The sequence below is a fragment of the Winogradskyella sp. genome (assembly GCF_028289625.1).
GTDB lineage: Bacteria > Bacteroidota > Bacteroidia > Flavobacteriales > Flavobacteriaceae > Winogradskyella.
Genome location: NZ_JANQOM010000013.1, coordinates 57,672 through 115,342 on the forward strand (window position 1 = coordinate 57,672; position 57,671 = coordinate 115,342).

The following is a 57,671-nucleotide window of genomic DNA, read 5'->3' on the forward strand; positions in this document are numbered from 1 at the left end:
CTTCACTTGTAGATGCCTGCAATATTTTAGCTTTAACACGCTTAGCTAAACCTAACATATTAATTGCTCCCATAACTGAGGTCTTAACAGTTTTTATTGGGTTATATTGATAATGGACAGGTGAAGCCGGACAGGCCAAGTTATAAATTTCGTCTACCTCAACCATATAAGGATTAGTTATATCGTGACGTACCAATTCAAAATAATGATGATCCATTAAATGCTCTATGTTGCGCTTAGACCCAGTGAAGTAATTGTCCAAGCAAATCACTTCGTTTCCTTCATTGAGTAACCGCTCGCAAAGATGTGAACCAACAAAACCCGCACCACCAGTAATCAATATTCTTTTCATGTATTAATCTATTTTATTGACTCCCAAAAATAATGCTTATTTCTCACACTTATTAGTATCCGGCAAATTTAAAATTGAGCATTTGTTGCATATAATAATAAAGCTCCGGAAAACTAGCCTTAAACTGATACGGTGTTTCTATAAAATTCTCTAAAAGTACTGCAAAAAATTCATACTGATTGGTGTAGGCATAAGCTCTAAAGTATTTTGAAGCTATTAAATCCTCTCTCACGCCTTGATGATTTTGCAAGTAGTCAACAAGATTTTGAAATCCTTTTTTGAAGATTAAACTACTTATATCACTGCTACTAAAAGCATTTAGATGTATGGCGTGTCCAAATTCATGTATACCCAGATTTAAATTATCATCACCAATATGATAACCTTCTTCAAAATTGTCCCATGAAAAAACAATTGCCTTTAGTTGTGGGTTTGTTTCCCCTTTGTGATAGGTGTTATTTAATTTTGAATAATAAGCCTTTGGATAAATAATGACCTTATCAATTAAATCAATCTTATAGTTCCTAAAACCAAAGGTCAACATAACAGCTGTAGCAGAAATCAAGGTTTTCATCTCATCAGCAACAACCAAACCTTCTCTACCTATAAACTCTTTTCTCTTTATAAATACTGCTAGTCTATGCCTAAAAATTTGTTTTTCTTTTTTATTTAACTTGTTATAAAAACTAAATTCTTTTTCTAGAATTATTAATTGCTTTTTGGGTAATTCCTTTTTGAATATTAAAAGATTAAGAAAAAACGGTTTTTTATATTTAGATGCATATAATTGCTCAAAAAAGACATAAAACCTGCTCATAACAATTGTAGCCATTCCTACAAAAAAGATAATTAAGAACACCTTCTTTAAAGCAGTGTCGATTTCAGGTGATTGGGTCTCCTGTACGTAGATCATGGTTAAATATAGTGCAAAATAAAAAACCATACCGTCAACGTATGATTTTTATAGTTAGTGACCGCGGAGGGATTGTAGTTCCCTCAGAGCATTCCGCTTTGAAAATAGTTCAAACAATAAAACGCTTAAGCAAGCTTGGCGTTTTTCTTATTGAACTATTTATTTGTGACCGCGGAGGGATTCGAACCCCCAACCCTCAGAGCCGAAATCTGATATTCTATCCAGTTGAACTACGCAGCCTTATGATACTTTATTGCGTCAATTTTGCTTTAACGATAGTAGAAATAGTCTTGCCATCTGCCCGTCCTGCTAATTCTTTATTAACAATACCCATCACTCTGCCCATGTCCTTCATACCCTCTGCTCCAATATCGTCAATGGTCATAACCACTACTTTTTCAATTTCTTCCTCACTAAGAGCCTCTGGTAAAAACTGACTAATAACTTCAGCTTGATCCAATTCTGGTTGGGCCAAATCTTTTCTATCTTGTTCTAAATATATTGCAGCACTATCCTTGCGTTGTTTAACTAACTTTTGAAGTAGTTTAAGCTCTTCTTCTTCTGTTAATTCATCTTTACCTCCTGATGCTGTTTTGGCCAATAATATAGCTGATTTAATTGCCCTTAAAGCTTCTAAAGCAACCTGATCCTTTTCTTTCATAGCTGTTTTCATAGCAGCCATAATGTCCTTTTGTAAGCTCATTTTTGTGTTAATTAATTTGAAATGCGAAGATACTAAAAAAGTTAGGCTTAAATTATAATACCAACAAAAAGCCCAAAAAGTTTGAGGGTTCTTTTTGGGCTTGACAAGGGTGTGTAAACACTTAACTTAAACTTGCTATTAATCTACGTTATCGTGTAAAAAAGAATTATTACTTCGCAACTGAATATCATCATTATCATCTGTACCGACAGATAACCTTGAAGCGTTGGTTTCTGATGAATGCTGTGCATCCTCTAAATTAACGCCTTGTCTCTTGTAAGCAGGCTCTTTTTCTATTTCGTCAATCTTAGCATTATTGAACTTATAATTAAAATCCTTCATATGTTTTCTGCGCTCATTGGCTCTGGCCTTTATAAGTTCAGAAATTGGACTATTCATTGGGTCTATCTCATCTTCCGTAACTTCTTCTGTTTCTTCAACAGGAAGTGTTTTCTTTTCGAAAACGACTTCTTCTTTTACTTCTACATCCTTAGTACTTGTATTCATTGACGATTCGTAAGTTTCAAAATCGTCTAGAGCATAGCGCTTCTCACCTTCCTCATTAACTTCTGTTACGGATATAATCTCAACAGGTTCGTTTACCTTCATATCCTTTACTTCGTCATCTAAGCTGAAAAACATCTTCTCCTCACCAGATTCTGGTTCTTCAATTTCCACTGGTTCTTTAGTAGACAATGGTAAATCAAAGGTTAACGTGATTTGTTCTTCGGGCTCTATTACTAGGTCTTCAGCCTTATTCCTAATTGGAGTTATAACAAAGTCCTCTGTATCAAATTCATTCTTAGCAGTATCTATAACTTCGTCATAAACTACATTCATATTTCTAAGTAAATCCGTTGTTGGAATCAAATCCATTTCCTTTTTTACTTCAGGCTCAATATCATCTTCATCGATTAAGGTGTGTCTAACAATAGGATTTACCTTATTTTCTTCTAATACGATATCTGGAGTAATGATCGCTGGCTCTTTCTCCTGAGTATTCACCTCTTCAACGACATCTTCTTCTAAAGCATGAATTACCTTTTTAGTTTCGGTATTTGAAATTTCATTTTGCTGATCAATATTAAAACCTGTCGCTATAATAGTTACGGCAATGGCCTCTTGCAACGACTCATCTTCTCCAACACCCATAATGATATTAGCACCATGGCCAGCTTCATTTTGAATATGGTCGTTGATCTCGCCAATCTCATCAATTGTAATTTCTTGAGAACCAGAAACAATAAGTAACAATACGTTTTTGGCCCCTGTAATTTTATTATCATTTAATAATGGAGAATCTAAAGCTTTCATAATAGCTTCTTGGGCTCTGGTTTGTCCTGAAGCTGTAGCTGATCCCATTATGGCTGTACCGCTATTACTTAAAACAGTTTTAGCATCGCGTAAGTCAATATTTTGTGTATAGTGATGTGTGATGACTTCTGCTATACCTCTCGAGGCTGTTGATAATACTTCGTCTGCTTTAGAGAAACCAGCTTTAAATCCTAGATTTCCATAAACCTCACGCAACTTATTGTTATTAATGACAATTAGTGAATCTACATGTTGTCTTAAATTCTCTATACCGCGTTGTGCTTGCTCATTACGCATTTTACCTTCAAACTGAAAAGGCATCGTTACTATACCTACCGTAAGAATATCTAGTTCTTTTGCCATCTTAGCGATAATAGGTGCAGCACCCGTTCCGGTACCACCACCCATTCCTGCTGTAATGAATATCATTTTTGTATTAGTATCCAGCATTCTTCGGATGTCTTCTAAACTTTCAACAGCCGCTTGTTCACCAACATCTGGGTTAGCACCAGCACCTAGACCTTCAGTTAAGTTAACACCTAATTGAATTTTGTTTGGGACACCACTATTTTGAAGGGCTTGGGCATCAGTATTGCAAATCACAAAATCGACACCTTTAATACCTTGTTGAAACATGTGATTAATGGCATTGCTTCCACCACCGCCAACACCAATAACTTTAATGACGTTAGATTGGTGCTTTGGTAAATCAAAAGCGATGTTTCCAAATTCGTTGCTACTACTCATATTTTTTGAGATTATGGGATTTTATATAGTTCTTGATTAATTAATTATCTATTCTGCGTTATCTAAAAATTCTTTAACTCGTTCTGTTAACTTATCTAAGAACGAACGACGTTCCTTTTTTGGCTCTTCAATAATCGCATCTTGTTCGTTCTCTTCGGATTGTTCCTCCTGTGCACTATTCTGAAGTGCTTCTTCCACTTCTTCAGCCTTTTTGCGCTCTTGACGCTTAAGACCATCCATCACCAATCCAACAGCCGTAGCATACAAAGGACTGGCAATATCTTCATCACTATCGCCTGCCAAATGCTCATTGGGATAACCTATTCTGGTATCCATTCCTGTAATATATTCTACTAATTGCTTTAAATGTTTTAGCTGGCTTCCGCCACCAGTTAACACAATACCCGCAATTAGTTTTTTCTTTTGCTCTTCGTGACCGTAATTCTTTATCTCTACATAAACCTGCTCAATAATTTCTACCACTCTGGCATGAATGATTTTAGACAAGTTCTTTAATGTAATCTCCTTTGGTTCTCTGCCTCGCAATCCAGGAATAGACACAATTTCATTATCCTTATTTTCGCCTGGCCATGCCGAACCAAACTTTATTTTCAGGAGCTCCGCTTGCTTTTCAATAATCGAGCAACCCTCTTTAATGTCTTCTGTAATAACATTTCCACCAAATGGTATAACTGCTGTATGACGGATTATACCATCCTTAAATACCGCTAAGTCTGTTGTCCCACCACCAATATCAATTAGTGCTACACCTGCCTCTTTCTCTTCTTGGCTTAAAACTGCATTTGCAGATGCTAGCGGTTCTAAAGTGATGCCCTCTAATTCTAAACCAGCACTCTTTACGCATCTTCCAATATTTCTTATGGATGATACCTGACCGACAACCACATGAAAATTAGCTTCCAATCGTCCGCCATACATTCCTATGGGCTCCTTAATTTCTGCCTGACCGTCCACTTTAAATTCCTGCGGTAGTACATGGATGATTTCTTCACCAGGTAACATCACCAATTTATGTACCTGATTGATCAATCGATCAATATCAGCTTCATCTATGACCAATTCGGAATTAGGCCTTGTGATATAATCACTATGTTGTAAACTACGTATATGCTGACCTGCAATACCCACGGTAACCTCTTCTATCGTTTCCGAAGCTGCGGCCTCTGCTTCTTGTACAGCCTGTTGAATAGACTGTATAGTCTGCGTTATATTATTAACAACACCACGGTGAACGCCAAGACTTTTAGACTTCCCAACACCTAGAATTTCTAATTTACCATACTCATTTTTGCGACCAATCATGGCCACAATCTTTGTGGTTCCTATATCTAAACCTACCGAAATGTTATGCTTGTCCATAGTTTATATTTTGGTGCAAATGACTTGTTTATCAAACTTCAGATTTACAAGCTTGTATTTATTTAGTGTGTTGTCCTTTAAGGCCTTTTGATAAAAAGCTTTAAAATTATTTATCTTTTTTTCTAGCATTTTTAAAGTTCCTAAATGAACTGTAAAATCACTTTTCCGAATTTTAAAATCAATGGTGTTATCGTCATTTTGACGAATTTCAATGACATGCTTTTTTAAGAACTCATCTTCTTCGACAGCTTTAGCAAATTGAAAAACTGTTTTGAGCTTATTTTTCTTAATATTACCAGTAACTAATGGAACCCTTGCTGCATAATTAGATGATAAAGGCATGTATGAACCCTCATCATCTATATAATATGACGCATTTGTATGAACTCTTGCTATAGGTCGTTTTTGTTCAATTTCTGCTGAAAGCTCACCATTTACAGACATAAACACTTCTGCTTTCTTTATCATTGGATTAGAATTTAGGGCGTTTTCTAACTCGTTCAAATCTATAATATCTTTGGGTTGTCCCGTAACAGCTTGTTGATTTTGTATTAACAATTTACTAACAGTCGCTTCAGTGATGAACAATTTGTTTTCACCAAGAAATTCAACATGAGGCTTGGAGACTTTTCTGTGGTCATTTCTATAGTTCGAAAATGCAAATAACCCACCGACCAAAATCAGTAACCCTATGACTTTTATGTAGTTATAATTAATTCGCAATGCTAAAAGCCTCTTTAATATGCCTTACTTCTTCACCTATATCTCCCGCGCCAAGTGTTAAAACAACCTGAGTATTTGATACTTTAATGGCATCAATCAATTCAGATTTTGAAACCAATCTTTTATTTGAATTTTTAATCTTTTCTAACAACCATTGAGACGTTACCCCTTCGATAGGTAATTCTCTTGCCGGATAAATATCCAACAGCAATACTTCATCAAATTTTGATAGACTCACCGCAAATTCATCAATAAAATCTCTTGTTCGGCTATATAAATGTGGCTGAAAAACAGCTAGTACTTTCTTCTTTGGGTACATTTCCCTCACTGCCTGGTGAACTGCATTGATTTCTTCCGGATGGTGCGCATAATCATCAACAAATACAAAATCACTGGTCTTAATATGGTAAGTAAATCGTCGCTTTACACCTTTGTAAGTTGCTAAAGCCTTGGCGAGCTGGTCGTGAGGGCAACCAAATTCAACAGCCATCGCCAAGGCGATTATTGCATTCGACAAATTGTGTCTACCAGGTAGGTTAAATTGAAAATCTTTATGTAATGTAATAGGTGTCTGCAAGTCAAACACATAACTGCCATTTACTACTCTAATACTTTTTGCATTATAATCGGAATCGTCTTCGATGCCGTAGGTAATACCGCTAAGCGGTAATCCATTCTTTAAAAAAAGTCTTCCTCCAGGCTTTATACATTCTGAAAACTCTTTAAATGTTTTTACTAACTCTGAACCATCGCCATAAATATCCAAATGATCGGCATCCATTGACGTTACACAAGCCATATCTGGTGATAAGGTTAAAAATGAACGATCAAACTCATCAGCTTCAACCACGGTGACATCTGTTCCGTTTAAAATTAAATTTGAGTTGTAATTCTCGCTGATACCACCCAAAAAAGCTGTTACCGGAATATTGCACTCATGAAGCAAATGCCCTAAAATACTAGTTGTTGTTGTCTTTCCGTGAGTCCCTGCAATAGCCAAGCATGTCGTTTGTTTTGTAATTTCTCCAAGAACTTCTGATCGTTTATAAACTTTAAAATTGTTAACCTTAAAATAGTTTAACTCAGAATGGGCCTTAGGAATTGCAGGTGTATAAACAATCAATGTATTGTCTTTGTCTAAATATTTTGGGTCAACTTCTATAATATCATCATTAAAATGAATATAAACTCCTAATTCTTGCAGGTCTTTTGTTATATCTGAAGGTGTTCTGTCATAACCTGCAACTTGCTTTCCTTTAGCTAAAAAATAACGTGCAAGAGCGCTCATACCGATACCTCCAATACCAATAAAATAAACGTTATTTATAGCTTTTATATCCACTTAGTTCCTCAATAATTTTTCAACTTCATCGACAATATCATTGGTTGCATTAACCAGTGCTAGAGCTTCGATATTATGACTCAGTATTTTTCTTTTTTCATCGTTAGCTAACAATCCAGAAAACTGATTTTGAAATTCAAACTCTAAATCTTTCTCCTTTATCATCATAGCAGCATTTTTATCGGCTATCGCTTTGGCATTTTTGGTTTGGTGATCTTCTGCAACATTTGGTGATGGAATAAAAATTGTCGGTTTACCAACTATACATAATTCAGAAACTGAAATTGCTCCCGCTCTTGAAATAATGATATCTGCTGCTGCATAAGCCATATCCATATTATTCAAAAAAGCATGTACTTGAACATGCTTTAGTTCATTATAGCGTTTGTATTGATCATAATACAACTTGCCACACTGCCAAACCAATTGCACATAGTGTGCTTCAAAAAAATCGAGATTAGACTCAATGAGTTGATTGATTCTTCTTGCACCTAGACTTCCTCCCAGCACCAATAAGGTATGCTTGCTATGGATCAATGTAAAGGCATCTTTTCCTTCAATATGCTTGTCTTTTACTTTGAGCAAATCCTTACGAATAGGGTTTCCGGTAAGTCTTAGCTTTTCCTTTGGAAAGAATTTCTCTAAGCCTTCATAAGCCACACAAATGGTGTCTACTTTCTTACCAAGAAGTTTATTGGTGATTCCTGGATAGGAATTTTGCTCTTGAATTAAACTCGGTATCTTTTTGGAAGCAGCAACCTGTAATAATGAGCCACTTGCAAAGCCACCTGTTCCAATAACGACGTCTGGCTTAAATGAATTGACAATCTTACGAGATCGTAAAATACTTGACAAAAGTTTAAAAGGAAAAGCAAGATTCTTTAGGCTAAGTTTTCTTTGAATTCCAGAGATCCATAGACCTTCAATTTTATAACCAGCCTGAGGCACTTTATCCATTTCCATTCGATCTGAAGCACCTACAAATAAAAACTCAGCATCTGGATAGCGCGATTTTAATTCATCTGCTATAGCTATGGCAGGATAAATATGCCCTCCTGTTCCGCCACCTGACAATATGAACCTATACCTACTCATTAAATGGTTTCACTTAATATATCTAAAGGATTGACTTCTTCGGAAGCTTCCTGATCCTTAATCTCTTGCCGTTTGGCACTTACACTTAATATGATGCCAATCGCCAAACAAGTCATCCAAATGGATGTTCCACCACTACTTATTAATGGTAACGTTTGCCCAGTAACCGGAAATAATTCTACAGCTACTGCCATATTAATTAAGGCTTGAAAAACAATTGGCAATCCAACACCAAGCACTAATAATCTTCCGAAAATTGTATCTGATTTTTGAGAGACTATTACTATTCTAAACAATAACCAAGAATACAGCACCAAGAGGAACAATCCTCCAACCAATCCATATTCTTCAATTATGATCGCGAATATGAAATCTGACGACGACTGTGGTAATAAATACTTTGTTGGACTTTTCCCAGGGCCAAGACCAAAAATACCACCAGATGCAATAGCGGTTTTAGAACGTTCAATCTGATAATCGGCTTCAGTATCTTCAGCATTAGCAAAATTTTCGATTCTACTCATCCAGGTATCAACACGATTAGGCATAGCTTCAGGAAAAGCCTTTGCTACTAAAACAAACATCACCAGTGATATAATGCCTGCACCTATAATTATCATGAGGTATTTAATGGGATAACCACCAATAAATGTTAGCATCATTACCATTGTGAAAATGATGGCTGTTGTCGAAAAGTTGGCTGGTAAAATCAGAATTAAAACCAAAAACACTGGAACCCAAAGCGGCAGAATAGATTCATTAAAAGAAATTGATTTATCTCTTATTTTGGATAAGTATCGTGCAACATAAACCATTAAAACTACTGCAGCCAAGGTTGATGTCTGAAATGACATATTGACCACAGGTATATTAATCCATCGGCTTGTATTTGTACCTTCAGCATTGGTAGTCCCTTGCAAAATGGTAATTAAAAGCAATACCAAAACTACAGGGATCAGTATCATTGAAAGCCCTTTAAAATACCTATACGGTATTTTGTGAACAGCAAACATAATAGCAAAGCCTAGCGACAAGTGCATAAAATGCTTTACAAAAAATGAAAAAGTATTACCACTCTCACCATAATCTGCCAAATTACTTGCTGCACTATACACAGGTAAAAAAGAAAAAATAGCCAATAATGTGGCTATAGCCCAAATAGCCCGATCTCCTTTTATCTGTGAAAATATGTTTTGCATCCTTTTTTCGATGGCTGAGGCTCTCGAAGCCATCTAACTATTGTGGTAACTTCGAGAGCCTGAGTCACCATGGTTATTATTTATAAATTACGTACCGCCATTTTAAATTGACGCCCTCTGTCTTCATAATTTTCAAATAAATCGAAACTTGCGCATGCGGGTGACAACAACACATTATCACCTGCTTCCGCTACTTTATAAGCAATCTTAACAGCCTCACTCATATACTGTGTTTCAACAATGATATCTACCATATTACCAAAGGCTTCAAATAGCTTTTTATTATCAACCCCTAAACAGATAATGGCTTTTACTTTTTCGTTTACAAACTGAAATAATTCGTTATAATCATTGCCTTTATCTACACCACCAACAATCCAAACGGTGGGTGCATCCATACTTTCTAAAGCAAAATACGTCGCGTTAACATTCGTAGCTTTAGAATCGTTGATGTATTGTACTTTATTAATTCTTAGCACATGCTCTAATCTGTGTTCTACTCCTTGGAAATTTTCTAAACTCTCTCTTATGGTTTGTTTTCTAATTTTAAGTAAGTGTGCCACAGTTGAGGCCGCCATTGCATTCTTAATGTTGTGTTTACCTTCTAATGTAATGTTCTCTGTTGGCATAATTATTTTGTTATTATCTATTGTTATTATTATTTCTTTATTATCTAAATAGGCGCCTTCTTCAACAACTTTCGTTAATGAAAATGGCAATTTTTTGGATTGAATTTGATTTTTACTTAACCATTCTGAAATGACTTTATCATCCGCGTCATAGATGAAATAGTCATCTCTGGTTTGATTTTCTACAATTCTGAACTTGGATGCGATATAGTTTTCAAATTCATAATCGTAGCGATCTAAATGATCTGGTGTGATATTGGTCAAAATCGCAATCTTTGGATGAAATGAATAAATATCATCGAGCTGAAAACTACTAACCTCGAGCACATAGTTTTGATGACCTTTTTCTAGAATCTGCTTGGCAAAACTATCGCCAATATTTCCTGCTAAACCTGTGTCCAGTTCTTGCTTGAGTAAATGGTGGGTTAAGGTTGCTGTGGTTGTTTTACCATTGCTTCCTGTAATCGCTACAAGGGTTGCACTGGTAAAATTTGAAGCAAATTCAATCTCAGAAATCACTTTGATACCAGCTTCGCGAATTTTTTTAACTATAACCACCTCATCTGGAATGCCAGGGCTTTTCATGACGATGTCAGCATTCAGAATCATTGATTCAGTATGTAGTTCATCTTCAAACTCAATCTCATTATTTAAAAGAACGTCCTTATAAGTCTTCTTAATTTTTCCATTATCAGACACAAAAACCTCAAACCCTTTTGCCTTTCCTAAAAGTGCAGTTCCTACCCCACTTTCCCCTCCTCCAAGAATCACTAACCGTTTCATTACCTAATCTTCAAGGTCACTATAGAAATGATGGCCAACAGAATTCCTATAATCCAAAATCGTGTTACAATTTTACTCTCGTGATATCCTGACTTTTGATAATGATGATGCAACGGCGACATCTTGAAAATTCGTCGACCTTCACCATATTTCTTCCTTGTATATTTGAAATAACTTACCTGCATCATCACTGATAGATTTTCGGCTAAGAATATGCCACAGAGCAATGGAATTAACCATTCCTTTCTAACTGCAATAGCGATTACAGCAATGATTCCACCTATGGTTAAACTTCCTGTATCACCCATAAAAACTTGGGCTGGATAAGCATTATACCATAGAAAACCGACTAAAGCACCAACGAATGCCGCAATGTATATTGTGATTTCTTCAACTTGCGGGATATACATAATATCCAAGTACTTAGAGAAGATGATATTACCAGATACCCAAGCAAAAATTCCTAAAGTCAATACCACAATGGCTGATGTTCCTGCGGCCAAGCCATCGATACCATCGGTGAGATTCGCTCCATTTGAAACCGCTGTAACAATAATGATACTTACTAAAACAAATATGACCCAAGCATAGCTTTCTAAATCTGGACTAATCCATGTGATTAAATCCGAATAATCAAACTCGTTATTCTTAACAAATGGTATGGTCGTTTTTGTAGATTTAATAGCCTCATCGAAAAGCTGAGTTTCAGGTAGGTTTGGATTTTCGACTAATAAAGCACGTTGTTCTTGGATTGGTAATTCTTCCTTTATGGTAACATCATCATGGAAATACAATGTTAATCCTATAATTAGCCCCAGCCCTACTTGACCAAGCACTTTGAATTTACCTTTAAGACCTTGTTTGTCATTTTTAAACTTTTTGATATAATCATCAATAAACCCGATGGTTCCCATCCATAAGGTGGTAATGATTAACAGGATGACGTATATGTTTTCGAGTTTAGCCAGGAGTAGGACGGGAACTAGAGTCGCCAAAATGATAATAACTCCTCCCATGGTAGGCGTTCCAGTTTTTTCTACCTGACCCTCTAACCCAAGATCCCTAATAGTTTCACCAACTTGCTTCTTGCGCAAAAAGTTAATGATGCGTTTACCAAAAATTGTTGAAATCAACAATGACAAAATAACAGCCATCGCAGCTCGAAAGGTCAAAAACCCAAATAGTGATGCCCCAGGTAATTGGAATTGTTGCTCCAGATATTCAAATAAGTAATACAACATCTACTTTTGCAATTGTTTCACTTCGACAAGCTCAGTGATCGATTTATTTTTATTATTTTTTATCACTTTATTTCTCTTCATTAGCCTATTCATTCTTCATAATTTTCAAGAATTCTTGTACCGTTTTATAATCATCAAAATCAAAGCGTTTGCCTTTAATCTCTTGATAAGTCTCATGTCCCTTACCAGCTACAAGGATAATATCTTTAGAATCAGCCATTTGACAAGCTGTTTTAATTGCTTGCCTTCTATCGGTAATGGATAAGGTTTTTTTGAAGTTTTGGGGCTCAACACCTTTTTCCATATCTTCTATAATCGTTTCAGGCTTTTCGCTACGTGGATTATCACTTGTGAAAATCACCTTAGTGCTAAGGGTTGAGGCAATATGCGCCATCTTTGGTCGCTTGGCCTTATCTCTATCACCACCGCAACCTACCACTGTAATTAATTCTTCATTTTTAGTACGAATACTATTTATGGTCTCCAAAACATTCTTTAAGGCATCTGGCGTATGTGCATAATCTACAATGGCAGTAATCTTATCGTCCGACACGAAATATTGAAAGCGCCCTGAGACATTATCGAGCTCGCTTATAAGTCTTAGGATTTCGTCTTTTTCCAAGCCTAATAAATCAGCAGCACCATAAATAGCGAGAATATTATAAGCGTTAAAACTCCCTATTAAACGCGTCCATAATTCATTATCATTGACTTTTAAAAGCAAGCCACCAAATTCATTTTCTAAAATTTGAGCTCTGTAGTCTGCATAGTTTTTTAGTGCATAGGTAAATTTCTTGGCCTGTGTGTTTTGTAGCATTACCAAGCCATTCTTATCATCCATATTGGATAAGGCAAAGGCATCTTTTGGCAAATGATCAAAGAATGATTTTTTAACATCTCGATATTCTGCAAAGGTGTTGTGGTAATCTAAATGATCGTGAGAGAGGTTAGTAAAAATTCCACCTGTGAATTTCAGTCCTTTAGTTCTACTCTGATGAATACCATGAGAACTGGCTTCCATAAAACAGAATTCTACACCCTCATCATTCATAAGTTTTAAATACTTATTGATTGTTAAGGAATCTGGTGTAGTATGAGTAGCTTTATATACCGTATCATTTACCATTATTTTTACGGTTGAAAGTAGTCCAACCTTATAACCCGCCTTTTTAAACAATTGATATAATAGGCTCGTTACCGTGGTTTTTCCATTTGTCCCTGTAACACCAACCAATTTCAAATTCTCTGATGGATACTCATAATAATTGGACGCCATATAGGCCAAAGCCTGATTAGAGTTGGCAACTTCTATATAGGTGATGCCATCTTCAAGATTTTCTGGAAGTGATTCGCAAATGATTGCCTTCGCACCACTTTCAATAGCCTTTTCAATAAATCCATGACCATCGGTAATTGTGCCAGAGATAGCCACAAACACGTCATTAGATTCTATTTTGCGTGAATCGAACTCAATTTTGTTTATAACAACACTTGTGCTTCCTACCACAGCATTAATGGTCACTTTGTACAATATGTCCTTTAATACATTCATGATGCGACTAAAACTATGGTTTGATTAGGCTTCAACTTCTGATGCCGTTCTACAGATTGCGATGTTACTGTTCCACTACCCTTCAATTTCACCTTGACATTGACTTCGAGATTTTCGAGTAATGCAATAGCATCCATAGCTGGCATACCAACCACTCTTGGCATTAACTGCTTGTACTTTCTTGAGCTTTCGTAAAATTTCTCAAAGTCTTGATTAACCAGATTATTATCAAAGTCTAAGGTCTCAACTTCATCAATAATTGGTGTGTCAGTATATATTTTTTGAGCAATTCGTTTAAAAACAGGGCCAGAAACATCAGCTCCGTAATACCCAACTTTTGTACTCGGTTTATGTATCACTACTATACATGAATATTTAGGATTGTCGACTGGAAAATAGCCGGCAAATGAAGAGATATACTTCTTATCTTTTTTCCATTCCTCGTAATTGGCATAGTCGGTTCTTGCTGTACCTGTTTTCCCCGCCATGGAAAAGGTTTCAGAATACATACGCCTTCCCGTACCTCTAATCACAACATTTTTGAGGATATCTTTAATTTGGGCTAATGTTTTATCTGAACATAATTTATCGACCAAAATCTCTTTTTCAAAAACTTCAATATCCTTATCAAACGACTTTACAGACCTAATAAATCGTGGTTTTATCAGTTCACCATTATTTGCAATAGCATTGTAGAACGCTAAAGTTTGCAAAGGTGTCATGGTTAGATTGTAACCATAAGCCATTGATGGCAAAGCGTTCTTACTCCAATTAGATGCACCAGGTCTTGGAATATCTGGCTCCCCTTCTCCTATGATTGAAACACCCAAAGGTTGATCTAGTTTCCACTTACTAAGTCTATCTAAAAACTTTTCTGGTGTTTTTGAATAATAATCGTCAACGATTGTTGCTAAACCAATATTAGATGACAGCTCTAATGCCTTAGCAGCTGAAATTTTACCAAATCCCCCAGTACGAGAATCACTTATTGTTCTACCATAGAAATATTTAGTACCACTCTTTGTGTCAATGACTGTTGATGTATCAATGACTTTATCCTCTAAAGCTGCCATCAAGGCCATAGTTTTAAAGGTTGAACCTGGTTCATGACTCTCCCCTACAGCATAATTGAGACGCTCATAGTACGTTCCTTTAGTGGTTTTGGCTAAATTAGATATGGCTCTAATTTCTCCAGTTTTAACATCCATTACCACGACGCAGCCATGCTCGGCCTCATACTTTTCAAGTTGTCCCAAGAGCGAATGATGTGCAATATCCTGAATATTGACATCTATGGTTGTGTATACATCTAACCCATCTTGAGGTTCCACTTGGTCAAAATCAGCAATGGGTTTCCATTGTCCATTTCCAATCTTTTGTTTTAAGCGTTTGCCTTTTTTACCACGTAGATATTTTTCACCAAAAGCTCCATCAATTCCCACTCGTGTTGCATAATTATTTTCATCGATGCGCTCGTAACCAATAGATCGTGCAGCAATTTCACCCATTGGATGTTCGCGTTTTGTGGTTTGCTCTACAATTAACCCACCTTTGATAGCACCTAGACTCAATAAGGGAAAGTTGCGAATGCGGATATAATCCGAATAGCTTATATTTCTGGCCAGTAGAAAGTACCTGTTTTTGTTTCTACGTGCTTTTCTAATAATATCTTTGTAATACGAGGCTGATTTACCTTTGTAAACCGATAGAGAATCTGCTAAACCATTAATATGTGCTTCGAATACCGCATCTTTGGCTTGGATTGCATCGATTCTGATATCGTATTTTGGAATTGAAGTCGCCAAAAGACTTCCGTCTGCAGAATACACATTACCGCGATTGGGTTCGATATCGAAATCTTTTACCGTTCTTTTCTCAGCAAGTTCTCGGTATTCATCTCCTTGAACAAACTGTATGGTGCATAACTTAAAAACCACGGCAAGCGCAAAGACAAACATGCAGCCTGCTACAAAGTACAATCTGTTTAATATGTTGGTTTCTGTTACTGCCAAAATAATTTATCGTTGTTGTGATTTTACTCGATAATCGAGATTAATTCTTCTTTTGTTTCTCTCTAACCCAATATTATTGTGCAAAGCTTTATTCATTCCTCTGAGCTAACTACCTTAATCTTTGTTGGTGGGATCTCAGAAATTTGAATGTTCTTTTCTGCTACCTTATTGATAATGGATGATTCCATTTTTAATCGCATTAATTTTGAGCGCCCATCGACAAAAGCCGACCTCAATTCTTTAACTTCATTGGTTAATTTTGCGATCTCATGTACTTTATTGTCTGCACTATGAGAACTTGCAATCATAATAATCGCCAAGGATGAAATAAAAATGATGATGCGCCAATTTTTAAACGAATCATCACTGATTAGAAATTTTCCACGTAATATGCTGTAAACACTTTTCTTCATATTTTTTCAGCAATCCGAAGTTTTGCGCTTCGTGCTCTACTATTCACTTTTATTTCTGATTCTGATGGCACTATTAATCCACCTACTTTTTTTAACGGTACTTCAAAATTTCCAAAGACATCACGTTCTGGTTCTCCTTCAAACAATCCATTTCTTATAAAGCGTTTCACTAGCCTATCTTCTAATGAGTGATAAGAAATGAAACTCAACCTTCCCCCTAATTTCAATAGGTCTGGCATTTGCAACAATAACTCCTTCAACACTTCTATCTCTTGATTTACCTCAATTCTAATAGCCTGATAGATTTGGGCCAGTACTTTATTTTCTTTTCTATGGTTGAGAAATGGTTTTAAAACCAATTTTAGTTGCTGTGTGGTTTCAATAGGTGCTATCTTTCGCTCCGAAACGATAACTCTTGCCATTACAGGCGCTTGCCTCAACTCACCGTATTGCAACAAAACCGCTCTTAGTTGCTCCTCTTCATAACCATTAATAACTTCGTACGCAGACAACTTGCTATCTTGATCCATTCGCATATCTAATTTTGCATCAAAGCGTGTTGAAAATCCACGATCCGCAATGTCAAACTGATGTGACGAGACCCCAAAATCGGCTAAGACTCCATCTACCTCTTTTATTCCATAAAATCTCAAGAACCTTTTTATATATCTAAAATTCTCATTAATGAGAACGAATCGATCATCTTCTATAATGTTAGCCAATGCGTCTTTATCTTGATCAAAAGCAAACAGCTTACCTTCTGGCCCTAATCGTGATAAAATTTCTCTGCTGTGGCCGCCGCCGCCAAAAGTGACATCGACATAAATTCCATCTGGCTTTATATTCAATCCGTCAACTGTTTCCTCGAGTAAAACCGCATTATGATACTCCATGGTCATCATCCTCTTGTCCCATTACTTCTTCTGCTAAATCCGCAAAGTCTGAAGCTGCATCATCTATGGCTTGTTCGTACTTATCTTTATCCCAGATTTCGATAATATTTACAGCAGAAGCCAATACCACTTCTTTGGTTATACCAGAAAATCCAATTAAATCCTTAGGAATCAATAATCGTCCTGCATTATCTACTTCCACCACTTTAACACCTGCCGTGAAACGTCTTATAAAATCATTGTTCTTCTTCTTGAAACGATTCAGCTTATTCACTTTAGCCATCAACGTATTCCACTCTGTCATTGGATATAATTCCAAGCATGGCTGAAAAACTGAACGCTTTAGCACAAAACCTTCTTGCAAAGCAGCGGATAATTGCTTTTTTAAGACGGCTGGAATCATCAACCTTCCCTTGGCATCAGCTTTGCACTCATATGTTCCAATAAAAGAGTTCAATGTCTTTGGTTTCCCACTTTAATGATTGAGATTCAAATATATTGAAAAATTTACCACATTTTACCACTATCCCCCACTTTTGTTGATAAGTTTTAATTTTTAAAACAGTGACTTTTTCTTGAATCAAGAAAAATCAAGGCTTTTAAGAAGATTATACTCGTGGAACCTTTCAACAGAAAGAACTCTATCATTACTCAACTATGAGTATCGAAAGCCAATAATTCTATTGTTTTAAAAGGATTTAGTTATACACTTTTTGCAAAAAATAAGTTTTGTTTCTAAATGCCACAAAGTTTAATTTTACATCAGTAACCGCTACGTTAGTACACGATTTTTTCATATATTGATTTGAAGTTATAAATGAAAAAAATCATGTACTTTTGTTTTTAACACAAAGCACTAACTTTATAGATGGCACACCTTTTAAAAAAAGAAAAGGATTATAGATATATTGAAGTAGGAGAAGGTACACCAATCGTGGTGCTCCATGGTTTAATGGGAGGATTGAGTAATTTTAATTCGGTTACCAATTACTTTGGCAATAATGGTTATAAAGTTATTATTCCTGAATTGCCTATCTACACCATGTCACTTATAAAAACCAATGTTAAAAGTTTTGCCACCTATTTGAAGGATTTCATTGATTTTAAGGGTTTTGATGACGTTATACTGTTGGGCAACTCCCTTGGTGGGCATATAGGTTTATACCATACCAAACTATTCCCTGAAAAAGTAAAAGCTCTTATTATAACTGGAAGCTCTGGGCTTTACGAAAGTGCTATGGGAGGTGGTTATACTAAACGTAGTGACTATGAAGTCATTAAAAAGAAAGCTCAAGATGTATTTTACGATCCTGCTGTTGCCACCAAAGAAATTGTAGATGAAGTTTACGAAACTGTAAACGATAGAAACAAACTTGTAAAAACATTAGCCATTGCGAAAAGTGCAATACGACACAATATGGCCAATGATTTACCAAAAATGCACACCCCAACCTGTATTATATGGGGAAAAAACGATACGGTCACACCTCCAGAAGTTGCAGAAGAATTTCATGAGCTTTTGCCTAATTCTGATTTGTTTTGGATTGATAAATGTGGGCATGCTGCTATGATGGAACATCCAGATGAGTTTAATATCATCCTAAATAAATGGCTAGAATCTAAAGGATTCTAGATTAGATCTTTCTATAATAAGAATTCCAATTCTGAAGGAAATACCATGAAGATAACGTCTGCTGAATTTGTAATGAGTAATTCTGATGTGGCAAAATGCCCTAAGAACTTTATCCCAGAATATGCTTTTATTGGGAGAAGTAACGTTGGAAAATCGTCGTTGATTAATATGTTAACCAACAGAAAAAGTTTGGCAAAAACGTCTGGTCGTCCAGGCAAAACGCAGCTTATTAATCACTTTATTATTAATAATAGCTGGTATCTAGTCGATTTACCAGGTTATGGCTATGCCAGAGTATCTAAATCCTCAAAGAAGACGTTCCAAAAGTTTATTACCAATTATTTTGAACAACGCAAACAATTGGTTTCTGGCTTTGTTTTGGTGGATATTAGACACCAACCTCAACACATCGATTTAGAATTTATGCAATATTTGGGCGAAAATGGCATTCCGTTTGGCATTATTTTTACAAAAGCGGATAAACTAAAACCTAACGCCATTACTCGACATGTAGATGAATACTGCAAAGTTCTTCTAGAAACCTGGGAAAAATTACCACCTTATTTCATTACGTCTTCAACCAAAAAAATTGGTCAAGAAGAGGTGTTGAATTTTATTGAAGCGACTAATGAAGAGATTGAGGAATTGAGAAATCAGTGATCAGTATTGTGGTAATTCAATTTTGATTTCTTTCCAAAATTCACTGTAAAAATTATCCGTCTTTAACAATTGCTCATGAGACCCATTAACCAACGTTTTACCGTCCTCTAATACGTAAATCCTGTCCGCGAAATGTCGCAGCGAATGTAATCTGTGGGATATAAATATGATCGTCAATTCTGGCTTGAGCCTATTCAAGAGCCGCAATACAAATCGCTCTGTTTTTCTGTCCATGGCAGAAGTAAACTCGTCTAACAACAAAACCTTTGGCTTTTTGTACAAAGCACGCATTAATGCAATCACTTGTTTTTGACCACCAGATAAGTTAATGCCCTCTTCGCCCAAAATAGTGGCATAACTTTGGGGCAATGAGTTAATAAAGGCTTCAAAACCATAATCTCGACAAAACTTTACGATTTTTTCGGGTTTATCCTCTTGGCCTAAAAGAATGTTGGTAATAACGTTTCCGCTAAAAACGGTAACCTCTTGTGGCACAACACCTAAAATGGTTCGCCAATGTTCTGTGTTTAATTCGGTAAGATTATATTGATCGTTGATAATTGCCATTCCATTTTCGATCGGATAGAATTTTTGTAGGATTTGCCCTAAAGTGCTTTTACCACTACCGCTTTCACCAACAATGGCAATACACTCGTTTTTATTGACGCTAATAGTGATGCCTTTTAACAACTGGCTTCTACCGACAAAACGAAAGGAAAGGTTTTTAATTTCGAGCGAAGTGAATTCCGAAATCTTGAAATTTCCTTTCTGTTCTTTATCCATTGAGGCAAACTCGTACATTCGGTTAAAAGCGACTTTGGCTTCGTTGATTGGAATGGTAATTAATGCTAAACTTGCCACTGAAGGCAATAAACTTCCTGAAATTCCTAGAATTGCCATTAATTCGCCCAATTGCATTGATGTGTTGCAAACCTGAATCGAGGCATAAACCAATATGCCCATTAAAAACAACACACTAAAAACACCCGAAAATACTGACATACGAACATTGATCTTCCCAAGGTTAAAGGCCCTCTCTTGATAGTTACCGTATATAAGTTGATTGATTTTTTGAAATATGGTTTGCCTGTTATCGTTTTTAACAGTGGCAATACCTTGCATAGAGGTAATGTAATTACTCTCACTAAAGGCATAACCTTGCATTACTTCCTTTTGGGCATTGATAATACTTTTGTTAAAGCTATAAATAAGCACAAAATAAAAAGGCAAACTTATAAAAGCTATTAAGCCCGTTTGCCAAGAATAGTAAAACAAAAAGCCCAACGACACCACTGTCACTAATGCATTGATAACTACATTGCCGACAATTTGTTTTATGACGCGTTGTACGCGTTGCGTATCGTTTAACCTAGCAACGAGTTCGCCAATTTTACGAGTATCGAAAAAGGGTTTTGGCAAATTAAGTAATGATGAATAAAAACTATCTACTATACGATTATTAAAATCTTTGGTTTGCCGAATAAGAAAATAATCACGCAATGCTGTAAATAATACTCTAACCAAAAGTAAAAAAGCAACTAAGGCAATACCCGTAATGAGTTTATTAAAGTCTTTTGAAGGTAAAATATCATCGATTAATTTTTGAGAAAAAATAGCCATTGCCATACCCAAAATAGCAATACCTAAGCCTAAGAGAACACTAAATGAAATTAAACGGTAATCTTCTTTAAGCAATTTTAAAAACCATTGCTTTTTGTTTTTCTTTTGGGCTTTGGTTTTTACAAAATTATCATTTGGCGTAAGGGTTAAGCAAGTTTTAGATTTCCAGATAGCTTCTAATTGGTCTTTGGTATAGCTGGTTATACCTTTGGCTGGGTCGCCAATAATAAATTTATTGTTTTTATAACCATAACAGACTACATAATGCTGTAAACGTTCTTCAACAACAACATGTAAAATTAAAGGTGCTGCGTGGTCTATTATCGCCTGTATGTCTGCTTCGTTACCTTGGGCTGTAAAACCAAGTTTATTTGCTGCTTGATACAAGCCCAAAAGCGTAGTACCTTGTTTCGTTGTACCGCTTAGCTCTCGCAACTTTTCTAAATTGTTTGAGCCACCGTAATACTGTATTAATGACAATAAGCAAGCTACACCACAATCGGACTGGTCGTGCTGTTGCGTAAAGGTCTGTTGTAAGTGTTTTTGAGATAAGTTAATTGTTTTAGTCATTTTGGTGTAATACTCTTAAAATACCTTTGGCGTTGAGTTGCCCATTATGTTTTTTGATGAGTTTTTGGTTTTTATTATAGATTAAGAGGTAAGGAATAGTGTTAGCATCAAATTGACTAGAAAAAGTACGATTGCTATCATATAAAAAGGTAATATTTGGTTTATTGCCTAAATTATATTTTCCTGAAAATTGCTTGATAGTTTCAATTGGCTCTATGGATACAAAAATGAATTGTTCATCTTTAAACGTATCTAAATTATCACTAATACTTTGTGCTTCGTGTTGGCAAAAATCGCACTCACTATTAAAGTAGATGAAGATGGTATTTAGGTTTGGTTTGAGATTAGCTTTTGAAAATGGTTGTTGCTCTAAAGTTAAAAATTCAAATTCTGGAATGGTCTCTAATTGTTTGGCGATTTTGCTTTTTTCTTTGGTCTTAGAAATCACGTTGTAGCCCAAGTAAGATAGTAAGGCCAAAACAGCAATTACAACTACAATTAAGATTGCCTTTTTATGCATAACTAACTCATATTTAAAGTAAAGAACATGACACCTACCACCCAAATTAAAAGGCTAACACCATAACTGCTCGCCACTATCTGTAAACCTTTAGTTGATTTTGTATCATTGATTTCTTTACCGATTAAATAAGCCAGAATAACCCAATAAGCCAACTCAAAAAGATTAAGCACTTGAAATGGGTAAATAAACCAAGGTTGTAAGCCCTCATAACCTATAATGTTTAATGCTGATAATGGATAGAAATATTGTAAGTCTTCTAAATTATAATCGGTTTGGAAGAAGTAAAACCAAATTGTTTTAAAGACAACAACTAATAAGAATATAAACTCTGCTTTTACAACGATATTAAATAGTTTCTTGTATTTGATTTCTTTATTGAAGAAGAAACAACCTATATCTAATGTGGCTGATAAGATAGATATTTTGATTAAAAGTAGCAATGGTAAAACTATATATCCTAGCCATTGCCACTTTTCTCTAAAATCTATAAATTCCTTTATTTGCTCAACAGATAATTTCTCCGATAAAGAGTTAACTACGATATAATCAGTATCTAAAAGTTCTTTTGATAAAAATGTCAAACAAATTTGAAATATTACCAAAGTCAAAAAAACGATTAATTTATTCACTTAATCTACTATTTTTTTTGACTTAAAATTATTAGCGTTTCTTAATGCCAATATTGCAAGTAATACTATATTTAAAGAAATTACATATGTAACTTTGAGACTATCTTCTTTAAGTATAATAGCTATCAAAAATGAACCAATCAAGGCACAGGATAAAAGGACAATTAAATCTGTTCTAAATTTTTTAATATTAATTATTTTCTTTCGCTCCCGTATAAGAGAACCAATTACAAAACCAATTGCAGGCCCTAAAGCATATGATGCATAAGATTGGTAATCTTCATTTCCGTTTATTGTGGATATTACTATTACTAGTAAAAGAAAAAGTAAAAATATTAAAGAAGATATTGTTTGTTTTTTTATCATAATTCTAGTGTAATTTAAAAAAATTTAATAACAATATTAGGCTATAACCAATAGATTACAGCCTAATTAAAACCTCATAAATTAACAAATTTCACTTGTTAAATAACCCCAACCTAATCCGAAAGCAGGAGCTGCAAGTACACCAACACCTGTCATTGCAATCGCGACTGACCAAAAAGCACCAACACCAGCCATACCCCATTCACATGAGTTCCAAGCACCACCATCAATTTGTTCCATTTGTTCTAATTCTAAATTTTTCATAATTAAATAATATTATGTTATGCCATTCAAAGTTAAAAACTAGGTATAGAAATTGTGAATGGCGTTAGCAACTTCTAAATTTTCTTGTCTTTAATACAGAATTTTTCGGTATTTCTTTATTGTTGTTATTTCGTTAAGCTGTAAACCATTAACTTGTTATTATGCTTACAGTTTAATCACAAAATCAAAATGATGAAAAACGCTAGTAGCTAGCATAAATATTTTTACTTAATAACAATTAGATTGAACTTTAACCACAAAGCTTTGTTTAACCCTAATTCCTTTTCACAAATTAGATTACATTTATGAATAAGCCTAGTATGGACTTACTAAGGGATGTCGTTTTTTACTATAGAATAAGTAAAAAGCCACTAAGCATTTAATGATTTTTATAAAAAGTAGGAATTTTCAGTTGTCTTTATTGGGTGTAAATCAGTAAAATTTTACTAAAAACTTAAAAATCAGTGGTTTTATGATGATTTTTATTACTCAAAACTGTTGCTATACTTGTAAATTACGGTTTTTCCACAAACTTTTTACGGAAAAACCGTAATTAGGGTTGTAGAAAATAGTCTAAATTGCTTTTTCTTAAGCTATTAACATTTCAATTATCAAAAATCAATGATTGCAGCCCAGCACATTAAGGACTTACGCATAAAACACAATTACACACAACAGTATTTGGCTCATGAATTAGAAGTTTCCCAAAAGACCTATTCCAATATGGAAAATGGTAAGAGTCGTATTACGCTTACGGTTCTGCAAAGATTATCTAAAGTCTACGACATAGACGTTATTGCACTTGTAAAACAGATTTCTGAAGCAGACGTTTTAACCATTACTAATATTAAGCATCAACATCAAAATTTAACAGAAGGTGAGATATACAACGGCGTCAACAATGGCCTTCCTTTAGAGCTTATATCACACCTTAAAGCAAGAATTGAAGATTTAAAAATGCTTGTAGAATCAAAAAATGATATCATATCAACATTAAAAGCCAGAATTAACCTTTTAGAAAATAAAGCATCTTAAGTCTTTACGTCCAAAGCATCTCTTAGTGCATTTCCAACCAGCATAAACGCCATAACCAAAATCATAATGCATATCCCTGGGATTAAAGCCAGATAAGGTTTCCCCAAAATAATATAGTTGTAATGGTCTTTTATCATAGCACCCCAACTTGCCATTGGTGGTTGTGCACCTATGCCTAAAAAGCTCAACCCACTTTCAATTAATATTGCTGCTGCAAAGTTAGCTGCAGAAATCACTATAAGAGGACCAAAAATATTCGGTAAAATATGTTTGGTTACAATTCTATAATCACCATAGCCTAAAGCTCTTGCTGCAGTAATATATTGCATTTCTTTAGCACTTATAATCTGCCCTCTAACCACCCTAGCTACTTCAACCCACATAGTTAAACCCACTGCTATAAACACTTGCCAAAATCCTTTGCCTAAAGCCAATGTAATAGCAATTACTAAAAGTAACGTAGGAATAGACCAAGTGATATTAATAATCCACATTATAAAGGCATCAATCTTTCCACCATAGTACCCTGCTATGCTTCCCATGAGCAACCCGACTAAAAGTGAAATAAAAACAGCCACAAAACCAATAAAAAATGAAATCCGAGAACCTATTAAAATTCGGCTGAGATAATCCCTTCCGTATTTGTCTGTTCCAAAAGGAAAGCCACGATGCTCGATATAACTTTCATAATCTGAGTTCGGAAACTTTTTTAAATCTATTTTTTTCTCTAAACCTTTTAAGTCATCAGAAGCATATTCTATATATTGAAGTTTATCTCCCATAACTTGATAAGACTGAATCGGAACTTCGGTGTCTGTATTCTCTTTTCCAAAAAAAAGTTCTGGAAGAATATTTTGGTCAGAATCAATACCAGATGGAATAGTCAGTATTTGCACTTCAAATCCTGGAGATTTAGAGTGTATAGACAAATGCATCTGATTAGCATTTTTTGACGCATCTGGTGCAAAAAGGTAGGCAAAAATCGAAATCAGACCGATACAAATAATAATTCCTAAACTAAAAACGCCCCAAAAGTTTTTTTTAAACTTTTGAAGCGCTAAGCTTGTTAATGAGTTGTTGTTATTCAATTCTATTTATATGGAAATACTTCGACAAGTTCAGCATCACATTAGAACACTCAATCTAATTTTTCACATTTGCTACTTTATTCTTAATAGCATAAGTCATTTTTAAATCATTGAGAACATTTAATGCCTCTTCTATGTATACATCTTTGGCCAAACTTTGGTGCCAGCGATTACGCTTTTCCTTTAATACAGAATCTTGCTCCATTAACTTAATTTCATAAGGTAAAGAGTTGAATGTTAAATTAGTATTATATTCAGAAAGTTTTTCGAAACGCTTTGCTTCTTCTTCATTTAGCTCCATTTGCTTCTTGTACTCGTCATAATTTAAAGAGTACATTTCACGGTCTCTTATTTTCTTTACCCATTTGGCATTGGCATCAATCAACTTTAATTGTTCATTGGTCGCCATACGTGCTTTACTACGTTCGATAGTAGTATCGTAATCAAAGTAATTACCCCAGAGTTCATAGTCAACAGCATCGATTTTATCCCATGGCAAAGGGTTTTCTTGATCTTTTTCACCAATATCTATATAACTATAGCGATCTGGCACTATAACATCGCTCTTAACTCCTTCTAACTGTGTTGAACCACCATTAACCCTGTAGAATTTTTGAGTCGTAAACTTGAGCGCCCCTAAATCACCATTGGAGTTATTACGTACTAATCGATTTAAATCTAAAACATTTTGAACTGTTCCTTTTCCATACGTTTGCTTACTTCCAATAACAATAGCGCGCTTATAATCTTGCATCGCTGCTGCTAAAATCTCTGAAGCAGAAGCAGACAATTCATTAACTAAAATCACTAAAGGACCATCCCAAATAATAGACTTGTCCTTATCCTTTAAGACTTCTTTTGGCTGATCGGTTTCCTTTACCTGTACAATAGGCCCTTCCTCTATAAATAACCCAGCAATATCAACAACAGTCTGCAAAGAACCACCTCCATTGTTCCTAAGGTCCAAAACTAACCCTTCGACCCCTTCTTCCTTTAAACGGATGATTTCCTGTTTAATATCTGAAGCAGCGTTGCGTTTGTTGTAGTTTTCAAAATTCACATAAAACTTGGGCAGATTAATAACCCCAAAGGTCTTATCGTCTTTAATAACGGTAGAAGATTTTGCATAGGTTTCCTCTAATTCAACAATATCCCTAGTAATAGAAATATCTTCAATAGTACCATCTACTTTTTTAAGAGTTAAAACAACAGTCGTTCCTTTAGGCCCTTTAATGAGCTTAATTGCATCATCCAATCGCATGCCAACAACGTTTACTGACTCTTCTTCTTCCTCTTGTCTTACTTTTAGGATTTGATCGCCCACCTCGAGCTCATTAGCTCGCCAAGCTGGACCACCACTAATAATTTCGTTAACCATAATCGCATCCATTCGCTTTTGCAATCTTGCTCCTATGCCCTCAAAATTACCAGATATTGCCACATCAAAACGATCTTTATCTTCTGGAGCAAAATAGAAGGTGTGTGGATCGAACTCTTCTACTATAGCATTAACATAAACAGCAAACCAATCCTTACGTTGTCTATCATCGATAAAATCGTAAAGTTCATCAAGTGAACGTTTAGTAGTCCCCCTTGCTTGTTTTTCTAATTCAACAAGTGATTTGTCTCCTTCATTTTTCGATTTTTCATTTTGGGCAGAAAACACACTTTCCGGAAGACTTCCGGTCTCCATATTGGAATCACGTTGAGAAATGGCATCATCATAATTAGCAATAGTTGAAAATTTAAGCTGCTGTCTCCAGCGTTCTTTCATTTCACGCTTATTCTTAACATAGGTGAGTTTCTCATAATCTGCTGAATAGCTCTCTTGTTTAGAGAAATCAAATGGCTTATCCAAAATTTCAGCATAAATCTTTTTCGATTCTTCAATACGTTGCAATAACCGCTCATGTGTTATATTGAAAAATGACACATCATAGTCTTTTATTTGGTCATCCAATAGAGTTTTATAAGCTTCAAATTCTTCGATATCAGAAGCATAAAAGTAGCGCTTAAATGGATCTAACTGATTTAAATAACCCTCAAACACATGCTCAGAAAAACTATCATTTAGATCTTGTGGGTCGAAATGTCCGTTATCTAGTACATATGTGATTAATTGAATTAACAACTTATCTTTATCTGGATCGTCAAATGTTTTGCTCGTAAAACTGCAAGAGGCAAAAGCAATCAGCAGTGCCAGAAGTAAAAACTTATAATTCCCTTTCATTTTATCAATTTTTTAGAATTTTAAATAAGTAGGTTTCTATAATTTACTAAAATAGAAGAAAAAACCATGCCATAAAAAATCACGGCACTAATTTTTTGTTAAAGGTACAAATACCTATAGTTGTTGCACTTTTTAGTATTTTTATGCCATCCAAAATTTAATACTAATATGGCACAACGTCCTCTCATTTTAGTTACCAATGATGATGGTATAACTGCACCTGGATTGCGAACTTTAATTAGCGTTATGCACACTATAGGAGATGTTGTAGTGGTTGCACCGGATAGCCCTCAAAGTGGAATGGGACATGCAATTACAGTTAATTCTACGCTATACCTAGAAAATGTAGATATCGATGGCAAACAACCTGAATATAGTTGCTCCGGCACACCTGCAGACTGCGTAAAACTTGCTGTACGCGAAATACTGCATAAAAAGCCCGACATCTGCGTTTCTGGCATCAATCACGGCTCTAACTCATCAATCAACGTCATCTATTCTGGCACTATGAGTGCTGCTTTAGAAGCTGGTATTGAAGGTATTCCAGCTATCGGTTTTTCGCTTTTAGACTACAATTGGAATGCTAATTTTGAGCATTGCAAATCCTATGTTGAAACCATTACCAGGCAAGTTCTAGAGCATGGATTACCAGAAGGGGTCGTCTTGAATGTTAATTTACCGAATCTAGATAAAAAGGATATTAAAGGTATAAAAGTGTGTCGTCAGGCTCGTGCCAATTGGGTAGAAAAATTCGACAAGCGCACCAATCCTATGGGTCGTGATTATTATTGGTTAGCAGGAAAGTTTGTAAATATGGATAATGGTGAAGATACTGACGAATGGGCTTTAGAAAATGGATATGTTTCTGTCGTTCCTGTTCAGTTCGATTTAACAGCGCATCATACTATTCAGCAGTTAAATACATGGAAATTAAATTAAAATCTGCCTGAGCGGAATATATACATGAGAAAAGAGGTTTTAATTGGTTTTATTGTTGGCTTAATTGCAACTGTTTTTGGTTTGGTTTTTGCGATTCAGATTTTTGGCAAATCTGATGATTGGCGCGAAGTGGTACAGCAAGCTATTAATGAAGGTTTTTTAACTAAACTTATGAGTATAGGCGCACTATTAAATCTTGGTGCATTTTTTCTATTTCTGAAAAAGAATCAAGATGATAGAGCAAAAGGTGTTCTGATAGCAACTTTATTGGTTTTTATTGCGACGATGGTCATTAAATTTTTCAACTAAATGAAGTATTATATCATTGCTGGAGAAGCTTCGGGCGATTTGCATGGTTCAAACCTTATGAAGGCTTTAATAAAGTTGGATGCTAAAGCTCATATTAGATTTTGGGGAGGAGACTTAATGCAGGCTGCTGGAGGAGAATTGGTAATGCATTATAAAGAACGTCAGTTCATGGGGTTTACTGAAGTCATTTTTAATCTCAGAAAGATTTCTGGCCACATTAAATTCTGCAAAAAAGATATTGAGGACTTTCAGCCAGATATTATTATTTTCATTGATAATTCTGGCTTTAATTTAAGAATAGCCAAATGGGCAAAGGCTCATCATTTTAAAACGCATTATTACATCTCACCGCAAGTCTGGGCGTCCAGGGCTAGTCGTATTGAAAAAATAAAACGCGACATCGATGCCATGTACTGCATCCTTCCATTTGAAAAGGCATTCTATAAAAAATATGGCTATGATGTTCATTTTGTAGGTCACCCTTTAATCGATGCTATCGCTGATCGTCCACAAATTGACGAGAATGAATTTAGGCAAGCGCATCAACTTGGAGCAAAACCTATTATAGCTTTATTACCGGGTAGCCGCAAGCAGGAAATCTCCAAAATGCTGAGTATTATGCTAAGTTTGGTTGACGATTTTGAAGATTATCAATTTGTTATTGCTGGTGCCCCAAGTCAGGATTTTGATTTTTACAAGCCTTTTATAAAGCAGGATAATGTGAGTTTTATTTCTAACAAAACCTATGATTTGCTCAGTATCTCTAATGCTGCTCTAGTTACTTCTGGTACTGCAACTTTAGAGACTGCTTTGTATAAAGTACCACAAGTGGTTTGTTATAAAGCCAATGCAATTTCTTACCATATTGCCAAACGGATTATTACTTTAAAATTTATTTCTTTAGTTAACCTCATAATGGATCGCGAAGTTGTTACCGAACTTATACAAGGTGACCTTAACAAAAAACAACTAAAAAGAGAACTTATGGCAATTTTAGACACGGATAAACGCGAGCAACTCTTTTTGGATTATTATGAATTGGAAGAAAAACTAGGAGGTAAAGGTGCTAGCGAAAATGCCGCAAAGTTGATTTATGAGTCAACAAATAATTCTGAGAACTAAACCTACTATGAAAAAAATATTTTTCGCCCTACTCTTAATCTTAATTGTCTATAGTTGCAAATCAAAAAAAAACTATCCTACTAAAAAAAGTGAGACCCATACTGTAAAAGTCAATACAAGCACTAAACCTTCAGAAGAAGCGACATCTATTGTTAAGACTGCAAAAAAATTCAATGGTACGCGTTATAAGTATGGTGGCACCACGAAACGTGGTATGGATTGCTCTGGGTTGGTTTATACGTCTTTTACAGACAATGATATTGCTGTACCTAGAACCACAAAAGATTTATCTAGTTATGGGAATTGGATAGATCTTAAGGAGGTTAATGTTGGTGATTTGGTCTTCTTTGCCACAAAAAAAAATAGCCGAAAAGTCAATCATGTAGGTATTGTGACTAATGTACGCGCAGGGAATGTGGAATTTATCCATGCTTCTACCAGTAAAGGTGTTATGATTTCTTCTTTAGCCGAAAGGTACTGGTATTTTGCTTTTGTACAGGCGAGACGTATTTTGTAATCTTTTTCCTATATTAAATTTCTTTTTTTTATATTTAGTAACTCATTTTCATCTGTTTAAAATCTTTGAGTTCTGTTTTTCAGTTTTAAATGATGAAAGTTCATACTTGTTCCATGAAGTTACTGAATTTCATTGTTATAAAACTCACAATCTGTCTAGTCATCGGCATTGTAATTGCTCATTATTTTAAGCCAAATCACTATATTTCGCTCAATTGCACAATTGGATTAATCACTATAGTCAGTATATTATGGCTAGCTCATAGACGAAAGATAGATCGTACACCTTACTTTTCATTACTAGCCTACCTATCGATGATTGCTGTTGGAATCAATACATACAATATTCATAATGAAAAATTACAACCACAACATTATACCAATACCAAGCTTAACACATCTCTTAAATCCGTAACTTTCAAAATAAAAGAACGTTTAAAGTCAGACATTTATAATGACAAGTACATTGTTTCTTTGCTGTCTATAAACAAAAAAAATGTTTCTGGAAAGCTTCTAATTAATGTTAAACACGATTCTTTGGGTCATAAACTTCCCGTAGATGCAATACTATTTACATCTGTAGAATTGCAAAGTATTCAAAAACCCTTAAACCCTTATCAATTTGATTATAGTGCCTATTTAGAACTGAAGCAGGTTTATCATCAGCTCTATTTAGATTCAAAAGACCTACTGCAACTATCTGATGAGCCTACAACTATTTATGGTTATGCGGATAAATTAAGAACTGAAATAAATCAAAAGCTAATTAAAGCAGGTTTTAAGGATGATGTTTTAGGTATAATCAATGCTTTGCTTTTAGGGCAACGACAGACTATAGACAAAACCATTTACAATAACTATGTTAATTCAGGAACTATTCACATATTGGCTGTATCTGGTTTGCATGTTGGTATTATATTACTGATTCTCAATTTTCTTTTAAAGCCCTTACTCTATTTTAAATATGGAAACATATTAAGGCCATTAATTATAGTTATACTACTTTGGTTGTTTGCAATTATTGCTGGTCTATCACCATCAGTAACGAGAGCGGTCACCATGTTTAGTATCATAAGTGTTGCTATGCATTTAAAGCGACCAGCCAATATTTACAACACTTTAGCAATATCAGCTTTCTTTATACTGCTTATTAAGCCTACTTTTTTATTTGAAGTTGGTTTTCAAATGAGTTATTTAGCAGTGTTGGGCATTGTGAGTTTCCAACCTATATTTTATAAGCTCTGGCAACCAAAATATTGGATATTAGATAAACCATGGCAAATCCTTACTGTAACATTGGCAGCCCAAATAGGAGTTGCTCCAATTAGTCTTTTCTACTTTCACCAATTTCCCGGATTGTTTTTCATCTCAAATTTAGTAGTGATTCCTTTCCTAGGTTTAATTCTTGGTTTCGGGTTAATTGTAATTGTTTTAGCACTTTCGAATACACTTCATCCTACGGTTGTAAATATTTACAGCTTTATAATTGATAGCTTAAATGGGTTTATTGCATGGGTAGCCCAGTTTGAGGATTTTTTGTTTCGAGATATCCCATTCAGCTTAATTCAGGTTATATGTTCTTATGCTATTGTTATCACCTTTCTTCAAGCATATAAAACAAAAGCCTTTAAGTGGGTATCGATTTGTCTAATTGGAATCATTGGTTTTCAATGCACTTTTATTTATAACAATTTCAAAAAACAGAATGATGCTTTTATTATTTTTAATAAAAGTCGCTACACTATGATTGGTTTTAAGCACAAACATAAACTGACTGTACATCATAATTTAGATAGTTTAAAACAAGTTACAGACCATATCATTAGAAATTATAAAGTGGGTGAAAGGATTAATGAGGTTATAGTAGACCGTTTAGAATATGTTTATCAATTTAATGGTGAGACTATTCTAGCTATCGACAGCTCTGGGGCTTACAAAGGGCTAAGTTTTAAACCTGATTATATTTTACTCCATAATTCTCCTAGAATTAACCTTAACCGTTTAATCGACAGTCTAAACCCAAAAATAATCATAGCAGACGCAAGTAATTTCAAGACCTATGTAAAACGTTGGAAACTCACTTGTAGGCATAAAAAAATCCCTTTCCATTACACCAATGAAAAGGGAGCCTTTATGTTAGATTAATGTTTTTATTCCTTGAATGTAGGTTTAAAGGATTTATAGTATTCGTTAAACTTTTCTTGGGTATCCATCTCCTTGTATTTATCGGTCTTAAATAGCTTTAAATATAACTCGATTTGTTGTGGCTTTAAATAACCGGAGATAGGTGCAATAAAATTAGCATCTTCGTCAAAAAACACCATTGTAGGATAGGCACTTACCCTAAGGTATCTCGTGAACTCATGGGCACTGTTACGTCGTTTTGCCTTTGCAGGATCATAGCCCGGATTGCCGAAAGTTTGATCTTTATAGTTGACGACATCATTCCCTTCAGCGTTAAATTTAACGGCATAAAAGTGCTCGTTAATATAATCGACCACGTCTGGATTATGAAAGGTATGCTTATCGAGCATTTTACATGGTCCGCACCAACTGGTATAAGCATCCATAATAATCTTCTTAGGTGTGTTTTTCTGAAGCTCAATAGCCTCTTCAATCGTAACCCAATTAATTTCTTTTTCGAATGCTTCATCAGGATTTTGGAACGATATCAATGTCCCAAAAGTGATAAAAGCGATAACTATTTTTATTTTTTTCATGTCAGATTTGTTGCAAATATAATGTCGAACTTACAAAAAATGCTCCTATTACAGAGCATTTTCAATTATTTTTAACTAATCATAGTAATTACTTAATGCCATGCATCAGCTTATTTAAAAGCGGAGATAACAATACGATAACCCCTCCACATACCAAAGCAATGTATCCAAATTGAGTGAAAACGTCTACGTATAAATCTAAACTTTCCGAAATCGTCAAAGTAACTTCTGCCTCACCAGACTCGCCACCGGTTCCTGTTAAGGGTGCTAAAACGCTACCCGCAACATAATTTGACCCTGCAAAGGATAAAAACCAAGCTCCCATCAATGTACCTGTCATTTTTGGCGGTGCTAATTTTGTTACCATAGACAATCCGATTGGTGAAAGAAATAACTCACCAACTGTATGAAAAAAGTATAACCCAACGATTGTCCACATTGGGACTAAATAATTTTGCGCTGCTTCTTTACCCAGAATGGTTACCAAAAACCCGACACCAACGAGCATAATCCCTATTCCAAATTTAGCAGGAATGTTTGGATTCATTTTCAAGGCATCTAACTTCATCCACATCCATGTAAAAATAGTACCCATAACTAATATGAAAAATGGATTAAAAAATTGGGTCTGCCCAGCAGTCATATCCCAAAATCCTAAAAACCCTTCCCTATTTACATTCCTATCCGCAAATAAGGTTAAAGATGAACCAGCCTGTTCAAATAAGGACCAAAAAATAATATTCAATAAGCATAGAATTATAAAAATTATCATTCTATGGGTTAGTACCTTGCCGCTCTCAAAACCAGCCTTTAATAAGATGAAAATAACATATGCTGCCACAGCTATCAAAAGGTAACCCACCCAGCTATTGTTTTGAAGTAATAAGTATAATAACGGAAAAAGTAATAACGACAATAAAATCGTGACATGAAGCTTAGTTAATGGCCCAAAAACCTTCTTATGTAAATCCTCTGGATTTGGGGGCATAGCTGCATAATCAAAATACTTTTGACCACCAATAAAAATCACGAGACCAAGTAACATACCTACTCCTGCTAAAGCAAATCCGTATTTAAATCCATAAGTTTCGCCAACCCATACAGCTACCAATGTCGCAAGAAGAGCACCTAAGTTAATACCGATATAAAATATTGTAAATCCAGAATCTTTACGCACATCTTGGTCGTCATATAGCTTACCGACTATGCTGGAAATATTTGCTTTAAAATATCCATTTCCTACTATTATTACCGCCATACCTATATACAGCCATTGCAGATTACCTCCCAGAATCAAGAATTCTCCAATTGCCATCAAGATACCACCGAAAATAACAGCATATTTGTAGCCTAATATCTTATCGGCAACCCATCCTCCTAGAACTGGTGCCATATAAACCAGACCTGTATAAGCACCATAAATTGCAAATGCTTTAGCATCTCCTTCGAAAAGAGCTTTTGTAATGAATAGAACGAGGAGTCCACGCATTCCATAATAACAGAAACGCTCCCACATCTCTGCAAAAAATAAAACAAACAATCCTATCGGATGCCCTAAAAAAGTTCTGTCTTTAACTGATAATTCACTCATAATTATAATTTAGTTAGTTATTTTTAACCTTTAATCTTAGAAGCTTCTTTTTCTTCTTTTTTATCTTCCTTAATCTTATCGCCAAGGGTTCTATTTATGAAATTGGTCATTTTCTTATACAAGTGCAATCTTGTATTTCCACCATAGATGCCATGGTTTTTATCAGGATAAATCATCCATTCAAATTGCTTATCCGCTTGCACCAAGGCTTCAACCATACGCATGGTATTTTGCAAATGCACATTATCGTCACCTGACCCATGAACCAATAAGAAATCCCCTTTTAATTTATCGACATGGTTTATTGGTGAATTTTCGTCATATCCACTTGGATTTTCTTGGGGAGTTGTCATGTAACGCTCCGTGTAAATCGTATCATAAAATCTCCAACTGGTAACAGGAGCCACTGCAATAGCCATTTTAAATACGTCGTTGCCTTTAAATAAGGCATTACTACTCATAAAACCACCATAACTCCAACCCCAAATTCCAATGCGTGTTTCATCTATATAAGGTAAATCCCCTAATTTTTTAGCTGCTGCTATTTGGTCTTCTACTTCGTATTTTCCTAGTTCATTTTGAGTCACTTTTTTGAATTCTGCACCTTTGTAGCCTGTTCCCCTTCCATCGATACATACAACAATGTAACCTTGTTGTGCTAACATTTGATACCAATAATCATTGGTTCCGTTCCAACGATTAGCTACAGATTGAGATCCTGGTCCAGAATACTGGTACATGAATAGTGGATACTGTTTACCTTCGTCAAAATCCGCTGGCTTAATCATCCACATATTCAAATCAATGCCATTGACATTAATCGTACTAAACTCTTTTTTAGAGGTCATATAGTTCCCCACCTTTTGAGCCAGCCTGTTATTATCCTTAATACCTTTTATGAGATTTCCATTTTTGGCACTATTTAAGGTATATTCAGGAGGTGTTGTGGCACTAGAATGTGTATTTATAAAATAGGTGAAATCCGCACTAAATGAAGCACTATTTGTACCATCTGTTTTTGATAATCTTTTTTTATTCTTGCCATTTAACTTAATGGAATACACATCTCTATTAATCGAACCATTTTCTACGGATTGGTAATAAATGGTATTCTCTTTTTCATTAAAGCCATAATAATTGGTCACCTCCCAATCACCATTGGTCACTTGATTAATGAGTTCACCATCCTTTGAATAATGATAAATATGATTAAATCCATCATTTTCGCTCGTCCAAATAAAGCTATTGTCCTTTAAAAACGTTAAGTCGAATGTGACATCAATATACGCCTTATCCGTTTCTTCCAAAACCAAATCTGAAGTCATGGATGTCGTATTAATCATCCAAAGATCCAATTCATTCTGATGACGATTCATATATTGGGCGCTCAGCACATCTGCGTCATTGGTCCATTGAATTCTTGGAATATAAAAATCATTATAGTCCTTATTCACCTTTATTTCTTGGAGTTTTCCAGAGTTTAAATCGAATAAATGCAGCGACACCTTCGAATTTTCTTCACCAGCTTTAGGATATTTAAACACTTGCTGTGTTTGGTATAACCCAGAACCGAACACGTCCATTGAAAATTCTGGAACATTGGTTTCATCAAAACGGATAAAAGCAATTAAATTGCTATCGGCATTCCAATCGAAGGCCTTAACAAAACTGAACTCTTCCTCGTAAACCCAATCGGTTATACCATTGATAATTTTATTTTTTTCACCATCAAAAGTAATCTGTTTTACTTCACCTGAACTTAGATTCTTTACATAGAGATTGTTTTCAAAACCATAAGCGATTTTGGTACCATCTGGTGAGAGGGTTGGCTCTTGAACCAATTCATCTGAAACTTTAGTTATTTTTTTGCTGTTTATATCGTAAACAAAATACTCACCAAGCCTTGAGCGTCTGTAAACTGGCACTTCATTTGTTGTTAATATAACTTTAGATTCATCTTCACTAAAGGTATAATCAAAAAAACCTTGAATTTCTGCTATATCAGCAGAGGAGACCAAGGTTTTTACTTTCTCTAAAGTTTTGTAATCATAAATATCAAGGGTAGATGCTCTATTCGCCCTATCAAAATTTAAGACCGAATACTGTTTTCCGTTTTTCATAGAGTGTAAGGCCTGCATCCCTTCGGTTCTAAAGGCTCCACTCCAAATTTCCTCGAGTGATATTTGTTTGTCTTGGCAATAAATTAAAGAAGTGGTTAAGAAACCAATAATTGCAATGAAGAATCTCATTTTTACGTCTTTCATAGTTTGATAAAGCAATGCCAAGTTTACTAAAAATTATGCAAAAAATAGCTATTATTAACAGTAAATCGGCAATAATACGAGTTTAAGGACATATTTTATGCCATTCCTAAGTATCTTTGCTTTTTTAAACCTATGACATTATGCCACATGCTATTTCTGGCTTTTCTAAACTTTCAAAATCCGAAAAAATCCAATGGCTTTTAGATACTTATTTTTCTGATAAAGAAGCTGCCAGAACTCTAGTAAAGCAGTATTGGAATACGGACGAGAAGCTTCAAAAGTTGCATGATGAGTTTATAGAAAACACAATTACCAACTTCTATTTACCCTTGGGTGTAGCGCCTAACTTCAAGATAAATGATAAGCTTTTTACGATTCCAATGGCTATAGAAGAAAGCTCTGTAGTAGCTGCTGCAAGCAAAGCGGCTAAGTTTTGGTTGGATCGTGGTGGTTTTAAAGCTAAAGTGATTTCAACCGAAAAAATTGGTCAGGTTCATTTTACTTATAGTGGCGACTTTGATGAACTTCATTCTTTTTTTGAAAGTGTTAAACCTAGATTATTTTCAGCCACTTCCGATATTACTAAAAATATGGAACGCAGAGGTGGTGGTATACTAGATATTGAGTTAAGAAACAAGTCCCAGGATTTAGGCGATTACTATCAATTACATGTCACATTTGAAACGCTTGATGCCATGGGAGCCAATTTTATAAATTCGTGCCTTGAAGCGTTTGCGAAAACCTTTAAAGACAAAGCCAAGCACACCTTAGATGGCGATTTAGAGGTTGTGATGAGTATTTTATCTAATTATGTCCCTAATTGTTTGGTAAAGGCTGAAGTCTCTTGCCCAATTTCTGAATTAAAAAGTAAAGACATTTCTAATCCAGAACTCTTTGCTAAAAAATTTAAGCAAGCTGTTAATATTGCTGAAGTTGAACCTTACAGAGCTGTAACACATAATAAAGGTATAATGAACGGCATTGATGCTGTAGTATTAGCTACAGGAAATGATTTTAGAGCCGTAGAAGCTGGTGTACATGCCTATGCTTCAAGACATGGTAAATATTCTAGTCTAACCCATTGCTCTATTGAAGATGGTCTTTTTAAATTCTGGATTGAGATTCCTTTAGTTTTGGGTACTGTTGGTGGTCTTACCAGTTTGCATCCATTGGTTAAATTTTCTCTTGAAATGCTCGAGAAACCATCGGCCAAAGATTTGATGCAAATCGTGGCTGTTGCTGGTTTGGCTCAAAATTTTGCCGCTGTAAAATCATTAACCACAACAGGAATTCAAGAAGGTCATATGAAAATGCACTTGATGAATATTCTCAATCAATTTGAAGCAACTCCTAAAGAAAAAACGGCATTAATTGAACACTTTAAAACTAATGTGGTCACCCATAGTGCAGTTGTGGAAGCTATTGAAAAACTTAGAAAAACTAGTTAGGTTGGTGACTGAGGCTCTCGAAGTCACCACTAATAATAATTATGCCTAAAGGATACGTTTACATATTAGAATGCAATGATGGCTCATATTACACCGGTAGTGCGTTAGATATTGAGAAACGCATTAACGAACATAATGATGGTAGAGGTGCTAATCACACAAAAAAAAGGCTTCCTGTCCATTTAGTCTACCTTGAAAAATTCCAAAGAATTGATGATGCCTTTTACAGGGAAAAACAAATTCAAGGTTGGAGTAGAGCAAAGAAAGAGGCTCTGATAAATAACAATTTACATAAGTTGCCTGAATTATCATTAGCTCATAGGGATAAGGTGGCTTCGAGAACCTCAGCCACCAGTAAACGGAAAACCTCAACAGATATAACGTTGCCTAAGGCAGTTACAGAGGGAACTCGAAGTACTCTTGAAGGCAACACATCAAAAAAAACTTTCAGAAGCAATGGCAAACTGCTAATCACAGGTGAATATGTGGTACTAGATGGTACTAAAGCATTGGCCATTCCAACTAAATATGGTCAAAGCTTAACGGTTGAAGAAAACAATACCGAAACCATTGTCTGGAAAAGTTTTAACGAAAAGGGCGAGATTTGGTTTGAAGATGCTTTTAAGATCAATAATCCGGATTTTCTAAAAACTGTAAAAAAAGACTTCTCGGTCTCTTCTCGACTTATTCAAATTCTGAAATCGGCTCAAATTTTAAATCCTGATTTCTTAAGACAAAACCAAGGCTATACAGTTACAACTCATCTCGACTTTAACATAAAATGGGGACTCGGCACCTCATCTACGTTAATCAATAATATTGCAAATTGGGCTGAAATAGATGCCTATAAACTACTTGCTAAGACTTTTGGAGGAAGTGGTTACGATATTGCCTGTGCTCAAAATGGCACACCTATAACTTATCAACTCATAAATCCAAGAAAACGAATTATAGAAGAAGCTTCCTTTAATCCTTCTTTTAAATCGCATTTATATTTCGTTTACCTCAACCAAAAACAAAATAGCCGTGATGGTATTAAAGCCTACAAAGCCCTCGGAAAGGTCAGCGTTTCCGTAATTAAAGCGATTAATCAAATTACAAAGCATACCATAAGATGTACATCCATTTCAGATTTCGTAGATCTGATTACCAAGCACGAAGACCTGATTGCTGATTTAATACAACAACCAACCATAAAATCTAAATGGTTTAGCGACTTTGATGGAGCCATTAAAAGTCTGGGAGCTTGGGGAGGCGATTTTGTTTTGGTTACTTCAGAAGTTAACCCAAAAGATTACTTTAAGTCTAAAGGGTTTGAAACTATTATTCCTTACAAAGAGATGGTGTTAAACTAAAAAAAGGCTTTACAATTATTGTACAGCCTTTTATGACATTATGAGCTAAACTTAATAAACTGTTTTGGCTCTGTTATCTTCAATATCAGCAGCCTCTTCTAAAGCCTGGTATACTTTACCTTGAACAGAATTTCTAAGCGTTGTATTTAATCTATTCATAATAGATGTATAATTATCTAGTTCTGTAGCATCCGTAACTTTAGTAACTTCTATAATATAAACCCCCTTCTCACCATCAATAGGTTTAGAGGTTTTACCTTGCTCTAAACCAAATGCCGCACCAATTACTTTTGGCTCATTACCTGCACCAGCTAGCGTCGTATTTTTTAATGTTAAAGCTGCTGCCGTTTTAGAAGCCTGTCCTTGATTTTTTGCAATCTCTTCAACAGTAGTTCCGGTAATTTTTTCGCGAATCATTTTCGCTTTCTTTTCTTTTCTAATTTTTGGTAACGCTGTAATGGAAGCATCCTCTACACTCATTAAGCCTTCTTCGTTCTTTTCTACCAATTTAGCGACTATGAATCCAAAACCTGAAATTGGAAAGTTTTTGTAATCACCAATATCCGTACCTTCTTCAAATGCCCAACGCACTACTTGTCGTTGACTTCCTAAACCTGGGATATTTTCATCCAGTTCCTTAAACGTAATTGGTTTTACGATAAGTTCACGTTCTTTAGCCAATTCTTGAAAATCACCATCTTTTGCTGCTATTTCAAACTTAGACATCTTATTGAATACATCTTGTAGCGTTTGGTCAGACGGTTCTATCTTTCTAGCTAATGTTCCTATTTTATAAGCATTATTGGTACTCTTTTGTTCTAAAATCTCAATAACATGGTATCCAAAAGATGTACCGACAACATCAACATCACCTACTTTATTTTCGAAAGAAAACGCTTTAAATTCTGGTGCCATTCCAGCATTATAGGCAAATTCGATTTCTCCATCATTTTCGTTGCTGACTTTATCCGAAGATAGCTCTAATAAATCCATGAACTTAGTTCCGCTCTTAATCTTTGCTAAAATACTATCGGCTGTCTTTTTAGCTTCTTCTGGTGTTTTAGTGACAGAGGCGTCTGCTCTTTGTCCTCCAACAAATGGCACTAAAATATGTCTTACATTAACGGTATCTGGCATCTGCTCAATAGCTATCATCTTAGAAAGTTTGAAGAACTCGCCATCTTTGTATGGCCCATAATACTGACCAACATTCAATTTCATCAAGCTATCTTTGGCTACAGCAGGTAATTGCGCTACTCTTAAAAATGAATCATCGTAATTGATATCCGAGTTTGAATTGATAAACTCCTCGATATCCTTCGCCGTATCGAAGCCTGGAATAGTATCCGTATTTCCACTACTATCATTGTACTCTGCCCTATCTGTTTTTAACTTTAATAAATCAGCTTTTATAGCATCTTCATCTGCTACCGAAGCTTCTTCCTTAAATTCTACATAAATGACTTCTCTACTGGCTTCGGCTTTAAAATCATCTTCGTGGTCTTTCATATAAGCCTTAATGTCAGATGTTGTCACTTCTACAAGGCTATCAGCAATAGTTGTATAAGGTATTTGCACAAAACGAATATCTACATTTTTAGCATCAGCATTATACTCGTCTTTTGCTTCTGCTATCGTAGCTCCTATTCCTGCTCTAATCAAATTGTAATACGATTGCTGAATGGCATTGGAGGCAATAGTTTGTTCATTGTTTGCCCAACTTTCGTAGTTAACCAAGAAATTACCAAGAGGTGCCGTATCACCCTTCAGGTCTTTTAGATTCGCAATAAAAGCATTAAGACGATTCACGTCAAAGGTGCCATTTTCATCCTGAAATTCTGGATATGACTGAAAACTATTTTTAAGTAAATCGCGCATTTCATCTTTCTCAACCGATAAGCCTAACGCTTCATACTCGTTCTCCATAATTATTTTACGAAGCTCTTGATTGTAAATTGCATTCATGGCTTGCGTAGAAGTAATTCTTCCTCCAGCTCTATCTTGATAGTTCTTCACTTTCTGTTGAAAATCATTTCTTTCGATATCTTCGCCATTAACTGTAGCGACTACACCTTGGGTATCTGAAAAGGCATTTGGATTATCTATTACACCTTGAATTACAAAAGCGAATAATGCCAGTGCAATGACCAATATTAGGATAAGTGAACGTTGTCTAATTTTATTTAAAATTGCCATAGTCTATCATTTCATGTAAATAAGTTCGCGAAAATAGTGTTTTCTAGTAAATTATAAAAGGCTAAAACCAGTTTTTATAAGCGATTTAAGTGTTAATCTAACTCTAGTATTTTGAGCTGTACAATATCTATTTTGGTGGATGACACTTCCTCAATGGTAAACCTAAAATTCTCTATTTGAATCGTTTCATTTTCTTCGGGAATGCCCTCGGTTTTGTTCACAATCAATCCGCCCAAAGTTTCATAGGCTTCGCTTTCTGGGAGATTTAACTTGTAGGTTTCGTTAATATAATCGACTTCTAATCGTGCAGAAAATCTATAGGTGCTCTCATCGATTTGTTCTTCTGTCATATCGAGTGAATCGTGCTCATCTTCTATTTCACCAAAAAGCTCTTCTATAATATCTTCAACAGACATGATGCCCGACGTACCACCATATTCGTCAATGACTACTGCAATACTCTGGCGTTTTTTAGTAAGTAAATTAAGAACATCTTTGATGAGAATTGTTTCAGGCACGAAGCTCACTGGGATTATCATTGACTTAATAGTCTTTGGTTTTTTGAAAAGCTCAAAAGCGTGCACGTAGCCTAAAATATCATCAATAGTATCTTTATATACTAAAATTTTAGTATGGCCTGTTTCAATAAACAATTGCCTTAGATTTTCTATGGACTCAGAGATATCCACTGCGGTAATTTCGGTTCTGGGCACCATGACCTCCCTTGCTTTTACATCGGAAAACTCTAGTGCATTCTGAAATATTTGAATTTCACTATCGACCTCTTCATGGTCTTCAAAAGATTCCATCTGTTCACTAATATAGTTACCAAGTTCAACTTTGGTCATCGCTAAAGCCACATCTTCACCCTTGGCATTAAATACATATTTTAATACTGTATCTGAAATCCAAAGCACCAAATCCGAAATCCAAGTAAATATTAGGTAAAATATATAAGTAGGAAGTACTAATACTTTGAGTAAGGTGTTTGCATAAATTTGAAAAAACACCTTGGGCAGAAATTCTGCTGTAATAAGTATTACCAAAGTCGAAATGACTGTTTTGGTCAATAATTGAAAATCCGTTAATAAATAAGTCAGTGTCGCATTATCCGATGGCAATATAGATTGAAACCATTTTACCAAAACATCTCCCATTGTGAGACCATAAATCACTAAAGCAATGTTATTTCCAATCAGCATAGTAGCAATATACTTGGAAGGCTTTGCTGTTAAATTAGTTAATAGTCTACCTAAAAAATTGTCTTGCTTTTTTTCTAATTCTATATGGATTTTATTAGAAGAGACGTAGGCGATTTCCATCCCAGAAAAAAAGGCTGAAAGAATTAGTGTAACAATAATAATGACTATATCAACAGCCATGAATTATTCTTTATTTCTATCCTGAAACTTTTTGGCGAATCGCTTTCTAAAAAAGAACATAAATAAGGCTAATGCTACAAAGAACAAAGACATATAGGACCTGTTTCTATCTTGAGACCAATTGGATATGGCATCCCAAAGAAACAGAATTGCAAAGACGATATAAGCGTACTGAAAGAATTTTAAGATTTTCATTAGCTAGAAATGAATGTATTAATGCTACAAAGATAGTTAATTATCGAGTTCGAAGTCACCACCCATTTCTAACATTTCGAAGTCTTTGAAATCTTTATCTGAGTCAAAACCAACACCATGCAATGGGCCTGCGGCTCTTTTAAACACCCAAGGTCGATTGGTAAACACCCATTCTAATTTTTCATTATAATACAACTGATCAGTCTCTAAAACCTCGCCATTGTGAGTTGTAATGACAACATCACCCCTTAAATCTATAATATCCGTATCCGGGTAAAAAATAGCATAACGCGATGTAATGGTCGTTATTTTACCATCATCGTCGTAAACTTTTAATAGAATGCCTTCTGGAAATTCTGAAAATGAAAAATCCCGGTTAGAGTAGTCCAACATTTTTGGACTAATGAGATTTGCTTTCAGGTGAATGGAATCCTCAACTAGCTCCGTATATTTTAAATCGATTTGCTCTGCTTCCCCAATAGGCTGATTTTGGAGCACTCCGACTTTTTGGATTTCACTAAAATCATTTTCACACGAAAAAAACATAGTCACAACAAATGCTGTGACTATGTTAAATATACTGTATGAATGCCTTAGTCTCATTAAATCTTTGGCACCGTTACTGAACGCTGTATCCAACAGCCTATCTTTATGACCTCGCCAGAATTTCCTTTAGTGAAAATATCTGATTTTGAAGGTGCGCTAGCTCTATAACTCTTTGCTGATTTAGACGCTGCAGATCTTAAACGCCCATCTACTCTACCTGCTTTTTCTGCTTCTGTAGCTGCCAACCAAAAAACTGCTCGCTTACTAAAATTATCACTACCACAATTATTAGCACTCTTTGCATACATAGCAGCGATTGCCAAATAAGGTGAGCCATCTGAAGGATTTAACTTCATAGATTCCATATAGTATTGTCTGGCTCTCCCGTAGCTACCTTTAGACTTTAAATCATTAGCTAACTTTTTATATAGCTTTGCTTTTCTTAAAGGGTCAGATTCTAAATCTAAGGTCTGGTCAAAATACTTTTGTTCTCCTGTTAAGAGATATAAATAGTAGGATGTATCAGCTGTAGGTTTTATACTATTTTTTTGCTCAACTAATTTTAAGAACAAAGGATCTTCCTTGCACCCTTTGGCATACATCCGGTTCATGGCACGTTGCAACCAAATTTCATCAGTTTTCTTATTCTCAAAATCCCTCTCGTATAAAGGCACCAAAACATCACAGTTTGCTCTATCACCAAGTTTCTTATCCATACTTGGAACAACCTGTTCTTCTAATGCCTTAATATTAGCTTCGTAATAATCCTTTAACTTCCCTTCCTTTTTTGATAAAGCCGTCCCTGATTCTTCTTTTTCAACGAGCTTATTTAATTTCAATGTATTATCACCGACTATATTTTCAATCACCTCAATAACATCATCGTACTTATCAAACATAGCTTGTGCTGGTTTTTGACCTGCATCAAACAAATCTACTATCAAAGAAAAATAGGTATAAAGCCCTTTAGCATTTGTAAAATTCTTTGCATCTTTAGTATAAGCTTCATCGAACATATCATATAACTGTGCATCAGTTTTACCCAACTCTTTTTGATATTTATAAGCTAGATTAGCTTTATCTACTAAAACTTCACCAAGGTCGTATTTAGATTTAAAGTGCTCTCTACTTTGATCATAAAGCACCATTAAATCGTTGATATGCCCAACCTGATCTGCTCCTGTTGAATTCCCTACCTTGTGTAAAAGTATTTTTTCTCCATGTGCATAAATAGCCCTGTTGAATTTTGGACATTTGTTTCGAACAACACTCCAAGGTTCGTAAGCATCATCATATTTTTTGCTCTTCACATAACTATCAAAAATTGATAAATTATTCATGCACTCTTCGTCTTGTTGAGCAAAACTAAAGTTGAAACTCACAAAAAGAGCAGCCAATAATAGTGTTATTTTCGTCTTCATTTTTAATTTATTATCGTTAGTTATACTTTCTTTGTCTAAACCATCTAGAGTTCAAAGATAAACTTAAGTTGAAGTTTATGAAATTCTCTTGAATTAAGTTTTCGTTAGTTGTACCACGTTGTCCATATTCTATACCAATATTAGCATTTGAAAATAAATTTCTGTTTCCAACTGGTAAACCCAATCCAAAAGATATGCCAAACTCGTTGATCTGTTGATTATTTATTACTAAACCTGTGTTAGAATAGTTAAATCCTGCCCTATAAACCACACGTTTAAAGTAACCTGAGAAGGCATTATAATTAGGAATATAAAAACCACCTAAAGAAATTTGAGACGAATTTTCGTATTGGGTTCCGGTATCTGCAAACACCGGATTTGAAAAATCACTTGTTGTTTGTAACGTGTATTCTGCACCGACAAACCAAGATTTTGGCTTTCCTATACCAGCACCAAAGGACAACCGTGATGGCAATGTTAATTCTGTGTTTTCTAAACCTTGTTCTTCTAAATCGCCCTCAATCGTACCGAAAGGCAATCCTGTAGGCTCAAAAGTAATCGCATCGAGTATAACGGTCGAAAACGTCCTTTCGTTTTTGGAAGATAGATTACTTTTAGGTGCGTACGTCGTTGTTAGTGATAATTCCAATTTATCATTAAGCATTGTTTTAAATGCCAAACCAAAATTTAAATTAAGCCCACTTAAATCCGACCGGCTTTCCTCTAATGTTTGATATTGTACCAAATCACCTTCTGAGGTATATTCTATGTCGATAGCGGTATTTTGGATATTACCAAAATTATAGTTGACATCAACGCCAAAACTCAGTTTATCCGTAATCTGATATCCAAAACCGGCAAAGACCTTATTAACACCACCTTCGCCTTCAAATCTGTTATCTAAATTGTTATCATCATTAACATTCTGTAGTCTGTAACCAACGGAGGTGAAGGGCAATAGACCAAATCCGAATCCGAATCTCCCCACAGGGACTGATAACGCTATGTAATCAAAAGTTGAACTATTCGCTTCCGCCTCAGCAGAACTACTTTTTAAGGTAGATGTAGATGCGGTACCCGCAACCGCAAATTTTACGGGCCTACTCTCATTATCAAAAGGATCAGCTTCAATATTTTTACTAACGTAAGCAGCCGGATTTCTTAGATTAACGTGTATACTGTCTAAATAAACACTTATACCACCCATGGAACGGTTTTCTACAGTGCCTCTAAATTTAAGACTTCCTATACCATAAAAAGAATACGGTGATGCAGTTCCTTGTTGAGAAAACGCACTAAGGCTAAATATTGCAATACAAATTACAATGATTTGTCTTACCATTACTTTGAATTAAATTCCAGAATAAAATTCAAACCTTCCAACAGAAAATTTGAATTCGCAAATATGCTATTTTTTAATTGGTTTGACAAAAATTTGGCGTCACCACCTGTTAAAATAACTGTTAAATCTTGATGTTTCGCTCCATAATGGTCTATAACACCATCAATTTCTTTAACAACTCCTATGACAACACCAGAATGGATAGAGGATTCTGTTGTATCGCCAATTATTGTTTTTGGTTGGTCTTTTTCTAATAACGGAAGGTTTGCGGTTAAATTATGTAGGGCTTCATAGCGTAATCGTATGCCAGGAGAAATTGCCCCACCCAGATACTCATTTTTATCGGTAATAACATCATAGGTAATGCAAGTCCCAGCATCTATGACCAATACATTATAATTAGGAAATTGACTGACCGAAGCACTTGCAAGCGCTATACGATCTACACCCAAGGTCTCTGGTGTTTTATATAGATTCTTAAATGGGAGTTTAACGTTATGGTTCAATTCTAGCACTTCTAAATCGGCTTCAATAATTTCAAGTTGCTTTTTGGTTAATCGTCCAACGGACGAAATGATTGCAGCCTTAATTTTGGGAAACGCTTGCCTAAATAATTTATAGTGCTCTTTAAAGGCTTTAAGTTCAAAACTTACCTTATGAATAAGGTTATCGTTTTCAAAAACAGCGAGCTTTACATAGGTATTTCCAACGTCAACAATAAGGTTCATAAATCAATGAATTGTACAAATTTATAAAATCAATTTTTACAAATTTCTTTTTGGTAATACTAAAAATGAATTTATATTTGCATCCGCCTTTACAATAGTATTGTTTTGGTATAAAATTTCGCTTAATTAAGCAACTGGTGCCTTAGCTCAGTTGGTAGAGCAAAGGACTGAAAATCCTTGTGTCCCTGGTTCGATTCCTGGAGGCACCACACCAAGCGCAAAACCCACTTAAATAAGTGGGTTTTTTTGTTATATGGTTTAAAGCAAAAACAGACTGTGTTGTAGCGTAGTTTTACATTTTCAGCATTGGTTTCAAAGGGATATATAGTGTATAAATCTTAAAAGCGGCACTACATAAACTCATAACAATTTCATTATGAAACCTTTGTAAAGATTTTCTATTTTTTCACTAAACTTCGATATTAAGGGAGTTAAACTAAAAATTTGACACCATTGAACATCATAATAATTTATATCTAAAATTCTATTTTTCAAATAGTTAACAACACTTAAACACTATTGAGTTTAGATTAACCTCACTTGTAATACGGCACGACCATGACGTAACGGCTAATTTAGATTTAAATCATCAAAAATTTTGAATTCAAAATTCATGAGCCAATTAAACAAATATAGCAAAACGGTTACCCAAGACCCAACACAGCCAGCAGCGCAAGCCATGCTGCATGCCATTGGGTTAACTAAGGAGGATTTTAGTAAGCCTATTGTTGGCATAGCCAGCACAGGTTATGAAGGCAACCCTTGCAATATGCACCTCAATGACTTGGCCAAATTGGTGAAAGAAGGTACGCAGCATGAAGATGTTGTTGGCTTAATTTTCAATACGATAGGAGTAAGCGACGGAATTTCTATGGGGACCCCAGGAATGCGTTATTCCTTACCATCTCGCGATATCATTGCAGATTCTATGGAAACCGTTGTACAAGCTATGAGTTATGACGGCCTTGTGACCGTTGTAGGTTGCGACAAAAATATGCCAGGCGCACTTTTAGCTATGATTCGGTTGAATCGCCCATCCATTTTAGTATATGGTGGTACAATTGAATCCGGTTGCCATAATGGAAAGAAATTAGATGTGGTTTCGGCCTTTGAAGCTTGGGGAAGTAAAGTTGCTGGTACCATGACCGAGAACGAATATCAAAATATTGTAGAGAAGGCTTGTCCCGGAGCGGGTGCCTGCGGAGGTATGTATACCGCCAATACTATGGCTTCATCCATTGAAGCTTTAGGTATGGCCTTACCTTTTAACTCTTCCAACCCAGCGTTAAGTGATGAGAAAAAGCAAGAATCTATTCGTGCCGGTGAAGCCATGCGTGTTTTGTTAGAAAAAGACATAAAACCTTCAGATATTATTACAAGGAAATCCTTGGAAAACGCCATCCGATTGGTAACAATCTTGGGAGGTTCTACCAATGCTGTACTGCACTTTCTCGCCATTGCCAGAGCAGCGCAAATCGATTTTACACTTAAGGATTTTCAAGATATTAGCAATAATACTCCGTTTTTGGCGGATTTAAAACCTAGCGGCAAATACCTCATGGAAGATGTACACGCTATTGGTGGTATTCCAGCGGTTTTGAAGTATCTTCTTAAAAAAGGCTTGCTGCATGGTGATTGCTTAACCGTAACAGGGAAAACTTTAGCTGAAAACTTATTGGATGTCGAAGATTTAACCGAAGGCCAAGATGTGATAAAACCTATTGAAAAACCCATTAAAATATCTGGACATTTGAGAATACTTTATGGCAACTTAGCTACCGATGGAAGTGTGGCAAAAATCACTGGAAAAGAAGGGTTAAGCTTTAAAGGAAAAGCCAAAGTCTTTGAAGGAGAGTACGCAGCCAATGATGGTATAAGGGATGGTAAAGTTGAAAAGGGCGATGTAGTAGTTATACGCTATGAAGGACCTAAAGGCGGTCCTGGAATGCCAGAAATGCTGAAGCCAACCGCTGCAATAATGGGTGCTGGTTTGGGCAAGGATGTGGCTTTAATCACAGACGGAAGATTCTCTGGTGGAACGCATGGCTTTGTTGTGGGGCATATTACCCCAGAAGCGCAAGAAGGTGGCACTATTGCCTTTGTAGAAGATGGAGATATGATTACTATTGATGCTGAAACCAATACCATAACCGTAGAAGTGTCGGAAGAAGAATTGCAAAAAAGACGTCAAAACTGGAAAGCACCAGATTTAAAATTTGAGCGAGGCGTCTTGTACAAATACGCAAAAACAGTATCCTCAGCATCCAAAGGCTGTGTCACAGACGAATTTTAAAAGAAAAGCAGATGAAAGAAACACAAACCATACAAACCCAAGTAAAAAGTACAGCAACTACTGAACGCATCTCAGGGAGTGAAGCTGTAGTAAGATGTTTGCTCGAAGAAGGGGTGAAAGTACTTTATGGCTATCCTGGTGGAGCTATAATGCCTGTTTATGATGAGCTTTACAAATACCAAGACAAAATCCACCATGTATTAACCAGACATGAGCAAGGCGCTACACATGCTGCCCAAGGTTATGCGAGAATTTCTGGAGACGTTGGTGTAGCTATAGCCACTTCCGGACCAGGAGCCACCAACCTAATTACAGGTATTGCCGATGCACAAATAGACTCAACACCTATGGTTTGCATCACCGGTCAAGTACCATCTCATTTATTGGGAAGTGATGCGTTTCAGGAAACAGATATTGTTGGTATTTCAACTCCAATTACCAAATGGAACCATCAAATTACCGAAGCTTCTGAAATTCCAGAAGTTATGGCTAAAGCGTTTTACATAGCAAAAAGTGGAAGGCCTGGGCCAGTACTCATTGATATCACTAAGGATGCCCAATTCGAAGAATTCGATTTTAAGTACGAAAAATGCAATGGCATCAGAAGCTACAAACCTGTTCCTGAAACAGATTTCACATCTTTAGAAAAAGCAGCAGAACTTATCAATACTGCAAAAAAACCTTTAGTGGTTTGGGGACAAGGTGTTATTCTAGGTAAGGCCGAAGAAGAATTTAAAGCAGTCATTGAAAAAGCCGGCATCCCTTCAGCATGGACAATTTTAGGTGCCTCCGCAATTCCGACCTCTCACCCATTAAATGTTGGTATGGTAGGTATGCATGGCAATTACGCCCCTAATGTATTGACCAATGAATGTGATGCTTTAATTGCCATAGGTATGCGATTTGATGATCGAGTAACAGGAAATCTCGCGACCTATGCTAAGCAAGCTAAAATTATACACTTTGAAATTGATCCTGCTGAAGTTGATAAAAACGTAAAAACCGATGTGGCTGTATTAGGTGATGCCAAGCAAAGTTTGAAAGAACTACTGCCCTTATTGAACGCCAACTCACACCATGAGTGGCATCAAAAATTCAAAGACCTCTATAAAATAGAATTTGAAAAAGTCATTAAAAATGATTTGCACCCTACAAAAGAAGGTTTAACCATGGGTGAAGTTTTAAAAGAAATAAACAAACAAACTAAAGGTGAAGCTGCCATAGTAAGCGATGTTGGTCAGCATCAAATGATTGCTTGTCGTTATGCGGAATTCAATACCACTAAGAGTAATATTACTTCAGGTGGACTTGGCACAATGGGATTTGGCTTACCTGCGGCGATAGGAGCAAAAATGGCTGCACCAGAACGCGAAGTCATTTCAATCTGTGGTGATGGTGGCTACCAAATGACTATTCAGGAGTTAGGTACCATTTGTCAGCAAAAGGCTGCCGTGAAAGTCGTCGTACTCAATAACGATTTCCTTGGTATGGTTAGACAGTGGCAACAATTGTTTTTTGATAAACGTTATGCCTCTACTGAAATGACCAATCCAGATTTTGTAGCTATTGCCAAAGGCTATCATTTAAACGCTAAGCGTGTTACAAAACGTGAGGAGTTGGCGGATGCTGTAGAAGAAATGATTGCGAGTAAAGAACCTTACTTTTTAGAAGTATGTGTCGAAAAAGAAGATAATGTTTTTCCGATGATACCATCAGGAGCATCAGTTTCAGATATTAGATTAGATTAGTTATGGAAAAAGAGATCAAGCATTTTACAGTATCTATTTATACCGAAAACAACATCGGTTTACTAAACAGGATTTCTGCGATATTCCAACGCAGACATATCAATATCGAGAGTTTAAATACCTCGAGATCCGAAATTGAAGGGGTATCGAGATTTACTTTAGTGGTAGACATTACCGAAGAACAGATGAAAAAAATCATCGGTCAATTAGAACGACAAGTAGAAGTTATAAAGGCCTATTATCATACCGATGAAGAAACCATTTACCAAATCTCAGCCATGTTTAAAATTAAATCTGACCTTTTGTTTGAAGAACGTCAGATTCAAAATATCATCAAGGAGAGCAATGCTAGAATCGTAACGGTTAATAAAGAGTTCTTTGTTCTTGAAAAATCAGGAAGAAAACAAGAAATCGATCTGTTGCATAGGGAACTTAGTGCCTTTGGCATTATGCAATTTGTACGTTCCGGACGCATTGCTGTCACTAAAAGCGAAATGAAAATATCACAAATGCTTGAAGCATTTCAAGCGCACTAAAAACCAAAAGAAAATGTCAAATTATTTCAACACATTATCATTAAGAGAACAATTAGAGCAATTGGGGAAATGTCGATTTATGGAGGCTTCAGAATTTGAAGATGGTGTAAAGGCATTAAAAGGAAAGAAAATTGTCATTGTGGGCTGTGGTGCCCAAGGCCTTAACCAAGGATTAAATATGAGAGATTCTGGATTAGACATTTCTTATGCCTTACGTCAGCAAGCCATTAACGAGCAAAGAGCGTCCTATAAAAATGCGACCTCAAATGGATTTACGGTTGGCACTTATGATGAATTAATTCCCGATGCTGATTTGGTTTTAAACTTAACACCAGATAAGCAACACACCAATGTGATTAAAGCTGTGATGCCTCTGATGAAACAAGGTGCGACGTTGAGCTATTCCCATGGTTTTAATATTGTTGAGGAAGGCACTAAAATTCGTGAAGATCTTACCGTGATTATGGTGGCGCCAAAATGTCCTGGAACCGAAGTTCGCGAGGAATATAAGCGTGGTTTTGGAGTGCCTACACTCACAGCAGTTCATCCCGAAAATGACCCTCAGAGGAAAGGTTGGGCACAAGCCAAAGCTTATGCCGTAGCTACTGGAGGACATAGAGCTGGTGTTTTGGAATCCTCATTTATTGCGGAAGTGAAGTCCGACTTAATGGGAGAGCAAACGATTTTGTGTGGTCTACTACAGACAGGAGCTATTTTATCTTTTGACAAGATGGTTGAAGAAGGTATAGAGCCCGGATATGCCGCAAAATTAATTCAATTTGGCTGGGAAACGATTACCGAAGCCTTAAAACATGGTGGTATCACCAATATGATGGATAGGCTTTCGAATCCTGCAAAAATCAAAGCCTTTGAATTGTCTGAAGCATTAAAAGACATTATGCGTCCACTGTTTGAAAAACATATGGATGATATCATCTCTGGTCATTTCTCAAAAACGATGATGGAAGATTGGGCCAATGATGATGTTAACCTACTAACTTGGAGAGCAGCTACTGGCGAAACAGCATTTGAAAAAACAGAGTTAACCACAGACCACATCAGTGAACAAGAATACTTTGATCATGGTGTACTATTGGTAGCCTTTGTAAAATCTGGTGTCGAATTAGCCTTTGAAACCATGGTAAGTGCTGGCATTATTGAAGATTCTGCGTATTACGAATCCTTACACGAATTGCCATTGATTGCCAATACCATTGCCAGAAAAAAATTGTTCGAAATGAATCGTGTAATCTCTGATACGGCAGAATACGGTTGCTACTTATTCGATCATGCTTGTAAGCCGTTATTAAAAGATTTTATGAAGACGATTGACACCTCAGTCATTGGCAAACCGTATACAACGTCTAATGGTGTTGATAATATTGAACTTATTGCGGTAAACGATGCCATAAGAAATCATCCGATTGAGGCGGTTGGTCAACGTTTACGGGCAGCCATGACAGCCATGAAAACCATTAAGACCGCTAACGTTCAAGATTCGGTATTGGTATAATAATTAACAACCCTCAGAATCAGAATTCATTTAAGAATTCAAATCTATGGATCATACAACTGCGACATATAAACCGACACTTGCAGCTGTTGAAGTTGCAGTAGAAAAATTAAAAGGCATCGCTTCGGTGACACCTTTGGTCAAAAATGAACGCTATTCCAAACACTTTGGTGCTAACATCTATTTTAAAAGAGAAGATTTACAAATCGTAAGATCTTATAAAATAAGAGGGGCATACAATAAAATAGCTTCCTTGAGCCCATCACAGGTTGAAAACGAAATCGTATGTGCCAGTGCTGGTAATCATGCACAAGGCGTGGCCATGTCGTGTAAACTTTTAAAAATAAAAGGTACCATTTTTATGCCTTCACCGACACCAAAGCAAAAGATCGATCAGGTTAAAATGTTTGGTGAAGATTACATAGATGTCGTTTTGGTTGGTGATACCTTTGACGATGCCTACGATGCAGCTATGGAGCAATGCGAACGTCTCAATAAAACTTTCATCCATCCCTTTAATGATGAAAAGGTTATTGAGGGACAAGCTACAGTAGGATTAGAAATTTTTAATCAAGTAAAGGAGGAGCCAATCGATTATGTTTTTGTTCCCGTTGGAGGTGGCGGATTATCTGCAGGGTTATCTAGCGTGTTCCGAATACTTTCACCAGAAACTAAAATTATTGGTGTGGAACCTAAAGGTGCGCCTTCCATGTTGACATCCATTCAAAATAACAGAAACACAACGCTTAACTCTATTGAGAACTTCGTTGATGGCGCAGCTGTAAAACGTGTTGGAGATTTAAATTTTGCGATTTGCAAAGATACTTTAGAGGATATCGTGGTGGTTGATGAAGGTAAAATATGTCAGACCATTTTAGATTTATATAACAAAGATGCGATTGTGATAGAACCTGCTGGAGCCTTAAGTCTTTCGGCTCTAGAGCAATACCAAGAACAAATACGAGGCAAAAACGTTGTTTGTGTGATTAGCGGTAGTAACAATGATATCACCAGAACTGCTGAAATCAAGGAACGTGCTCTCCTCTATGCAAAGCTTAAGCATTACTTTATTATCAAGTTCCCACAACGTGCAGGTGCTTTACGCGAATTTGTAACCACAATTTTAGGTCCAGAAGATGACATTACCCATTTTGAGTACACCAAAAAAGTAAACCGTGAGAAGGATGTTGCCGTAGTTGGATTACAGTTAAAATCACCTGATGATTTACAACCACTTATCACCAAAATGAAACTTCATAACTTTTTTGGAGATTACCTCAACGATAAGCCGGATTTATTCCAATTTTTAATATAATTGTTAAAAAATTAAATTAAGTGAAAGTACTTAAGTTTGGTGGCACGTCAGTTGCCAATGCCGAAAATATAACCAAGGTTATTAATATTGCTAAAAGCGAAGCTCAAAAACAAAGGATTGCTGTTGTGGTCTCCGCTTTTGGCGGGATAACGGACCAATTATTAAAAGCAGGTGAGTTAGCGACTCAAAAGGACCTGAGCTATGTAGATACGTTTGAGGCCATAAAAGCAAGACATATAGAAGCCTGTAAACTTTTACTACCTAAAAAGAAAAGTGAGCTTGTTATATTGAAGGTAAAAGATGAGTTAAAAACATTATACGATTTACTTCAAGGCATCTATTTAATCAATGAGTTTTCGGATAAAACAAAAGATAAGATTTTAAGCTACGGCGAATTATTGTCGTCTTATATTATTTCTGAAGCCTTGAAAGAGTCTGAAACATCATCTACCTTAAAAGATAGCAGAACATTAATTATTACAGATGCTAACCATACACAAGCCAATGTAAAGGTTGAAACAACTAATAAAAACATAAAGGATTATTTTGATGAATCGGATGAAAAAATAACACTACTTCCGGGTTTTGTATCTAAAAGTGATACTAACGATACCACTACTTTGGGAAGAGGAGGATCGGATTATACAGCAGCTCTAATTGCTGCAGCGGTAGATGCATCTATTTTAGAGATTTGGACAGATGTAAGTGGTATGTTCACGGCAAACCCAAAACTCGTGAGGCAAGCCTTTCCAATTGAAGAAATATCCTATCAAGAAGCAATGGAACTCTCTCATTTTGGTGCCAAAGTATTATATCCACCTACGGTTCAACCTACATTGCAAAAAAAAATACCTATTTATATAAAAAACACATTCGAGCCAGAAGCTGAAGGTACCTTGATCTCAAAAAATCCTAAAAGCAAAAATGGGCCTGTTAAAGGTATCAGTCATGTTGAAAATATCGCATTGTTAACTCTAGAAGGTAATGGGATGGTTGGTGTTCCAGGATTTTCAAAACGTCTATTCTCTGTACTATCGCTTAACCAAATCAATGTGGTTCTCATCACCCAAGCTTCTTCCGAACACTCCATCTGTGTTGGAGTTTTTAGTGATGATGCCAAAAAAGCAAAACAAGTTGTGGATGAAGAGTTTGCTTACGAAATCTCATTAAAAAAAATCAAACCCTTATTAGTAGAAGGAGATTTAGCCATTATCGCTGTAGTCGGTGATAATATGAAAAATCATCAAGGGATTAGTGGCCGAATGTTTAGAGCTTTAGGACAGAATAATGTTAATGTTAGAGCCATAGCACAAGGTGCTTCAGAACGTAACATTTCCGCAGTAATTGCCCATAAGGACATTAAAAAGGCATTGGTGTCGCTTCACAATATCTTTTTTGAAAAACAAATAAAGACCTTAAACCTGTTTATTGTTGGACTGGGTAATGTTGGAGGCATATTACTAAAGCAAATCAAGAAACAACAAGCACATTTAAGAGAACATCTATTATTGAATATCAGAGTCGTGGGTATTAGCAACTCTAAAAAAATGGTATTTAATACTCAAGGTATTGATCTTAGGGATTGGAAATCGCAAATTGATACTGGTACCGACAGAACACACGAATCATTTTTTGAAACGGTGAAATCACTCAACTTAAGCAACAGCATTTTTATTGACATTACTGCAAACGAGGAGGTTGCCAATACCTATACCAATTATTTTGAAGAGAGTATCTCAGTGATTGCTTGTAATAAAATAGCTTGCTCATCATCATACAGTGCTTACAAAACATTAAAAGAACTATCTAAAAAGTATGGTGCATCCTTTTTGTTCGAAACTAATGTAGGTGCTGGATTACCAGTGATAAACACCTTGAATAACTTGATTAATTCAGGAGATGAAGTCACCTCCATACAAGCCGTGCTATCAGGTAGTTTAAATTTCATCTTTAATAATTTTAACCATAATAATAGCTTCCACGATATTGTAAAGCAAGCACAGGAAGAAGGTTACACCGAACCAGACCCAAGAATTGATCTTAGTGGCGTGGATGTGGCTCGTAAAATTTTGATTCTCGCAAGGGAATCTGGGTTTAAAATAGATTTGAACGATATTGAAAACAAATCGTTTTTACCAGAAGAAAGCATTAAAGCTGATTCTGTTTCCGATTTCTATGACACTCTAAAAACCAAGGCTTTGCATTTTGAAGGATTATATGCTTCTGCTGATCAAAATAATTGTCAATTGAAATATGTAGCCGAATTCAATAATGGAAAAGCTA

Annotated in this window: 49 protein-coding genes and 2 tRNA genes (2 of these 51 cut by a window edge); 17 read left to right on the forward strand and 34 right to left on the reverse strand. The window is 35.7% G+C overall.

All coding sequences use genetic code 11. From position 1 onward, the window contains the following. From Q0992_RS02395 to mraZ, 17 genes are all read right to left on the reverse strand, one after another. Positions 1-352: the beginning of a UDP-glucuronic acid decarboxylase family protein gene (locus Q0992_RS02395; protein ID WP_299520000.1), read on the reverse strand. 593 nt of this gene lie to the left of the window's left edge; only the first 352 of its 945 coding nucleotides appear in the window; it begins with the start codon at positions 350-352; its stop codon lies off the left edge, out of view. Positions 353-404: 52 nt separating this feature from the next. Beyond that, entirely contained in the window at positions 405-1,265 is an 861-nt protein-coding gene (locus Q0992_RS02400; RefSeq protein ID WP_299520002.1) for a zinc-dependent peptidase, read from the reverse strand. Positions 1,266-1,431: 166 nt separating this feature from the next. Next, positions 1,432-1,505 (reverse strand) — tRNA-Arg (locus tag Q0992_RS02405). A 10-nt stretch (positions 1,506-1,515) separates the two neighbouring features. Next, positions 1,516-1,968, reverse strand: a complete 453-nt coding sequence (locus Q0992_RS02410) for a GatB/YqeY domain-containing protein (protein WP_299520004.1) — start codon at positions 1,966-1,968, stop codon at positions 1,516-1,518. 138 nt (positions 1,969-2,106) lie between these two features. Then, a complete protein-coding gene (gene ftsZ, locus Q0992_RS02415) occupies positions 2,107-4,029 on the reverse strand; it encodes a cell division protein FtsZ (protein ID WP_299520006.1) in 1,923 nt (640 codons plus the stop codon). A gap of 48 nt (positions 4,030-4,077) precedes the next feature. After that, positions 4,078-5,409 carry a cell division protein FtsA gene (gene ftsA / locus Q0992_RS02420; protein WP_299520008.1) on the reverse strand — a complete coding sequence of 444 codons (1,332 nt, stop codon included), beginning with the start codon at positions 5,407-5,409 and terminating at the stop codon, positions 4,078-4,080. 3 nt (positions 5,410-5,412) lie between these two features. Next, positions 5,413-6,132 (reverse strand): cell division protein FtsQ/DivIB, encoded by a 720-nt coding sequence (locus tag Q0992_RS02425; RefSeq protein ID WP_299520010.1) that lies wholly within the window; start codon positions 6,130-6,132, stop codon positions 5,413-5,415. Then, positions 6,122-7,474, reverse strand: coding sequence for a UDP-N-acetylmuramate--L-alanine ligase (gene murC, locus Q0992_RS02430; RefSeq protein WP_299520012.1), 1,353 nt, complete (start codon positions 7,472-7,474; stop codon positions 6,122-6,124). The genes Q0992_RS02425 and murC overlap by 11 nt, the downstream gene beginning before the upstream one ends. Next, complete coding sequence (gene murG, locus Q0992_RS02435) at positions 7,475-8,569, reverse strand: undecaprenyldiphospho-muramoylpentapeptide beta-N-acetylglucosaminyltransferase (RefSeq protein WP_299520014.1); 1,095 nt, start codon at positions 8,567-8,569, stop codon at positions 7,475-7,477. Continuing rightward, complete coding sequence (locus Q0992_RS02440) at positions 8,569-9,768, reverse strand: FtsW/RodA/SpoVE family cell cycle protein (protein ID WP_299520016.1); 1,200 nt, start codon at positions 9,766-9,768, stop codon at positions 8,569-8,571. The genes murG and Q0992_RS02440 overlap by 1 nt, the downstream gene beginning before the upstream one ends. A gap of 80 nt (positions 9,769-9,848) precedes the next feature. Continuing rightward, on the reverse strand, positions 9,849-11,180 hold the full coding sequence (murD, locus tag Q0992_RS02445) for a UDP-N-acetylmuramoyl-L-alanine--D-glutamate ligase (RefSeq protein WP_299520018.1): 1,332 nt from the start codon (positions 11,178-11,180) through the stop codon (positions 9,849-9,851). After that, positions 11,180-12,421, reverse strand: coding sequence for a phospho-N-acetylmuramoyl-pentapeptide-transferase (mraY, locus tag Q0992_RS02450; RefSeq protein ID WP_299520020.1), 1,242 nt, complete (start codon positions 12,419-12,421; stop codon positions 11,180-11,182). The genes murD and mraY overlap by 1 nt, the downstream gene beginning before the upstream one ends. Before the next feature lie 85 nt (positions 12,422-12,506). Further along, a complete protein-coding gene (locus tag Q0992_RS02455) occupies positions 12,507-13,973 on the reverse strand; it encodes a UDP-N-acetylmuramoyl-L-alanyl-D-glutamate--2,6-diaminopimelate ligase (RefSeq protein ID WP_299520022.1) in 1,467 nt (488 codons plus the stop codon). Then, a complete protein-coding gene (locus tag Q0992_RS02460; RefSeq protein ID WP_299520258.1) occupies positions 13,970-15,931 on the reverse strand; it encodes a penicillin-binding protein in 1,962 nt (653 codons plus the stop codon). The genes Q0992_RS02455 and Q0992_RS02460 overlap by 4 nt, the downstream gene beginning before the upstream one ends. 146 nt (positions 15,932-16,077) lie before the next feature. Then, positions 16,078-16,398, reverse strand: a complete 321-nt coding sequence (locus Q0992_RS02465) for an FtsL-like putative cell division protein (protein WP_299520024.1) — start codon at positions 16,396-16,398, stop codon at positions 16,078-16,080. Continuing rightward, positions 16,395-17,291 carry a 16S rRNA (cytosine(1402)-N(4))-methyltransferase RsmH gene (gene rsmH, locus Q0992_RS02470; RefSeq protein ID WP_299520026.1) on the reverse strand — a complete coding sequence of 299 codons (897 nt, stop codon included), beginning with the start codon at positions 17,289-17,291 and terminating at the stop codon, positions 16,395-16,397. The genes Q0992_RS02465 and rsmH overlap by 4 nt, the downstream gene beginning before the upstream one ends. Beyond that, a complete protein-coding gene (gene mraZ / locus Q0992_RS02475; RefSeq protein WP_299520028.1) occupies positions 17,278-17,748 on the reverse strand; it encodes a division/cell wall cluster transcriptional repressor MraZ in 471 nt (156 codons plus the stop codon). Before mraZ ends, rsmH begins: the two co-directional genes overlap by 14 nt. Before the next feature lie 411 nt (positions 17,749-18,159). Here mraZ and Q0992_RS02480 point away from each other — a divergent pair, with 411 nt between their 5' ends. Together Q0992_RS02480 and yihA are read left to right on the forward strand one after the other, a co-directional pair. Further along, complete coding sequence (locus Q0992_RS02480; protein WP_299520030.1) at positions 18,160-18,924, forward strand: alpha/beta hydrolase; 765 nt, start codon at positions 18,160-18,162, stop codon at positions 18,922-18,924. Between the two features lie 45 nt (positions 18,925-18,969). After that, the gene (gene yihA / locus Q0992_RS02485) at positions 18,970-19,584 is read left to right on the forward strand and encodes a ribosome biogenesis GTP-binding protein YihA/YsxC (RefSeq protein ID WP_299520032.1); all 615 of its coding nucleotides are present in this window, start codon (positions 18,970-18,972) and stop codon (positions 19,582-19,584) included. Here yihA and Q0992_RS02490 read toward each other — a convergent pair whose 3' ends face one another. The 5 genes from Q0992_RS02490 to Q0992_RS02510 form a co-directional block, all read right to left on the reverse strand. After that, a complete protein-coding gene (locus Q0992_RS02490) occupies positions 19,585-21,774 on the reverse strand; it encodes a peptidase domain-containing ABC transporter (protein ID WP_299520033.1) in 2,190 nt (729 codons plus the stop codon). Beyond that, the gene (locus Q0992_RS02495) at positions 21,767-22,294 is read right to left on the reverse strand and encodes a peroxiredoxin (protein ID WP_299520035.1); all 528 of its coding nucleotides are present in this window, start codon (positions 22,292-22,294) and stop codon (positions 21,767-21,769) included. The genes Q0992_RS02490 and Q0992_RS02495 overlap by 8 nt, the downstream gene beginning before the upstream one ends. Positions 22,295-22,296: 2 nt before the next feature. Continuing rightward, positions 22,297-22,926: a hypothetical protein gene (locus Q0992_RS02500; RefSeq protein WP_299520037.1), complete on the reverse strand. Its 630-nt coding sequence runs from the start codon at positions 22,924-22,926 to the stop codon at positions 22,297-22,299. Beyond that, positions 22,927-23,292: a hypothetical protein gene (locus tag Q0992_RS02505; RefSeq protein ID WP_299520039.1), complete on the reverse strand. Its 366-nt coding sequence runs from the start codon at positions 23,290-23,292 to the stop codon at positions 22,927-22,929. 81 nt (positions 23,293-23,373) lie between these two features. Further along, on the reverse strand, positions 23,374-23,532 hold the full coding sequence (locus Q0992_RS02510) for a hypothetical protein (RefSeq protein WP_299520041.1): 159 nt from the start codon (positions 23,530-23,532) through the stop codon (positions 23,374-23,376). A 645-nt stretch (positions 23,533-24,177) separates the two neighbouring features. Here Q0992_RS02510 and Q0992_RS02515 point away from each other — a divergent pair. Then, positions 24,178-24,591, forward strand: a complete 414-nt coding sequence (locus Q0992_RS02515; RefSeq protein WP_299520043.1) for a helix-turn-helix domain-containing protein — start codon at positions 24,178-24,180, stop codon at positions 24,589-24,591. Here the strand turns inward: Q0992_RS02515 and Q0992_RS02520 are convergent. Together Q0992_RS02520 and Q0992_RS02525 are read right to left on the reverse strand one after the other, a co-directional pair. Beyond that, a complete protein-coding gene (locus Q0992_RS02520; protein ID WP_299520044.1) occupies positions 24,588-25,679 on the reverse strand; it encodes an ABC transporter permease in 1,092 nt (363 codons plus the stop codon). The two genes, Q0992_RS02515 and Q0992_RS02520, sit on opposite strands and share 4 nt — an antisense overlap. A gap of 55 nt (positions 25,680-25,734) precedes the next feature. Next, on the reverse strand, positions 25,735-27,909 hold the full coding sequence (locus Q0992_RS02525) for a carboxy terminal-processing peptidase (RefSeq protein WP_299520046.1): 2,175 nt from the start codon (positions 27,907-27,909) through the stop codon (positions 25,735-25,737). Between the two features lie 168 nt (positions 27,910-28,077). On the opposite strand from Q0992_RS02525, the gene surE reads away from it, so the two are divergent. From surE to Q0992_RS02550, 5 genes are all read left to right on the forward strand, one after another. Continuing rightward, complete coding sequence (gene surE / locus Q0992_RS02530; protein WP_299520048.1) at positions 28,078-28,848, forward strand: 5'/3'-nucleotidase SurE; 771 nt, start codon at positions 28,078-28,080, stop codon at positions 28,846-28,848. Positions 28,849-28,872: 24 nt separating this feature from the next. After that, positions 28,873-29,157: a hypothetical protein gene (locus Q0992_RS02535; protein WP_299520050.1), complete on the forward strand. Its 285-nt coding sequence runs from the start codon at positions 28,873-28,875 to the stop codon at positions 29,155-29,157. After that, entirely contained in the window at positions 29,158-30,279 is a 1,122-nt protein-coding gene (gene lpxB, locus Q0992_RS02540) for a lipid-A-disaccharide synthase (RefSeq protein WP_299520051.1), read from the forward strand. A 7-nt stretch (positions 30,280-30,286) separates the two neighbouring features. Then, positions 30,287-30,796 (forward strand): C40 family peptidase, encoded by a 510-nt coding sequence (locus Q0992_RS02545; protein ID WP_299520052.1) that lies wholly within the window; start codon positions 30,287-30,289, stop codon positions 30,794-30,796. Between the two features lie 113 nt (positions 30,797-30,909). Further along, positions 30,910-32,940, forward strand: a complete 2,031-nt coding sequence (locus tag Q0992_RS02550) for a ComEC/Rec2 family competence protein (RefSeq protein WP_299520053.1) — start codon at positions 30,910-30,912, stop codon at positions 32,938-32,940. A gap of 5 nt (positions 32,941-32,945) precedes the next feature. Here the strand turns inward: Q0992_RS02550 and Q0992_RS02555 are convergent, their stop codons facing one another. The 3 genes from Q0992_RS02555 to Q0992_RS02565 all read right to left on the reverse strand — a co-directional run bounded on the left by Q0992_RS02555 (position 32,946) and on the right by Q0992_RS02565 (position 37,355). After that, positions 32,946-33,515 carry a thioredoxin fold domain-containing protein gene (locus tag Q0992_RS02555; protein ID WP_299520055.1) on the reverse strand — a complete coding sequence of 190 codons (570 nt, stop codon included), beginning with the start codon at positions 33,513-33,515 and terminating at the stop codon, positions 32,946-32,948. A gap of 88 nt (positions 33,516-33,603) precedes the next feature. Next, the gene (locus Q0992_RS02560) at positions 33,604-35,106 is read right to left on the reverse strand and encodes a peptide MFS transporter (protein ID WP_299520057.1); all 1,503 of its coding nucleotides are present in this window, start codon (positions 35,104-35,106) and stop codon (positions 33,604-33,606) included. 23 nt (positions 35,107-35,129) lie between these two features. Next, positions 35,130-37,355 carry a S9 family peptidase gene (locus tag Q0992_RS02565; RefSeq protein ID WP_299520260.1) on the reverse strand — a complete coding sequence of 742 codons (2,226 nt, stop codon included), beginning with the start codon at positions 37,353-37,355 and terminating at the stop codon, positions 35,130-35,132. Between the two features lie 155 nt (positions 37,356-37,510). On the opposite strand from Q0992_RS02565, the gene Q0992_RS02570 reads away from it, so the two are divergent. Beyond that, positions 37,511-38,818 carry a hydroxymethylglutaryl-CoA reductase, degradative gene (locus Q0992_RS02570; protein ID WP_299520060.1) on the forward strand — a complete coding sequence of 436 codons (1,308 nt, stop codon included), beginning with the start codon at positions 37,511-37,513 and terminating at the stop codon, positions 38,816-38,818. A gap of 41 nt (positions 38,819-38,859) precedes the next feature. Next, positions 38,860-40,173 carry a GYDIA family GHMP kinase gene (locus tag Q0992_RS02580; RefSeq protein WP_367277933.1) on the forward strand — a complete coding sequence of 438 codons (1,314 nt, stop codon included), beginning with the start codon at positions 38,860-38,862 and terminating at the stop codon, positions 40,171-40,173. A 51-nt stretch (positions 40,174-40,224) separates the two neighbouring features. Here Q0992_RS02580 and Q0992_RS02585 read toward each other — a convergent pair whose 3' ends face one another. The 7 genes from Q0992_RS02585 to Q0992_RS02615 all read right to left on the reverse strand — a co-directional run bounded on the left by Q0992_RS02585 (position 40,225) and on the right by Q0992_RS02615 (position 47,983). Beyond that, positions 40,225-42,369: a SurA N-terminal domain-containing protein gene (locus Q0992_RS02585; RefSeq protein WP_299520062.1), complete on the reverse strand. Its 2,145-nt coding sequence runs from the start codon at positions 42,367-42,369 to the stop codon at positions 40,225-40,227. Between the two features lie 92 nt (positions 42,370-42,461). Continuing rightward, positions 42,462-43,751 carry a hemolysin family protein gene (locus Q0992_RS02590; RefSeq protein WP_299520064.1) on the reverse strand — a complete coding sequence of 430 codons (1,290 nt, stop codon included), beginning with the start codon at positions 43,749-43,751 and terminating at the stop codon, positions 42,462-42,464. Positions 43,752-43,754: 3 nt separating this feature from the next. Next, positions 43,755-43,946 (reverse strand): hypothetical protein, encoded by a 192-nt coding sequence (locus tag Q0992_RS02595; RefSeq protein ID WP_299520066.1) that lies wholly within the window; start codon positions 43,944-43,946, stop codon positions 43,755-43,757. 36 nt (positions 43,947-43,982) lie between these two features. Continuing rightward, positions 43,983-44,585 carry an LPS export ABC transporter periplasmic protein LptC gene (gene lptC / locus Q0992_RS02600; RefSeq protein ID WP_299520068.1) on the reverse strand — a complete coding sequence of 201 codons (603 nt, stop codon included), beginning with the start codon at positions 44,583-44,585 and terminating at the stop codon, positions 43,983-43,985. After that, positions 44,549-45,913 (reverse strand): hypothetical protein, encoded by a 1,365-nt coding sequence (locus tag Q0992_RS02605; protein ID WP_299520070.1) that lies wholly within the window; start codon positions 45,911-45,913, stop codon positions 44,549-44,551. Before Q0992_RS02605 ends, lptC begins: the two co-directional genes overlap by 37 nt. Before the next feature lie 16 nt (positions 45,914-45,929). Next, positions 45,930-47,255: a hypothetical protein gene (locus Q0992_RS02610; RefSeq protein WP_299520072.1), complete on the reverse strand. Its 1,326-nt coding sequence runs from the start codon at positions 47,253-47,255 to the stop codon at positions 45,930-45,932. Beyond that, complete coding sequence (locus tag Q0992_RS02615; RefSeq protein ID WP_299520074.1) at positions 47,255-47,983, reverse strand: type III pantothenate kinase; 729 nt, start codon at positions 47,981-47,983, stop codon at positions 47,255-47,257. The genes Q0992_RS02610 and Q0992_RS02615 overlap by 1 nt, the downstream gene beginning before the upstream one ends. Before the next feature lie 136 nt (positions 47,984-48,119). Here Q0992_RS02615 and Q0992_RS02620 point away from each other — a divergent pair. From Q0992_RS02620 to thrA, 7 genes are all read left to right on the forward strand, one after another. Then, positions 48,120-48,192, forward strand: a tRNA-Phe gene (locus tag Q0992_RS02620). Between the two features lie 404 nt (positions 48,193-48,596). Further along, positions 48,597-50,276: a dihydroxy-acid dehydratase gene (ilvD, locus tag Q0992_RS02625; protein ID WP_299520076.1), complete on the forward strand. Its 1,680-nt coding sequence runs from the start codon at positions 48,597-48,599 to the stop codon at positions 50,274-50,276. Positions 50,277-50,287: 11 nt separating this feature from the next. Then, complete coding sequence (gene ilvB, locus Q0992_RS02630) at positions 50,288-52,024, forward strand: biosynthetic-type acetolactate synthase large subunit (protein WP_299520078.1); 1,737 nt, start codon at positions 50,288-50,290, stop codon at positions 52,022-52,024. A gap of 2 nt (positions 52,025-52,026) precedes the next feature. Next, on the forward strand, positions 52,027-52,560 hold the full coding sequence (ilvN, locus tag Q0992_RS02635) for an acetolactate synthase small subunit (RefSeq protein WP_299520080.1): 534 nt from the start codon (positions 52,027-52,029) through the stop codon (positions 52,558-52,560). Between the two features lie 13 nt (positions 52,561-52,573). Then, entirely contained in the window at positions 52,574-54,073 is a 1,500-nt protein-coding gene (gene ilvC, locus Q0992_RS02640) for a ketol-acid reductoisomerase (RefSeq protein ID WP_299520082.1), read from the forward strand. A gap of 46 nt (positions 54,074-54,119) precedes the next feature. Continuing rightward, a complete protein-coding gene (gene ilvA / locus Q0992_RS02645; RefSeq protein WP_299520084.1) occupies positions 54,120-55,388 on the forward strand; it encodes a threonine ammonia-lyase in 1,269 nt (422 codons plus the stop codon). Positions 55,389-55,408: 20 nt separating this feature from the next. Then, positions 55,409-57,671, forward strand: the 5' portion of a protein-coding gene (thrA, locus tag Q0992_RS02650; RefSeq protein ID WP_299520086.1) for a bifunctional aspartate kinase/homoserine dehydrogenase I. 185 nt of this gene lie beyond the right edge of the window; only the first 2,263 of its 2,448 coding nucleotides appear in the window; its start codon is at positions 55,409-55,411; the stop codon falls past the right edge of the window.

What these genes read in the sequence shown, in the direction of transcription:
- Q0992_RS02400 (WP_299520002.1), bottom strand. Translation starts at nt 1,265, where the DNA reads ATGATCTACGTACAGGAGACCCAATCACCTGAAATCGACACTGCTTTA.
- Q0992_RS02410 (WP_299520004.1), bottom strand. Translation starts at nt 1,968, where the DNA reads ATGAGCTTACAAAAGGACATTATGGCTGCTATGAAAACAGCTATGAAA.
- ftsZ (WP_299520006.1), bottom strand. Translation starts at nt 4,029, where the DNA reads ATGAGTAGTAGCAACGAATTTGGAAACATCGCTTTTGATTTACCAAAG.
- ftsA (WP_299520008.1), bottom strand. Translation starts at nt 5,409, where the DNA reads ATGGACAAGCATAACATTTCGGTAGGTTTAGATATAGGAACCACAAAG.
- murG (WP_299520014.1), bottom strand. Translation starts at nt 8,569, where the DNA reads ATGAGTAGGTATAGGTTCATATTGTCAGGTGGCGGAACAGGAGGGCAT.
- Q0992_RS02440 (WP_299520016.1), bottom strand. Translation starts at nt 9,768, where the DNA reads ATGCAAAACATATTTTCACAGATAAAAGGAGATCGGGCTATTTGGGCT.
- murD (WP_299520018.1), bottom strand. Translation starts at nt 11,180, where the DNA reads ATGAAACGGTTAGTGATTCTTGGAGGAGGGGAAAGTGGGGTAGGAACT.
- mraY (WP_299520020.1), bottom strand. Translation starts at nt 12,421, where the DNA reads ATGTTGTATTACTTATTTGAATATCTGGAGCAACAATTCCAATTACCT.
- Q0992_RS02455 (WP_299520022.1), bottom strand. Translation starts at nt 13,973, where the DNA reads ATGAATGTATTAAAGGACATATTGTACAAAGTGACCATTAATGCTGTG.
- Q0992_RS02460 (WP_299520258.1), bottom strand. Translation starts at nt 15,931, where the DNA reads ATGTTTGTCTTTGCGCTTGCCGTGGTTTTTAAGTTATGCACCATACAG.
- Q0992_RS02465 (WP_299520024.1), bottom strand. Translation starts at nt 16,398, where the DNA reads ATGAAGAAAAGTGTTTACAGCATATTACGTGGAAAATTTCTAATCAGT.
- rsmH (WP_299520026.1), bottom strand. Translation starts at nt 17,291, where the DNA reads ATGGAGTATCATAATGCGGTTTTACTCGAGGAAACAGTTGACGGATTG.
- Q0992_RS02480 (WP_299520030.1), top strand. Translation starts at nt 18,160, where the DNA reads ATGGCACACCTTTTAAAAAAAGAAAAGGATTATAGATATATTGAAGTA.
- yihA (WP_299520032.1), top strand. Translation starts at nt 18,970, where the DNA reads ATGAAGATAACGTCTGCTGAATTTGTAATGAGTAATTCTGATGTGGCA.
- Q0992_RS02490 (WP_299520033.1), bottom strand. Translation starts at nt 21,774, where the DNA reads ATGACTAAAACAATTAACTTATCTCAAAAACACTTACAACAGACCTTT.
- Q0992_RS02495 (WP_299520035.1), bottom strand. Translation starts at nt 22,294, where the DNA reads ATGCATAAAAAGGCAATCTTAATTGTAGTTGTAATTGCTGTTTTGGCC.
- Q0992_RS02505 (WP_299520039.1), bottom strand. Translation starts at nt 23,292, where the DNA reads ATGATAAAAAAACAAACAATATCTTCTTTAATATTTTTACTTTTTCTT.
- Q0992_RS02510 (WP_299520041.1), bottom strand. Translation starts at nt 23,532, where the DNA reads ATGGAACAAATTGATGGTGGTGCTTGGAACTCATGTGAATGGGGTATG.
- Q0992_RS02515 (WP_299520043.1), top strand. Translation starts at nt 24,178, where the DNA reads ATGATTGCAGCCCAGCACATTAAGGACTTACGCATAAAACACAATTAC.
- Q0992_RS02525 (WP_299520046.1), bottom strand. Translation starts at nt 27,909, where the DNA reads ATGAAAGGGAATTATAAGTTTTTACTTCTGGCACTGCTGATTGCTTTT.
- surE (WP_299520048.1), top strand. Translation starts at nt 28,078, where the DNA reads ATGGCACAACGTCCTCTCATTTTAGTTACCAATGATGATGGTATAACT.
- Q0992_RS02535 (WP_299520050.1), top strand. Translation starts at nt 28,873, where the DNA reads ATGAGAAAAGAGGTTTTAATTGGTTTTATTGTTGGCTTAATTGCAACT.
- lpxB (WP_299520051.1), top strand. Translation starts at nt 29,158, where the DNA reads ATGAAGTATTATATCATTGCTGGAGAAGCTTCGGGCGATTTGCATGGT.
- Q0992_RS02545 (WP_299520052.1), top strand. Translation starts at nt 30,287, where the DNA reads ATGAAAAAAATATTTTTCGCCCTACTCTTAATCTTAATTGTCTATAGT.
- Q0992_RS02550 (WP_299520053.1), top strand. Translation starts at nt 30,910, where the DNA reads ATGAAGTTACTGAATTTCATTGTTATAAAACTCACAATCTGTCTAGTC.
- Q0992_RS02555 (WP_299520055.1), bottom strand. Translation starts at nt 33,515, where the DNA reads ATGAAAAAAATAAAAATAGTTATCGCTTTTATCACTTTTGGGACATTG.
- Q0992_RS02560 (WP_299520057.1), bottom strand. Translation starts at nt 35,106, where the DNA reads ATGAGTGAATTATCAGTTAAAGACAGAACTTTTTTAGGGCATCCGATA.
- Q0992_RS02565 (WP_299520260.1), bottom strand. Translation starts at nt 37,355, where the DNA reads ATGAGATTCTTCATTGCAATTATTGGTTTCTTAACCACTTCTTTAATT.
- Q0992_RS02570 (WP_299520060.1), top strand. Translation starts at nt 37,511, where the DNA reads ATGCCACATGCTATTTCTGGCTTTTCTAAACTTTCAAAATCCGAAAAA.
- Q0992_RS02580 (WP_367277933.1), top strand. Translation starts at nt 38,860, where the DNA reads ATGCCTAAAGGATACGTTTACATATTAGAATGCAATGATGGCTCATAT.
- Q0992_RS02585 (WP_299520062.1), bottom strand. Translation starts at nt 42,369, where the DNA reads ATGGCAATTTTAAATAAAATTAGACAACGTTCACTTATCCTAATATTG.
- Q0992_RS02590 (WP_299520064.1), bottom strand. Translation starts at nt 43,751, where the DNA reads ATGGCTGTTGATATAGTCATTATTATTGTTACACTAATTCTTTCAGCC.
- Q0992_RS02595 (WP_299520066.1), bottom strand. Translation starts at nt 43,946, where the DNA reads ATGAAAATCTTAAAATTCTTTCAGTACGCTTATATCGTCTTTGCAATT.
- Q0992_RS02605 (WP_299520070.1), bottom strand. Translation starts at nt 45,913, where the DNA reads ATGAAGACGAAAATAACACTATTATTGGCTGCTCTTTTTGTGAGTTTC.
- Q0992_RS02610 (WP_299520072.1), bottom strand. Translation starts at nt 47,255, where the DNA reads ATGGTAAGACAAATCATTGTAATTTGTATTGCAATATTTAGCCTTAGT.
- Q0992_RS02615 (WP_299520074.1), bottom strand. Translation starts at nt 47,983, where the DNA reads ATGAACCTTATTGTTGACGTTGGAAATACCTATGTAAAGCTCGCTGTT.
- ilvD (WP_299520076.1), top strand. Translation starts at nt 48,597, where the DNA reads ATGAGCCAATTAAACAAATATAGCAAAACGGTTACCCAAGACCCAACA.
- ilvB (WP_299520078.1), top strand. Translation starts at nt 50,288, where the DNA reads ATGAAAGAAACACAAACCATACAAACCCAAGTAAAAAGTACAGCAACT.
- ilvN (WP_299520080.1), top strand. Translation starts at nt 52,027, where the DNA reads ATGGAAAAAGAGATCAAGCATTTTACAGTATCTATTTATACCGAAAAC.
- ilvC (WP_299520082.1), top strand. Translation starts at nt 52,574, where the DNA reads ATGTCAAATTATTTCAACACATTATCATTAAGAGAACAATTAGAGCAA.
- ilvA (WP_299520084.1), top strand. Translation starts at nt 54,120, where the DNA reads ATGGATCATACAACTGCGACATATAAACCGACACTTGCAGCTGTTGAA.